The sequence below is a fragment of the Shinella granuli genome, assembly GCF_004341885.1.
GTDB classification, from domain to species: domain Bacteria; phylum Pseudomonadota; class Alphaproteobacteria; order Rhizobiales; family Rhizobiaceae; genus Shinella; species Shinella granuli.
On the sequence record NZ_SLVX01000005.1, the window covers coordinates 226,213 to 282,730 of the forward strand.

Consider the following 56,518-nt stretch of genomic DNA (forward strand, 5'->3'; position numbering starts at 1 on the left):
GTGGTCGATTGCGAGACCTGCCACAATACGGGCCTGGCATCGATCGCCGAGATCGCCCTGCCGAGCGGCGTCAGGCATCCCGTCAATGCCGGCGAGGTGCCGTGCATGACCTGTCACCAGGGACGCTCGGCCGGTGCGACCGTCGGCAAGGCCATCGAGGGCAAGCCCGACGACACGCCCGATCCCGCGCTCACCTTCATCAACCCGCACTATGCCACGGCCGCGGCGGCCCTGCTCGGCGGCTACGGCGGCAGCGGCTACCACTATGCCGGCAAGACCTATTCCGGCCGCTTCCTGCATGCCAGGCCCGTGGAGACCTGCGTCTCCTGCCATGATCCGCACAGCCTTCAGGTGGCGGAAGAGACCTGCCTGACCTGTCATGCGTCAGGCACGGCCGCCGATATCCGCATCTCACGCATCAGCTTCGACGGCACCGGCGACCTGAAGAAGGGCATCCGCCACGACATTGCAGAAAACGCCCGGCGGCTGAAGGGCATGCTGGAGGATTATGCAAGCAAGGTGGCGGGCGTACCGATGCTCTACGACGGCAGCCACCATCCCTATTTCTTCACCGACGCCAACGGCGACGGCGTGGCGGACCAGGCCGACGGCAAGCCGGTGCCCTACAACGCCTGGACGCCGCGCCTGCTGAAGGCCGCCTATAACTGGAAATTCGTCGGCTCCGACAAGGGCATCCACGTGCATAACCCGCACTATGCGCTGGAACTGCTCCACGATTCGACGGAAGACCTGGCCGGCCCGCTCGGCGTCGATTTCAGCGCGTTCGGACTTGCGCGCTAATCCTCCCACGGCCTTCCGGCCAACTGTTCGGGTGAAAGGCGAAAAGGGCAGCGTACGCTGCCCACCATTTCAGCCCATCAAATCAAGCGGCAGGTGCAGATAAGGGATGACAATGCCCGGGAGATGGCATGCGTCGCCGCCATATCCAAGCAAGGCCGGTGGCTCCCGCAGATGGATTGCAATCCGCCTGCGGGAGTTTTTCACGCTTGCGCGCTGGGAACGGAACTGAAGGATTGCGGTGCGGTTTAGCTTGCCTCATGCCGGGACGACCCGGGTGAGGAAGGCACGAATCGGCCGAGCTCCTTGTGCACGAACGCCGGGTCGGAATCCCGTAAGGTGGGCAGGTTTCGACGCGCATCGATAACATTCGTTATGTCGAGCCTTGCGAGCACGAGTTCCGGCTGTTCGCCGGCGCGGGCAAGTTCGCGGCCATTCTGGTCCAGGATTCGGGAGCCGCCCCAAAAATCCAGGCCTCCCCGCTTTCCGCAGTGGTTCACCATGATCGTGGGCAGGCTGTATGTCATGGCCGTGTGGCGCAGATTGATATCCCATCCCGTCGGATTGTCGAACCCTCCGTCCACCACGCCCCTTGCCGAACCGATAGGCTGGATCAGGAGATCGGCGCCGTGGAGGGCGGCGATCCAGGGCAAGGCGGGCGACCAGCTATCGGCGCAGATAAGCGTTGCGGCTTTCCAGTTCCCGGACAATTCGGCCAAGGTCAGTGCACCGCCCTTGCGATAGAATTTGCCTTCCTGAAGCCGCCCGTAGTTCGGAATGTTTATCTTGCGGTGGGCGTGCCGCAACTCGCCCTCCGAAAACAGGGCCTGCGTATTGTAGACAAGGCCATCCGTCCCGCGTTCGATAAAGCCGAAGGATACGGCGATCCCCCGGGAGGCCGCGGCGATTTCCGCTATCTCCTTCGCATCAACCATGCGGGCGAGCTCCTGCACGTCCGGCGAGGAGAGATAGTCCGTCAGGGAGAGCTCGGGAAACACGACCAGATCGGCGCCGCGGTTGCGCGCCCCCTTAATCGCTTCGAGATGGAGCGCCAGATTGGCTTGAATATCGCCCGCAACGCATCGGATCTGAGCGGCGGCAACCGTGAGGAATGGCATCGTGTCCAACCTGTTCCTGAAGGTGCGTTCCGGCCGGGGCCGGAACGCACAGCCTGCTTTGCGTTACTGGAGGAAACCCTCGGAGGTCAGGAAGCCCGTTGCGACCTCCTCGACGGAACGCTTGTCGACATCGACGGAGGCGTTGAGCTTGGCCATGATCGTGTCGTCAAGCTTGGCGGAAAGGCCATTCAGGATATCGGCAAGCTCCGGAGAAGCGTCGAGGACCTCCTTGCGGATGACCGGCGTCAGCGCGTAGTCCGGGAAATAGCCCTTGTCATCCTTGAGGACGACGAAATCGAATGCGGGAATGCGGCCGTCGGTCGCGAACACGAGACCCGTGTCGATCTGGGAATCCCGCAGGGCCTGGTAAACGAGACCGGTGTCCATGCGCTTGACATTCTCGCGGCCGAATTCGAAGCCATAGGCCTGTTCGAGCGGCTTGAGGCCGTCGACGCGCGCATAGAATTCCGCATTGCATCCGAAGGAGAGCGTTTCGCCCGCGCCGATTTTCGCCGCCAGATCGGAGAGCGTCGAAATCCCCTTGGCCGCCGCATCGTCCTTCCGCATGGCGATGCCGTATGTGTTGTTCGCCCGGGACGGATCCAGCCAGACGAGGCCCTTGGCCGCATCGAGTTCCTTGATCCTGGCGTAGGTGGCCGCCGGATCGAGCTTCTCGGTGATCTTGTTGAACGTGATCAGCGACGTGCCGGTATATTCCCAGTAGACGTCGATCTGTCCTGCTTCCTGGGCCTGACGCAGGGGCGCGGTTCCAAGTCCGCTGCGCTTGTCGACCGTGAACCCCTTTGCCTGCAGCAACTGGCCGGTCATCTCCGCGATGATCTGCTGCTCGGTGAAATTCTTGCCGCCGACGACGATGTCTTTTGCTGCAGCCGCACCGGCCACAAGCGCAATGGCGATGCCGGCGACAAGGCCCTTCAATCCAGGTTTCTTCATAGTCTCACTCCCCTTTTGCTCGATTGGTTGGTTAACGAAGCGGGTTGACCCCTCTGGGGATCAGCCAGTACTGGCACTGGCCGATTGCAAAGTCCGCCACGATGGCCAGCATGGCCGTGGGGATCGCACCCGCCAGAAGCATCGATGTGTCCATCAGGTCGATGCCGGTGAAAATCAGCTCTCCCAGGCCGCCGCCGCCGACCAGGAACGCCAGCGGCGCCGTGCCGACATTGATCGCAATGGCCGTCCGAACGCCGGCGAGGATGACGAAAAGCGCATTCGGCAACTCGACCCGGAACAGGATCTGCCGGTCCGTCATCCCCATTCCCGTGGCCGCTTCCACAAGGTAGCGGGGCACCATGCTCAGGCCGGCGATCGTATTCAGCACGATGGGCAGAAGCGTCAGCACGGTGAGGCCAAAGATCGCCGAAGGCGCGCCGATGCCGAGAAAGGACATGGCAAGCGCGAGAACGGCGAGCGTCGGAATCGTGGTGCCGAGATTGATGACCTGCGTTATCGCGTCCGCGTGATAGCGCAGGGGCTTGCGCGTCAGAGCGATCCCGAGCGGCAGGCCGATGGCAAGCGCCAGGGCGCTGGAATAGGCGACCAGCATCAGATGCTGGCCGGCCAGATAGAGGATGTCCTCGCGATAGCTCAGGATCGTGCCGAGAAGACCGGATGACGCGGCCCACGCTCCGAGCGCGACCAGCGCGAGCGAAGACACGATGCTGGTGTAGGAGGAGGCTGGGGAAGAGGACGTCGTCATTCGCGGTAACTCGCACCAAGGAGCTGGCTTATTCCGCGCTGCGTCACGTAGCCTTTGTAAAAGCCTTCATCGTCGACGCAGGCAAGCCAGGTCACGCCATGGGAAAACATCGCGGAAACCGCGTTTCTCAGGTCGTCGTTGACGTTGATCAGCCCCGGCAAGGTCTCGACATGATCGCCGACGACGCCTCCCTTGCCACGGATGTCGTTGAGGTGAAGGAAGCCGCGGGCCCGGCCGCGGGGGCCGACCATGACGATGGTCGTATGGTTGTTCGCCTCCATCCGCGCCACGGCCGTTTCCAGGCTGTCGCCTGCCACGACGCTGACCGGCGCGACCTGCATGGCATCGGCCACCTTTACCAGGCGCAACCGCTTCAGCGTCCGGTCGCCGCCGACGAAATCCGCAACGAAATTGTCGATCGGGTTCGCCAGGATATGATCAGGCTTGTCGAACTGGATCAGCTTGCCGTCGCGGAAAATGGCGATGTGGCTGGCCATCTTGACCGCCTCGTCGATATCGTGGCTGACGAAGACGACGGTTTTCTTCAGCTCCGCCTGGAGCTTCATGAACTCGTCCTGGATGACCTCACGGTTGATCGGGTCGATCGCGCCGAAAGGTTCGTCCATGAGCAGGACCGGCGGATCGGCGGCAAGCGCCCGCACCACGCCGACGCGCTGCTGCTGGCCACCCGACAACTCCTTGGGATAGCGCCGCAGGAAGACCGACGGGTCGAGGTTCACCAGTTCCAGGAGTTCGGCCGCGCGCTTGCGCGATTTCTTGCGGTCCCATCCGAGCAGGTCGGGGACCACGCAGATATTGTCCTCGATGGTCTTGTTCGGGAAAAGGCCGATCTGCTGGATGACGTAGCCGATGGAGCGCCGCAAGGTCACGGCGTCGAGCGTGGAGGTGTCGCGCCCGTCGATGAAGATCTTGCCGGACGTCGGCGTGATCAACCGGTTGATCATTTTCATCGTGGTCGTCTTGCCGCAGCCCGACGGGCCGAGGAGAACACAGACCGCGCCCGACGGCACGTCCATGGTGACGCCGTCGACGGCGGTTACGGAACCAAAAGCTTTGGTGAGGCGATCAAGTCTAATCATGGATTTGTCCGAAGGCCTGGAGATGTCAGATACCGTCTCAGGGCGAGAAGGGAGAAGTCTGCGACAATGGCAAGGACGCTTACGGCTATCGCGCCCGTCAGCAGCTGGCGCGGGTCGGTCTGGCTGATCCCGCGGGATATGAACGTGCCCAGACCGCCGGCGCCGATATAGGTCGCGATGGCGGCGACGGCGATGTTGAGGACGACGGCATTCCGTACCCCGTTGATGATCACGGGAAGGGCGATCGGCAGCTCGACATGGCGCAGACGCTGGAGGAAGGTCATGCCCATACCGACCGCTGCCTCGCGCAGGGACGGATCGACATTCATGATCGCGGTATAGGTGTTCCGGATGATGGGCAGCTGGGCGTAGATCACCAGCGCGATCACGGCCGGGAGAAATCCGATGCCCTGGCCGATCTTGGACAGGACCGGAATGAGCAGGCCGAACAGCGCGATGGACGGGATCGTCATGACGGCCGCCGCAACGTAGAGTACCCGGTCGGCAAGCGCACGGCTTCGCGTGATCAGGATGCCGATCGGAACGCCCGTGCAAATCGCGATGACGATCGAGATGCCGACCAGCCAGATGTGTTCCAGCGTCCGCGTCCAGATCAGCGGCAGATTCTCGCCGATGAATTGAAATGTTCCCATTTTATCCTCCCCCCTACCTCGCTAGAGGATGTCCCGATCCTAGGGAATGAAGAGGAAAGTTCGAACCGAATGTCCGACGGGAAGTATCAAAAATCCGCCATGCGGAAGACGCTCATTTGATAAGGCACGGGGGCGAAGCACAATAATGGCCATTCCGCGGGATCAGACGCTGTCGGATCTTCGACGCTCGTCACTGGGACTGTTGCCATATCGGCGCCGATAGGCGCTGCCGAGATGGGACGCCGAAACGAATCCGCAGCGAAGCGCGATGGCGGCGATGGTTTCGGAACTCTCCTTCGCCAGCCGGCGCGCCTCGTTCAACCGCACATTGAGGTAGAACCGCTGTGGGGTCATCTCGAAATGCTGATGCCAGAGGCGTTCCAGCTGGCGGATGGAAAGGCCGCTTCTCTTGGCAACCTCATCGATCGGAACGACGTATTCGAGATTCTGCTCCATGATGGCGATCGCCGCGGCAAGTCTGGCATCGTGGATGCCATAGCGCCACTGGATCGCCATCCGCTGATGTTCTTCAGGCCCCCGAATGCGGGTATGCAGAAATTGCTCTGCCGTGTCGGCGGCGAGCTTGGCGCCATAATCGCCGGAAATCTGGGCGAGCATCAGATCGATGGCGGCGGTGCCACCGGCGCAGGTCCATCGATTGTCATCCCGGACATACAGTTCGCGCGTGACCTCGATTTCAGGGAATTCCTCGGCAAACTGGGGAAGCGATTCCCAATGCAGCGTGCAGCGCTTGCCCGCCAGCAGTCCCGCACGGGCGAGCAGGAATGTCCCGGTGCTCAAGGCACCGACAGGCTTTCCGCTCACCGCCTGCCTGCGAAGGAACTGGAGGATCGGCTTGGGCCGCTTGCTCTCGATATCGAGGCTGGCGACGACGAACAGCCGATCGAGATGGGGAGCGTCGTCTATCGAAACCGTGCGCGTCTCAAAGCCGCTGCTGGAGCTGATCTCGCCGCCCTCCTGCGAAAGGAGGCACCAATCGTAAAGCTTGCGGCCGGAAAGCCTGTTGGCCGCGCGCAGAGGCTCGCTCGCGGAGGCCAGCGCCATCATCGAAAACTGCGGAAGGAGCAGCAACCCGACGCTGATCGGACGCCCCTCTTCGATCCGTTGCTGCATCATTCCCGTCGGCCGCGGCCCCTTCGATCCTGGAACATATGGGCCGGAAGGTATCCGACGGTCGCTCAAAAAGGAATCGGGATTTCAGGAGGGCGGGACCGTCCGGCCGGCGGCGGCCTCCGGCGCGCCGAACTCGGCCAGCAGCGCCTCGATCGGGTGCTTCAGCCTCACGCCGTCGATGCTCGCGGCCTGCGCCCGACACGAGAAACCGTCGGCAAGCAGGGGCGCCGCACCACGCCGCGCCACCTGAAGTGCCCAGCTCTGGGAATAGATGCGTTCGGACAGTTCCCGATGCTCGGCCTCGTGTCCGAAGGTGCCCGCCATGCCGCAGCATCCGGTCGCCTCGACCGTCAGGTCGAGCCCGCACGACGCGAAGACCGACCGCCACGCCGAGACGGCGGCCGCGGCGGTGCTCCGCTCCGTGCAATGGGGAATGAAGCGGTACGTGCGCCCGCCGGCCCGCTGCGGAAGAAGGTCGGCGCGCACGTTCAGCCATTCCTGGATCAACCGGACCTTCGGCAGCCTCTGCCCGGGCAGTGCCGCCCGATATTCCGAGCGATAGGTGAGCGTCATCGACGGATCGACGCCGATCAACGCCACGCCCGTATCCTCAAGCGCCAGAAGCAGGTCCGCATTCCGCTGCGCGACACGCGCAAACCGCCCCAGGAAACCGTGGACATGCAGAGGCTTGCCATTCTGCCGGAAAGGCGCAAGCCAGGGGCGTATGCCGATGAGCTTGAGAAAATCGACCAGGGCCAGCAGCACCTGCGGATCGTAATATGCGATGAAGGCGTCCGGCACGATGACGACGCTCGAAGCGCGCTCGTCCTTGTCAAGAGCGGACAGGGCCGCGGGCGTCGCGGTCGCCACGGCACGCGCCTTTAGCGCCTTGGCAAGCCGCAGGCGCGGCAACCGGGGCGTGTGGACGAGGCCGATGGCCCGCAGCAGGCCGGATCCCGACGCCGCATTGACGATCCCGGGAAACCGGGCGAGGAAGGGCAACGTCGCTTCGAGGCTCGCCATCACATGATGGCGGAGCGGGCGCAGGTAGCGCCCATGGTAGAGTTCGAGGAACTTGGCCCGGAAGGTCGGCACGTCGACCTTGATCGGGCACTGACCGGAGCAGGACTTGCAGGCGAGACAGCCGGACATGGCCTCGTGGACCTGATGCGAAAAATCCTGCGGATCCCGCCGAAGCGTCGCCAGCAGACGGGCTGCAAAACCGCGCCAGGGCGGCGCCTCCCGCAGCCGTCTCGCCTCCTCGAGCGGATCGACGCCTTGCACGGCCAGCCGGCGGAGCCATTCCCGCATGAGCTGCGCGCGTCCTTTCGGCGAGTGACGCCGCTGCCTCGTCCCCTTCCAGGACGGGCACATGGCCTCATCCGGGTTCCAGGAGAAACACGCGCCGTTCCCGTTGCAATGCAGCGCCTCGTCGAAACCGGCGCGGATCACGGGCGGGATCTGGCGATCGTGCGCGCCCTTCGTGGGCGGACCGTCGATCCGCACGAGCGGCTGGCCGGGCGGCGCGGCGATCTTGCCGGGATTGAACTGGTTTCCCGGATCGAAGATCGTCTTCACCTCCTGGAGCAGCGGGTAAAGGGGACCGAAGACCCGGGGGGAGAATTCCGACCGCATGCCCTTGCCATGTTCGCCCCAGAGCAGCCCGCCGAAGCGGAGCGTCAGCGCCACGACTTCCTCGGTGATTTCCCGGATCAGATGCCCGGCCCCGTCCGACTTCATGTCGATGGCAGGGCGGACATGCAGCACGCCGGCATCCACATGTCCGAACATGCCGTATTCCATACCGCGACGATCCAGCACCGCACGGAATTCAGCGATGTAGTCGGCGAGGTTTTCGGGCGGCACGGCCGTATCCTCGACAAAGGCGATCGGGCGGCTGTCGCCCTTCATGTTGCCCAGAAGGCCGACGGCCTTCTTGCGCATATCCCATAGTCTGTGGACCTGTGGCGCTCCACGAGCGAGGGTATAGCCGCGCCGTCCCATCCGGCCCGGCTCACGATCGAGCTCGGCGGTCAGAAGCGCCAGCGCCGCCTCGACGTCTTCACCGCGCATCCCGACGAATTCGATCAGGTTGACGCCGCGAACGGGATCCGGCCCCGCATCCGGGAAAAACGCCTTCACGTCGTCCCAGACCGGATCGCCTTGCGCGAGTGCCAGCACCTTCGAATCGATGGTCTCGATCGACGCGGGGGCAAACCCCATCAGCGCTTGCGCATCCCGCAACGCCGCATCGAAGCTGTCATAGCGTTGCACCACCAGGGCCTCATGCGTCGGAATCGGCATGAGATTGAGAACCGCTTCTGCCAGGAAGCCGAGCGTTCCCTCCGATCCGCACAGAACCGAATTCAGGTCGAACGCGCCGTCGTCCCGCCGGATATGGGCAAGGTCGTAGCCGGTCAGGCTGCGGTTCAGCTTCGGGAAGCGGGCGGCGATCTCCTCCGCGTTCTCGCGGTGCAACTGCAAGACCCGCCGATGGATCATGCCGGCAAGATCGTCCTGCGTAACGACGCGTTCCAGCGCGGCTTCATCCAGCGGGGCAGAGCGCCAGACGGAGCCATCGCAAAGAACCGTCGTGAGCTCCAGGACATGATCGCGCGTTTTACCGTAGAGGCACGACCCCTGGCCGCAGGCGTCGGTGGAAATCATGCCGCCGATGGTGGCGCGGTTCGACGTCGACAGCTCCGGTGCGAAGAACAGGCCGTAGGGCTTCAGCGCCGCGTTCAGTTGATCCTTGACCACGCCCGTCTGCACCCGCGCAGTGCGTTTGACCGGATCGATCTCAAGAATATGGTTCATGTGGCGGGAAAGGTCGACGACGACCCCGGAACCCAGCGACTGGCCATTCGTCCCGGTGCCGCCGCCGCGCGGCGAGACGACCACGTCGGCAAAGCGCGGATCGCGAAGGACCTTGGCGATCCGCACCAGGTCGTCGCGATCCTGCGGAAAAGCGACGGCCTCGGGCATCACCTGATAGATCGAATTGTCCGTGGCGAGCACCGTCCGGTCGGCGGCGCTCGCCGTCAGGTCTCCGGCAAACCCCCTGGCCTGAAGCTCAGCGAAGAAAGCGGCGTAAAGCGGCAATGGATCGGGCGGGGAAGCGAGGCTCGGGATCATGGCGATAATTCGGTCCCGTACGGCCGGCCGGACGGGACCGTCTGCATCAGGCGGTACGGATCGCCCGATCGATCTGCTCGATCAGATGATGGAAGATCGGGCTTTCGACCTGGTTCTGCTGGCCGTGCATCATGCCCTCGATGATGAGCGGCTTGTCACCTGCGCGGCCCGGATAGGCCTTGTGCAGGCGGATCGACTCCGCGGGCATGTGCAGCGTGTTGTCGGCGCCGTGCACGATGAGAGCCGGCGGGAAGCCGTCGGCGCCCGCAATATCCTTCTCGGGATCGAAGTCCACATATTCCTTGTAGGATTTCGCGGTCACATGGCTGCAGCCGGGCCAGCGGTCGACGCCGCCGACCTCCGTGTAGCCGCCGAGCTGGCGGTCGACATAGTCCTGCGTATCCGGATCGAGCGGATAGTAGCCGAGCCTGGTCGCCTCGGTTCCGGTGTCGAACGGCGGGATCGCCGCATCATCCGCCAGCGCCTTGATCGCGGCGTCCGCGCCCGCCTTGTCGGCACGCAGGTCCTGAAGGGTAGCGATGCGGGTATAGCTCATCGGATTCCAGAACGCGATCTGCTCCTTGCCCTGGCGCGCGAGCGCAACGATGGCGGCGAGACTGGCAAGCGACCCCATGGCCCAGGAGGCCACGGCAGGCATCGCGCCGAAACGTTCCTTCGCCCAGCGAACCGCGGCAAGCACCTCGTCCGTCTGGTCCACGAGGCTGACATTGGTGACAGTGACGCCATCCTTCTGTGCGGTGTTGCGCACATCCTTGTTGGTGAAGAAGCCGGCGACGTCGTAGGTCATCACGCGGTAGCCGCGCCCCGCCAGCGCCCGGCCGAACAGTTGGCCGTACATGGAAACGCCGCCCGTGAAACCGGAATTGAAGACCACCGGCGGGAGGGCCTCGTCCGGAGAGGCCGGGCGAAACACCCTGCCGGCAAGGTCGAGCGTCGCGTCACCGTAGGCGACAGGAAAGGTGATGTCTTCGATGATGATGTCCGTCATGGCTTCGCTTTCTGCTGGACAGGGAAAAGATCGTCCGCGGCCGCACTCAGCAGCCGGCGGGCGGGGATGCCGGTGACGGCGCCTGCGGCCGAGGCGACCGCCTCGCAGAACGCGAACGCCGACATGGTATTGAAATGGCTTGCAAAGCCGAGGCCCTGGCTATCGCCGCCCACATGGGGAGCATCGCTGGCCGACAGAAGCACCCGGTCGGCTCCCACTGCCGCCACGATGGCCGCCACGAAGGGCACGACGGCGCCGACGGTCGTCGAGGTTCGATATCCAGGCCCCTTGAACCATACGTTTCCTCTGCGCCCGGCCTCGTCGAGCAGGGCGCGATAGCTCGGCTCGGCAGCGCCGCGCTCGACATGGCATGTGCCAAGATGATCGATGACGACGCGCACATGGTCCGGAAGCTGACGCAGCACCTTCAGATTCGTCTCCGCCTCCTTGGCATAGACGTGGACATGCTGGTCGGCCCGCAGCCTTGCAAGGAGGGCGGCCCAGGCATCGCCGCGATAGGCCTGATCCGGGATGCTTTCCGGCGGAGCGTCGTGAAGGACGATCCGGATGCCCGCGACCTGGGGATGGGACAGCCGTTCGGCCGTGGCATAGGCGGGATCGGCCTTGATCGTTCCGACCAGCCGGATATCGCCGTAGCGTTCAGGCCATTGTGCCCGGAGCGCCTCCATCTCCTCGAAGGAAGCGAAGACGTTGGAGGAATCGGGAAGAATGCTCAGATGGACGTTGTTGAGGAGCCTTGGGACCGTCCCGGCTTTCGACAGCTCTGCGAGATAGTCGGAAAGCGAGTGAGGAGCCGGCAGCGCATAGGGAAGCTGCCCTGCCACGGCCGCGAGGTCGGAGGCCGTGAAGAAATGGACGTGACCGTCCAAAGACATACTATCCGCAGCCATGCTCTTGCTCCTCCTTGTGTGGAGCAAGATAGCGTCACGGACTTCGGCAACGTCCTGACCAGTCGACAGCTTATATCAAAACTTCGCCATCGGTGCGCAATTTCAAGAGATCCGATGTTTCAAGCCTGCATGGTCAGGACGCGGCTTTTCATCAGGTGATTTCTCGACGGAAACATGCGGTTCACGCCAACCGGGCGCCGCCGCAGATGGTTTGCGGCGGCGATGTCCGGGTTTCAATCGACGATGGCCGCAAGCACGCTGACACAGTCGCCGGGTTTGACGAGGCCGGGGAAGTGGCGGGCAGCGAGGATGCCGTCCATCTTCGCCTTCACCTCCAGCGGCGCCACGCCGGTGCGGCCGACGGGATGGATGCGGGCGACGACGGCCCCGGCCCTGACCTCGTCGCCGAGGTCATGAAGCGGTTCGATGAGCCCGCCGTCCTCGGCGAAGGAGAAGCAGTTGCCGTCGGGCATGTCGAGCCAGGTCGTGTCGGACGCCTCGACCGCACCTTTCAGGATGCCCGCCGCCTTCAGCACGTTCGCTACACCCCGCTTCGCGATGCCGGCGCTTCTCGCCGTCGCCGTGCCGCCGCCGCCGAGTTCCGTGGTGATGAAGACCTTGCCCATTTCCTCGGCCGCCGTGTCGTACATGCCGACCGCGTCGATCTCCAGCATCTTCATCGACCAGGGCGCGCCGAAGGCCCCCACGAGTTCGAACGCCTTCGCCTCCTGCACCTTGTCGGGCAGGATGTGGGCGGCGCAGAAGGGCAGGAAGTCGAGCGTCTTGCCGCCGGAATGGAAGTCGAGCACGATGTCGGCGAGCGGCAGCAGCGTGCGCTGGAAGTAGTCCGCGATCTTCGGCGTGACCGTGCCGTCCGGCGCGCCCGGAAAGCTGCGGTTCATGTTGCCCTTGTCGATCGGCGAGGTGCGCGTGCCGGCCAGGAAGGCCGGATAGTTCATCGCGGGAACGATGATGACGCGCCCCGAGACATCCTCGGCCCTCAGCGAGCGGGCGAGATCGAAGAGCGCGATCGGGCCCTCATATTCGTCGCCGTGGTTGCCGCCGGTGAGGAGCGCCGTCGGGCCCTCCCCGTTCTTGACGACCGTCACCGGGATCATCACCGAGCCCCAGGCGGAATCGTCCCGGCTGTAGGGCAGGCGCAGGAAACCGTGCTGCACACCCTCGGCCGAGAAATCGACCGTGGGGCTGATCGGCGACGGACGGAGCGTGCGGTCCGCCATGGCTCAGTCCTTCACGAGAAGCTTGCGCGGCACATCGGCGAGGCACTCGACGCCGCTCTCGGTGATGAGGATGCTCTCCGTCGTCTCGAAGCCCATATCCTCCAACCAGAGGCCCGTCATGAAGTGGAAGGTCATGCCCGGCTGCAGCTCCGTCCTGTCGCCGGGGCGAAGGCTCATCGTGCGCTCGCCCCAGTCCGGCGGATAGGAAACGCCGATCGGATAGCCCGTGCGGTTGTCCTTGACGATGCCGTATTTCTTGAGGACGCCGAAGAAGGCATTGGCGATGTCCTCGCAGGTATTGCCGGGCTTCGCCACGGCAAGGCCGGCCTCCATGCCCTCCAGCGTCGCCTTCTCCGCATCGATGAAGGCCTGTGTCGGCTTGCCGAGGAAGACAGTACGCGACAGCGGCAGGTGATAGCGGTTGTAGCAGCCGGCGATCTCGAAGAAGGTGCCCTCGCCCGATTTCATCGGCCGGTCGTCCCAGGTGAGATGCGGCGCGGAGGCCTCGACGCCCGAGGGCAGCAGCGGCACGATGGCCGGATAATCGCCGCCGATGCCATCCGTGCCGCGGATGCCGGCGTCGTAGATCTCGGCCACGAGATCGCATTTGCGCATGCCGACCTCGATCCTGTCGAAGATGCGCTGGTGCATCTTTTCCACGATGCGCGCGGCATTGCGCATGTATTTGATTTCCGTCTCGCTCTTCACCGCGCGCTGCCAGTTGACGAGCGCCGTGGCGTCGACGAAGCGGGCATTCGGCAGGTGCTTCTGCAGCGAGGCGAAGGCCGCGGCGGAAAACCAGTAATTGTCCATCTCGACGCCGATGGTCAGCTTGTCGAGGCCGCGCTCGGCAAGCTTGGCCGAGAGATAGTCCATCGGGTGGCGCTCGGTGGACTGCACGTAGTTGTCGGGATAGCCGATGATGTTCTCGTGGCTGAGATAGGCGGTGAACTTCGCCCCGTTGGCATCCTGCCCGCGGCCGTACCAGATCGGCTCGCCCGTCGGCGGCACGACGACGCACTGGTGCACGTAGAAGGACCAGCCGTCATAGCCCGTCAGCCAGTTCATGTTGGAGGGATCGCTGCAGATCAGGACATCGATGCCCTTGGCTTCCATGGCCCTGCGCGTTTTCTCAAGGCGCGCCTCATACTCCGGAAGTGAGAACTTCAGGTTCGCTTGTTTCATCGGTTTTTCCTCTATACCCGGCGAAAAGCCGGTCTCAACTCTCGAAGGCCGTGCCGGCGCCCGTCGCTGCCGCGCGGGCGGCAGCAAGCGTGGCGATGGCCGTATCCTGAATGCCCGTGCCGGTCAGGTCCGCCACGGTGATCTCTTCGGGGCCGCTGCGGCCCGGTTTGCGCCCGGCGATGATCTCGCCGAGTTCGGGGAAGCCCGTGCCCTCCGTCACGAGCCCTGCCGCGATGGCGTGGTGCAGTTCGCCGAGCCGGCGCGTCTGCCTGAGGCTGTCGGCGACATAGAGGCCGGCGCCCGTGATGACGGCCGGCTCGATCTCGTTCTTGTGCTCGGCATCCGAGCCCATGGCGGTGACGTGCTGGCCCGGCTGCAGCCATTCGGCCCTGAGGACCGGCGTTTCGGATGGCGTGGTGGTGACGATGATATCCGCACCATCGACCGCCGCCCGGCCATCGGCCTCGGCGCGGACGGGCAAGCCGAGCTTTGCCGTCAGCTCCAAGGCAGCCGCCTCCGCCTTCTTTCCGTCGCGCGCCCAGAGGCGGGCCTCACGGATCGGCCGGACGAGGCACAAGGCCTCCAGTTGCAGCTTCGCCTGCATGCCGGCGCCGAAGATGGCGGCGACCGCGGCGTCCGGCCGTGAGAGATGCCGGGCCGCGACGGCACCGGCGGCGGCGGTGCGCACATCCGTCAGGTAGCCGTTGTCGAGCAGCACCGCCTCGACGAGGCCGGTCGTCGCCGAGAACAGCACCATCAGGCCGTTGGTGCTCGGCAGGCCGATCTTCGGATTGTCGAAGAAGCCGGGGCTGATCTTGATGGCGAACCCGGAGAGGCCGGGCACATAGGCGGTCTTCACGTCCACCTCGCCGCGGTGCTCGGGAATGTCGAGCCGAAGGATCGGCGGCATGGCGACGGCCCTGGTCGCCAGCGCATGGAAGGCCTCCTCCACGCAGGCGATGGCTTCAAGGTCGAGCGGTACGATGCGCCGCAGCTCCGCTTCCGTCAGTATCTTCATCCGCGTCACGTCCTGTCCTCCGCAAGGGGATCGGCCACGCCGTCAAGGACCCGCTTGTGCAGGCCCATGTCCACGTTCCGGCCGGAAAGGATGACGGCCACCGGGCCATCCAGCCGGCCGAGACGGCCGGAAAGCAGCGCCGCGATGCCGACCGCCGCCGCCCCTTCGATCACCTCGCGCTCCTCGGCATAGGCATGGCGCATGCCGGCCGCGATCTCCGCTTCCGACAGGAGGATCACCTCGTCGAGCAGCGCACGGCACATCGCGAAGGTCACGGCATTGCCGAGGCCGATGCCGCCGCCGAGCGAATCGGCAAGGCTCGCCACCTCCTCGACCGCGACCGGCCGCCCCGCATCGAGGCTCGCCTTCATCGCCGCGCCGCGCTGCATGGTGAGGCCGATGACGCGCGCCTTCGGCAGGCGTCCCTTCACCGCCGCGGCAACGCCCGCCGCCAGCCCGCCGCCGGAGAGCGGCACGAGCACGGTCGCCACATCCGGCATCGCCTCGACGATCTCCAGCCCCAGCGTGCCCTGCCCCGCCACGACCGCCGCATTGTCGAAAGGCGGGACCATGACGAGACCGGCCTCGATGACCAGCCGGTCCACCTCGACCTGCGCCTCGTCCTGCGACCGGCCGACGATGCGCACATCGGCACCGAGCCGGCGGATTTCCGCGACCTTGTTCTCGGGCACGAGCCGCGACATGCAGATCGTCGCGACCGATCCCTCGGCCTTCGCCGCATAGGCAAGCGCCCGCCCATGATTGCCCGTCGAGGCCGCCACGACGCCGCGTGCCCGCTGGTCCGCCGAAAGCGACAGCACGGCATTCGTCGCACCGCGCAGCTTGAAGCTGCCCGTCGTCTGGTGGTGTTCGAGCTTCAGGCCGACCGGCACGCCGCAGCGTTCGGTCAGCGAAGCCGACAGGACGAAGGGCGTGCGCAGCACACGGCCGTCGATGCGTCGGGCAGCCTGTTCGATATCCGCCAATGTCACGGGAAGATCTGTCTTTGTCATGCGTCACCGCCCCGGATAGGCGCGCGTCATCAGCCGGCCGAGCGCCGGCCGAGCCGTTTCGTCGCCGCAAAGGCGCAGGCACGCCCAGGCGGTGGCGAGGTTGCTGGTGACGACCGGCCTGCCGACGGCCGCCTCGATCTGCGCCGCCACGCCCGCCGCGCGCACGGCGGTGCAGGAGATGAAGAGCGCATCGCAATCCGGCGCCGTCGCCTCCTTCGCGAAGGCGACGATCTCTTCCGGGGAAATCCGCGCCATCTCCCGATCATCGGAAAGACCGAGGCAGGTGAATCGGGCGATGTCGAAGCCGAGCGCCAGGAAATAGTCGGCCATCGGCCGGCTGGTTTCGAGCGTATAGGGCGTCAGGACGGAAATCCGCTTCGCGCCGAGCGCCTTCAGGCCGGAAACCGCGGCAGCGGTGGGCGTCACCACGGCAGCGCCCGGCTTTGCCGCCTTGATCGCAGCCGTCACCGCCGCGTCGCCGATGACGACGGAGGCCGAGGTGCAGGAATACGTCACGACATCCAGCGGCTCGTCCGGCAGGATGAGCGCCGCGCCCGCCGTCAGCGAGGGCTGCATGGCGGCGAGGTTCTCCGGCGTCACCGGATTGGCATAGGGGATGCGGGTGGCGTAGACGCCGATCCGCGCGTTCGCCACCATGCGCTGGAAATCCACCTCCGTCGTGTGGTCGGTCGCCAGGATGATCAGGCCGACGCGCTTTTCCAGCGGGCGGTCGTCCAGTTTCGGCGCGCGGGAGGCAAGGCAAAGGTCGAGCGTCCGCATCAACGTTCCTCCACCCGGGCGTAGCGCTCTTCCAGCCAGCGCAGGAAGACGACGGAGATCAGGCTCATGATCAAGAAGAACACGCCGACCAGCGTCATCGGCTCGATATAGCGATAGCTGCTGTTGGCGACGCTCTTCGCCTGGTTCATCAGTTCAAGCACCGTGATGGCTGACAGCAGCGGCGTCTCCTTGAACATGGCGATCAGGTAGTTGGCGAGCGCCGGGATCATCGGCGGGATCGCCTGCGGCAGGATGACGTGGATCCAGGTCTGGCGGCCGGTGAGGTTCGTCGCCTTCGCTGCCTCCCACTGCCCGCGCGGCACGTTCTCGATACCGGCGCGATAGACCTCCGCCGCGTAGGTGCCATAGTGCAGGCCGAGGCCGATGACGCCGGCGAGCAGCGCCGGCAGGCGGATGCCGATATCCGGCAGCACGTAGAAGATGAAATAGAGCTGCACGAGCAGCGGCGTGCCGCGGATGAACTCCACGACGAAACCCGTGGCCCTGGCGATCGGCTTCGGCGCCGTCATGCGCAGGATCGCGAAGACGAGGCCGATGACGGCAGCAACGGCGGCGCCGAGCACGGTCGCCAGCAAGGTGATCTTCAGGCCCTGGAGCAGGGTCGGCATGATCTCCCAGACGAAATTCCAGTCCCATTCCATCGTCAGGTCCTCACACCATCGAGGCCGCGGGTGACGCGCCGTTCCAGCCAGCGCATGGTGGTGGAGATGGCGAGCGCCATCAGGAAATAGAGAACGAGGATGACGGCGAAGGGGATCAGCGTATTGCCGGTCTGCGCGCGCACCACCTGGGCCTGGAAGGTCATGTCGGTGAGCGAGATCAGCGAGACGACGGCCGTGCCCTTCAGAAGCTCGATCGCATTGTTGCAGAAGGTCGGCAGCATCAGCGGCAGCGCCTGCGGCAGGATGACATGGCGCATCGCCTGGCCGCGCGTCAGGTTGAGCGCGATGCAGGCCTCGCGCTGCTCCCGGCCGATCGCCTTGACCGCGCCGCGCACCACCTCCGCCCCGTAGGCCCCGACATTGAGGCCCAGCGCCAGGACGCCCGCCTGCAGCGGCGAGAGCGTCACACCGGCAAAGGGCAGCACGAAATAGACCCAGAAGAGCTGCACGAAGATCGAGGTGCCGCGGAAGAACTCGATATAGGTGGTGGCAAGCGCCCGGACCGTCATGAAACGGCTGACGCGGCCGAGCCCGGCGACGAACGCCATGACGAGGGCGAGCGCCGAGCCCATCACGGTGAGCTGAAGCGTCACCAGCGCGCCTTGCAGGATCAAGCCTATATAGCCGGACCAGTCGGTCATGGTGTGTTCCACGTTAACGTCAACGGAGCGGCGCCCCTCATCCGCCTGCCGGCACCTTCTCCCCGCAAGCGGGGAGAAGGAGGAACAGGAGCCGGCTTCCCGCCCATCAAAGCACGCGATGACGGGAAAGCCTGGCCACCAGCCCCTTCTCCCCGTTTACGGGGAGAAAGTCGCGGCAGCGGGATGAGGGGCAGATTCACCATTCCTACTGCGCCGCGCAGAGCTTTTCGCGCGTCGTCGACATGGCCGCGGCGGCGGAGAAGCCGTAGGGCTCGATGATCTTGGCGAATTCACCGGATTCCTTCAGCTTGGCGAGCTCGACGTCGAAGGCATCGCGCAGCGCCTCGTCGCCCTTGCGGAAGGCCGCACCGTCGCAATAGACCGGGGCGCCCTCGACCGGTGCGACGACCTCGATATTCGGATCGTTCGCCTTGGAGACGAGGTCGTTGATCGACAGGACCGGCAGCGAATAGACGTCGATACGGCCGTCCTGCAGCATCTTCAGGCCGCTCTGGCCGTCCGGCACGACGATGACGCGGTCACGCGGCACGCCGGCTTCGAGCGCCAGCTTCTCTTCCGTGCCGCCGCCCGGCGCGCCGATCTTGGCGTCCGGATTGTCGGCGATGTCCTTGTAGCTCTTGAGGCCGAGCGGATTGCCCTTCTTCAGCGCGAAGGCCTCGGCATCGCACAGGATCGGCTCGGAATAGGCGACGGCGGCGCAACGCTCCGGCTTCATGAAGAGGCCGGCGGTGATGACGTCGTGGCGGCCGGCCTGCAGGCCGGGGATCATCGCGCCATATTCCGAGATCGAGGCGACGATGTCGCCGACGCCGAGGCGCTTGAACACCTCGCGGGCGACATCGGGCGCCGCGCCCGAAACCTTGCCGTCGGCGGCGACCGCCGTGAACGGCGGCTCGTTGGCGATGGCGACGCGGGCAAAGCCCTGCCCCTTCAGTTCCTCCAGCTTGCCGTCGTCGGCCTGGGCCGGCATGGCGGCGGCGATTGCCATCAGCGCGCTTGCGCCGGCGGCCATGGTCAAAAACGTCCTGATCTTCATCGTTCCGAACTCCTCTGGCTGTCCTTGGTTCTTGCTTGGGGCATGTCTCCGAGGAAAAACCCTCAGACGCGGTGCCCTGCCGCGATGATCTTGCGCAGGAAGGTCTGCGTGCGTTCCTGCCTGGGATTGCGGAAAATCTCGTCCGGCTTGCCCTCCTCGACGATCTTGCCGCGATCGAAGAAGAGGATGCGGTCGGCGAAATCGTGGGCGAAGCCCATCTCGTGGGTGACGAGCAGCATGGTCATGTCGGTCTCGGAGGCGAGCTTGCGCATGACGTTCAGCACCTCCTCGACCAGTTCCGGGTCGAGCGCCGAGGTCACCTCGTCGAACAGCATGATCTTCGGCGAGAGCGCGAGGGCGCGGGCGATGGCGACACGCTGCTTCTGTCCGCCGGACAGCTGGGCGGGCATGTTCCTCGCCTTGTCGGCAAGGCCCACCATGTCGAGAAGCTCCATCGCCCGCTTCTCGGCCGCGGCCTTCGCCACGCCCTTGGTCAGCATCGGCGCCAGCGTGACATTGTCGAGCACGCATTTGTGCGGGAAGAGATTGAAGTGCTGGAAGACCATGCCGATCTTCTCGCGCATCCTGTGCAGGTGGCGATCGTCCGCCGGCACGAGGCCGCCGTTCTTCGGCATGTGGTAGAGCTGGTCGCCGTCGACCTCGATATGGCCGTCGCTGATCGTCTCCAGCGTCATCAGGATGCGCAGGATCGTCGTCTTGCCGGAGCCGGAGGGGCCGATGAGGGCGAGCTTCTCGCCCGGCAGCACCTCCATCGACAACCCGTCGAGCACGGTCAAGGGACCGTAACGCTTCACGATATTGTCGATGCGGATGATGGGTGCGGCCATGCATGTCTCTCCCTGTCGAGACCGTGATGGCCTAACGATGCGCGGCGATCTAAATCATGTCAATGTAGATAATAATCTCATGACAATTATTGTTTCGACGCCCATTTGGCAGGCATCCGCACTCAAATCGCGAGCAGCAGCGCCTCCGGGTTCCCGCTGGCCAGCGAAGCCAGAATGCCAAGGCCCGTGCGAAGTTCCTGCTCCGTCGTCGAGCCGAGGGAGATGCGCACCGCCGGCTGCCAGCCCTGGTCGGCGGTGCGGAAGGAGGAGCCGGGCGCGATGGCGACGCCGCGCAGGCGGGCCTGCGAGACGAAGCCCTCCTCGGTGTGCCCTTCCGGCAGCGGCAGCCAGACATGCAGGCTCTGCGGATGCGAGCGATAGGGCAGGCCCGCGAAGATCTCCTCCGCGATGGCGTGGCGCGCCGCCAGCGCCCGGCGCTGCCAGGTGACGAGCTCCATCGCCGTGCCGTCGCCGACCCAGCGCGTGGCGATCTCGGCGATCGAGGGCGTCGCCATCCAGCTCGAGACGAGATGCCTGTTGGCGACGGCCGCGACATAGCGGTCGGGCGCGGCGAGATAGCCGATGCGCAGGCCCGGCACCGTGATCTTGGTGAAACTCGTCACGTAGAGCGTGCGCTCCGGCGCATAGGCGGCGAGCGGCGGCGCCCTTTCCTCGACGAGCGGCCCCAGAATGTCGTTCTCGATGATCGCGATGTCGTGGCGCCGCGCCACCTCGGCCAGCGCCTGCCGGCGCTCTCCGCTCATCAGCGTCGCGGTCGGGTTGATGACGGATGGCTGCAGGAACACGGCGCGGATGACGCCCTTGCGGCAGGCCTCGTCCAGCGCCTCGGGGATCATGCCGTCGCGGTCGATCGGCAGGCCTTCGAGATGGAGGCCAAGATAGGTGGAGAGCGGCACCAGCGTGTGGTGGCTGATCGCCTCCGTGGCGACGGTCGCGCCGGGCGGGGCGACGCTCATCAGCGCCACCGTCATGCCCGACGTCGCGCCATTGGTGAGGCTGATGTTGAGCGGCGAAATGTCGAGCCCGCAGCGCGCCAGCCATTCGGCCGCGACGGCCCGGTGGCGCGGGAAAACCATGTTGGGGCGGAAGGACAGCGCCGAGCTCGACGGCAGGTTTTCCGCAAGCCACCCGAAGGCCTCGCGCATGCGCTCCAGGTGGATCTGCTCGCAGACGGGCTTCAGGATCGACAGGTCGACCAGCTCGCCGAGCCGCTCGGGCAGATAGGGCGGCTCCGGCTCCTTCGGCCGCGTCTGCACGAAGGAACCGCGGCCGATCTCGCCGGAAATCAGGCCGCGGCGGATCAGTTCGTCATAGGCGCGGCTGACGGTCTGCACGGAAAGTTTCAGGTCGTCGGCAAGCTTGCGGTGTGGCAGAAGGCGTGTACCGTTGGGCAGCAGTCCTTCCTGGATGGCGCGGGCGATCTGCTCGGCGAGAGAAAGGTAGGCCGGCCGGCGCAATTGGGATATATCGGGTCGCCAATTTGTCATGATTTCAACAGTGCTCAAATTCAGTTCAATTGACAACGCCAAAATGCCTTTCCATGGTCTTTTTCTCGGCTTTGACATGATATCCGCCCGGAGGGCGACCGCATGAAACTCGACGCCATCGACCTGCGCATCCTGGAGGCGATCCAGGAGAACGGGCGCATCACCAAGCTGGCGCTGGCGGAAAAGGCGGGCCTTTCCCCGACGCCCTGCTGGCTGCGGCTGCGCAAGCTGGAAAAGGCGGGCATCGTCACGGGCTATCACGCGCGCGTCGCGGTGCGGCGCCTGGCACCGGTCGCCAGCGTCATGATGGAGGTGACACTCGCCAACCACCGGCAGGCCGATTTCGACCGCTTCGAGCGTGCGGTGGCGGCAACGCCGGAGATCGTCGCCTGCTGGTCGGTCGGCGGCGGCGTCGATTACATCCTGAAGATCATGGCCCCCGACATCGACGCCTACCAGCGGCTGGTGGACGACCTGCTCGACCGCGAACTCGGCATCGACCGCTACTTCACCTACATTGTCACCAAGACGGTGAAGGAGGAGACCGCGCTGCCGCTGACGACGCTGCTGCCGGCCCCGGACTGATATCGACGTAGAGAGATTGTCTATGGCCGGCGGCCGGTTTGGCCAAAGTCTCTGCGGCCGAGCCCGGCAATAGACAATCTGTCGCCGCGCCTCTGGCAGACTCACCGTCGACACAGCCAGAGGAGGCCGACATGACCGCCCTATTCGCCCGGACCGTTTTTCACGAAGCGCTCGCCCGCCTGAGCGATCCTCACCTGCTGCGCGAACTCTCCTATGTCGGCGGCCGCTGGGTGGCCGGCCACAACGGTGACAGCTTCGCCGTGACGGACCCCGCCTCCGGCGCGACGCTCGCCTGGGTCGCCGCGCTCGATGCCGGCCAGACGACGGAAGCGGTCTCGGCCGCCGCGCAGGCCTTTCCCGCCTGGCGGGACCTGCTGCCGCAGCAGCGCGCCGCGATCCTGCGCAAATGGCACGGGCTGATCCTCGAAGCGCGCGAGGATCTCGCGCTGCTGATGACGCTGGAACAGGGCAAGCCGCTCGCCGAATCCCGCGGCGAGATCGACTATGCCGCCTCCTTCATCGAGTGGTATGCCGAGGAGGGCAAGCGCCTCAATGCCGAGAGCGTGACGAGCCACCTGCCCGGCGCCGAGATGATCGTGCGCCGCGAGGCGCTCGGCGTCGTCGGCATCGTGACGCCGTGGAACTTCCCCTCCGCCATGATTACCCGCAAGGCCGCCGCCGCGCTTGCCGCCGGCTGCACCGTGGTCGCCCATCCCTCCAGCGAAACGCCGCTTTCCGCCCTCGCGCTTGCCGAACTCGGCGAGCGGGCCGGCCTTCCGGCAGGCGTCTTCAACGTCGTGACGGGCGATGCCGCCACCATCGTCGGCTGCATGAACGCCGACGCCCGCGTGCGCGCCATGAGCTTCACCGGCTCGACGGAGATCGGCAAGCTGATCGCCGGCCAGTGCGCGCCGACCATGAAGCGCCTCGTCATGGAGCTCGGCGGCCATGCACCGCTGATCGTCTTTGCCGACGCCGATATCGAGAAGGCGGCCGACATCGCCGTCAACGCCAAGTTCGCCACATCGGGGCAGGATTGCCTTGCCGCCAACCGCATCTATGTCGAGCGCCCCGTCCTTGCCGCCTTCACCAAGGCCTTCAAATCGCGCATCGCGACGCTGAAGGTCGGCGCCGGGCTGGACGCGGATGTCGAGATCGGCCCGCTGATGCACGAGCGCGCCATCGCCAAGGCGGAGGAGCAGGTGGCCGACGCCGTCAAACACGGCGCGAAGGTCCTCACCGGCGGCAGGCGCCACAAGGCCGGCCCGCTGTTCTACGAACCGACGCTTCTGACCGAGGTTTCCGACGATGCGCTGATCATGCGCGAGGAGACCTTCGGCCCCGTCGCCGCCGTCACGGCCTTCGACAGCGAGGCGGAGGTGATCGCCCGCGCCAACGACACCGAATACGGCCTCGTCGCCTATGTCGTCACCGAAAACGGCGCACGCCAGATGCGGCTTGCCCGCGCGCTGGAATACGGCATGGTGGCGGTCAACCGCGTGAAGATCACCGGCGGGCCGATCCCCTTCGGCGGCTGGAAACAATCTGGCCTCGGCCGCGAGGGCTCGCGCCACGGCATGGAGGCCTTCACGGAACTGAAATATCTCTGCATCGACACGGCTGCTTGAGCGCGGCATCAACCTCTCCACCGTCATCCTCGGGCTTGACCCGAGGATCCACAACCCAGGCGGCACGCCTTGAATTCGTGGCATGGATCCTCGGGTCAAGCCCGAGGATGACGGTGGAGAGGTAGGCATCGAGGATCACAACGGGAAGAGTGTACGACCGCGATCCAGAATTCTAAAAACAACCGACTTCGAAAGGAAAAGACCATGCTCGACCGACGCAACGAACTCACCGCCTGGGACCGCGACCACTTCTTCCATCCCTCCACCCATATGGGCATGCACGCCCGCGGCGAGACGCCGACGCGCGTGATCGGCGGCGGCGAAGGCGTCTACATCACCGACACGAACGGCAAGACGAGCCTCGACGCCTTTGCCGGCCTCTATTGCGTCAATGTCGGCTACGGCCGCACGAAGATCGCCGACGCGATTGCAGAGCAGGCGAAGAACCTCGCCTACTACCACGCCTATGTCGGCCACGGCACGGAAGCCTCGATCACGCTTTCCAAGATGATCATCGACCGCGCGCCCGAGGGCATGAGCCGCGTCTATTTCGGGCTTTCCGGCTCGGATGCCAACGAGACGAACATCAAGCTCGTCTGGTACTACAACAACATCCTCGGCCGGCCGGAGAAGAAGAAGATCATCTCGCGCTGGCGCGGCTATCACGGCTCCGGCGTCATGACCGGCTCGCTGACCGGCCTTCACCTCTTCCACAATGCCTTCGACCTGCCGCGCGCGCCGATCCTGCACACGGAGGCCCCCTACTTCTTCCGTCGTCCGGACCGGTCGATGGACGAGGAACAGTTCGCGCAATATTGCGCCGACAAGCTGGAGGAGATGATCCTTGCCGAGGGGCCGGACACCGTCGCCGCCTTCATCGGCGAACCGATCCTCGGCACCGGCGGCATCGTGCCGCCGCCGAAGGGTTACTGGCAGAAGATCCAGGCCGTGCTCGACAAGTACGACATCCTGCTGATCGCCGACGAGGTCGTCACCGGCTTCGGCCGCCTCGGCACGATGTTCGGCTCCGACCACTACGGCATGAAGCCCGCCCTCATCACCATCGCCAAGGGCCTCACCTCCGCCTATGCGCCTCTGTCAGGCACCATCGTCTCGGACAAGGTCTGGGAGGCGCTGGTGAAGGGCTCGGATGAACTCGGCCCCATCGGCCACGGCTGGACCTATTCCTCGCACCCGATCTGCGCCGCCGCCGGCGTCGCCAATCTGGAACTCATCGACGAGCTCGGCCTCGTGGAAAATGCCGGCTCCACCGGCGCCTATTTCCGCAGCGAACTCGCCAAGGCCGTCGGCGACCACAAGCATGTCGGCGAGGTGCGCGGCGACGGCCTGATGGCGGCGGTCGAATTCGTCGAGGACAAGGACGACCGCGCCTTCTTCGATCCGGGCAGGAAGATCGGCCCGCAGGTCTCCGCCGCCCTTCTGGAACGCGGCGTCATCGGCCGTGCCATGCCGCAGGGCGATATTCTGGGCTTCGCCCCGCCGCTGTGCCTGACGAGGGAAGAAGCGGATATCGTCGTGAAGGCGACGGCCGATGCGGTGAAGGCGGTTCTCGGCTGAGCCGGCCGGCAATCCATATCGGCACGAACCCATCGAGGGCGGGTGGCGCAACGCCGCCCGCCCTCGGCGCGCCGGCCTACTTCCGGTGATGCACCGGTTGGAGGGCGTAGACCGGCGTCGGGATGCCTTCCATGCGCGCCTTGAGCTGCAGGGCGAGATATTGCGAATAGTAGCGCGACTGATGCAGGTTGCCGCCATGGAACCACAGCGCCTCCTGCTGCGTCGGCTTCCACATGTTGCGCTGCTCACCCTCCCAGGGACCCGGATCCTTCGGCGTATCCGAACCGAGACCCCAGACCTTGCCGACCTTGTCGGCGGTCTCCTGGTCGATGAGATCGGCGACCCAGCCGTTCATCGAACCGTAGCCCGTCGCATAGACGATGACGTCGGCAGGGATTTCCTTGCCATCGGAAAGCCTGATGGCGTTTTCCGTGATCTCCTCCACCTGACCCGCGGCAAGCTTCACCTTGCCGTCGATGATCAGTTGCGAGGCGCCGATGTCGATATAGTAGCCGGAGCCGCGGCGCAGGTACTTCATGAAGAGGCCCGAGCCGTCCGCGCCCCAGTCGAGCTGGAACCCAGCCTTTTCCAGCGCCGCGTAGAAATCGGCGTCGCGCTCGCGCATCTTGTCGTAGAGCGGGATCTGGAACTCGTGCATGATCCGGTAGGGCAGCGAGGCGAAGATGAGATCGGCTTTCGCCGTCGTCACGCCGTTCGCCAGCGCCTGCTCCGAATAGAGCGAACCGAGGCCGATATCCATCAGCGTGTCGGAGCGCACGATATGGGTCGTCGAGCGCTGGATCATGGTGACGTCGACGCCGGCCTCGTAGAGCGCGGCGCAGATGTCATGCGCCGAATTGTTCGAGCCGATGACCACGACCTTCCTGCCCTTGTAACCGTCCGGACCGGGATGCTGCGAGGAATGGTGCTGCTCGCCCTTGAACCGCTCGCGACCCTTGAAATCCGGGATGTTCGCCTTGCCGGACATGCCGGTCGCAAAGACCAGTTGCTTCGGCCGCAGCACCACCTCCTCGCCGTCGCGGTCGACGACGACGGTCCATTCCCTGGCGGCCTCGTCCCATTTGGCGGATTTGGCGGCGGAGCGCGTCCAGTAGTTCAGCTCCATGACCTTGGTGTAGAATTCCAGCCAGTCGCCGATCTTGTCCTTCGGCGCGAAGACCGGCCAGTTCTTCGGGAAATCGATATAGGGCAGGTGGTCGTACCAGACGGGATCGTGCAGGCAGAGCGACTTGTAGCGCTTGCGCCAGCTATCGCCGGGCCGGTCGTTCTTTTCCAGGATGATCGTCGGCACGCCGAGCTGGCGCAGCCGCGCGCCGAGCGCGATGCCGCCCTGCCCGCCGCCGATGATGACGGTATAGGGCTGCTTCTCATAGCCGAGCGTGCGTTCCTCCTCCTCGCGCTCCTCCTTCCAGGTCTTGGCGCCGACATTCTGGCCATGCCTGGCGCCGAGCGGGCGGGTGAAGCCGGATTTCTCCTCGTGGCCCTTCAGTTCGGACAGCACCGTCAGCAGCGTCCAGATAAGGCCGTTCTTGAAGCGCACGAGGCCATAACCGCGCCCGACCTCCGTCTCGAACGAGATCCAGCTTTCCAGAACGCCATCCGCCTCCGTCGCCTCCTCGCCGTCGGCGACGCGCCAGTTGGAAGGCCTGGCGGTGGAAAGCTGGGATTGCAGCATGTCGCGCACCTGATCGCGCCCCTCGACGGTCTTGAGGTTCCAGGTGAAGGCGACGAGGTCGCGCCAGTAGCATTCCTCGGCGAAGAGGGCGACGGCATCGTCGATCCGGCCGGCTTCAAGGGCCGCGCCGAACGTATCGAGAAGCGTCTGGACGCGGGTGGTGGGGGTTTTGTCGAGCATATGTTTCTCCTCCTGCTCAGGTGAAAGACGGGACGGCTCCTCAACCGACCCGCAAGACGGACCGGCCTAACGGGAAAGGTCGATCAGGATTTTCAGGTGCTTGCCGGCCGGGTCGAGCAACTGGTCGAACCCTTCCGAAACGGCCTCGCCGAGCGAGACATATTTCGTGACGATGCGGCTTGCCGGGATCTGGCCGCTGGCGACCAGCCGGGCGACGCGCGGCCAGTAGTGTGTCGGATAGGCCCAGGAGCCGCGGATATCGATGTCCTTGAAGGTGACGTCGAACCAGTTCAGCGGGTTCTCGCCGGGGTGAAGCCCGGTCTGCACGACGACGCCCTGCTTGCGCACCGCATCGGCGCAGTTCTTCAGCGCATGCTCGTTGCCGACGCATTCGATGGCGACATCGCAGCCGACGCCGCCCTCCGTCTCGGCGCGGATGACGTCGCCCACCTTTTCCGTCTTCGGATTGATGGTGCGCACCGTGCCCAGCGCCTCGCGCGCCAGCGCCAGCCGCGTATCGTTGAGATCGGAGAGGAAGAGCTGCGAGGCGCCCGCGGCGCGCGCCGCCATGGCGACGAGGATGCCGATCGGCCCGGCGCCGGTGACGAGCACGCTGTTGCCGGCCGTCACGCCGCCGCGATCGCAGGCATAGACGGCGACCGCCGTCGGTTCGATGAGCGCGGCCTCCTCATCGCTCAGGGCGTCCGGAATGGGCTGGACATTGTAGTCGTTGAGAAGGGCGGCCTCGGCCATGCCGCCGGAATGCCAGGACAAGCCGGCAAGCGCGAGGTTGCCGCTGAGATGAAAGAGGCCGCGATCGGCATAGTAGTCGCCCTGGCGGGGCATGATGAGCGGCTGGATCGACACCCGGTCTCCGGGCTTCACATGCGCGACGCCCGCGCCGACCGCCTTGACGACGCCGCCGAATTCATGGCCGAGGATCTGCGGCCCGTGCGCGCCGGTGAAGGGATGCGGCTCCTTCGGCACGAAGATCGGGCCATAGGCATATTCATGCAGGTCCGTGCCGCAGATGCCGCAGAAGCGGTTCTCGACCAGCACCTCGCCCGGGCCGGGCGACGGCGGGGCATCGACCCCCTCGATGCGCAGATCCTTGGCGGCGTGAAAGCGCAGAGCTTTCATTGTGTTTCCTCCTGTTGTTCTTGCACAGGAAGGTCAGCAAGCGCCGTGCCAGAATGGCAGGGCGCCTGATTTCAATGCCTTTTCAAATGATTGCGAGGAAGGGGATTTCGCCGCCGGGCGAAATGCAACAGGTGGCGTGCAACAGGTGTTGCAGGCGCCGCGTCAGTTGAGGCGCTTCAGGCGGCGGTGGATGGTGGAGCGGTTGACGCCGAGTTTGCGGGCAAGCGCAGAGACATTGTTGCCGCAATCGCTGAGCGCCTGGCGCAGTTCGCCGTCATCGTCGGGCGGGGCGGCCACAGGCCCGGCGAAGAGATGGTCCGGCAGGCAGTCGACATCGATGACGCCGCCCTCGGAGAGCGCCGCGGCGACGCGCAGCGCATTGGAAAGCTCGCGCAGATTGCCCGGCCAGGCATGGGCGAGCAGGGCGGCCTGCGCCGCCTTGTCGATGCGGTAGGTCTCGCCGTTCTCCTTTTCGATGCGGGCGAGAAGCTGGTCGATCAGCCAGCCGAGGTCCTCCCGCTCGCGCAGGGCCGGCAGGCTGAGCGTCGCCGCGTTCAGGCGATAATAGAGGTCCTGCCGGAAGCGGCCCTCCTTCACCAGGTCGGCAAGGTCGCGGTGCGAGGCAGAGAGCACGCGCAGGCGCACCGGGCGCGCCTTCAGCGCGCCGACCGGCTGCACCTCGTTTTCCGAAAGCACGCGCAGCAGCCGGCTTTGCAGCGTAAGCGGCATGTCGCCGATCTCGTCGAGGAAGAGCGTTCCGCCATTCGCCTCCTCGATCAGGCCGCGCTTGCCCTTCTGGCTGGCGCCGGTGAAGGCACCGGGCGTGTAACCGAACAGTTCGGATTCGATGAGGTGTTCGGGGATCGCCGCGCAATTGACGGCGACGAAATTGCCGCTGCCGCCGCAGCTATCATGGATCGCGCGGGCGAGGAATTCCTTGCCGCTGCCGGTCTCGCCCTGGATGAGGATCGGGATGTCGCGCGCCGCAAGCTTCGCTGCCCGCGCCTGCACCCGCTCCATCGCCGCGTCACCCCGGCTGAGGTCGCGCAACGCCCGCGGCAGGCGCGGCGCCGGCATGTTCGGCGTGCGCAGGCTGACGGCGGGCGCGATGGCGCTGGCAAAGAGCACGAGGCCGTTTTTCGCGCGCAGCAGGCGTTCACCATTCGGCCGGCCGCGCATGAAACGCGGCAGGTCGTCCACATCCATGTCGAAGACCTCGGATATCCGCAGGCCAAGGAAATCGCGCGTCGCCAGGCCACGCATGTTCATCGAGCGGGCGAGCGCGCCGAAACCGCCATGGGTCATGCCGGTGATGCGGCCGGACCCGTCGAGCGCGATGGCGGCGTCCGGATCGACGTCCAGGAACTCCGGCGAACGGGCAAGGCGCAGCACCCAGTCGTTGCGGGTGCGGGTCATGAGGTTGGCAAGCTCGATGCGCCGCGCGGTGGAGGCGACGAGGTGCAGCGCCAGCTGCTGGCTGGCCTTGGCGGTCGGCGAGCGGAGCTGGGAAATGTCGAGCACCGCGGTGAGGTCGCCCAGCGTGTCGAAGACCGGCGCGGCCGTGCAGGTCAGCCCGATATGGCTGGCGTCGAAATGATCGTCCTGGTGGATGATGACCGGCTCGCCGGAGACGATGCAGGCACCGACGGCGCAGGTGCCCGCGCGGTTTTCCGACCATTCCGAGCCGAGATAGAGCCCCGCCTTGCGCAGTTGGTTGTCGAAGGTCGGATCGCCCATGAAATCGACGGTGACGCCGCGCGCATCGGACAGCAGCAGCACATAGTTCTGCCCGGCGACCTGGTTGAACAGGCCTTCGAGGCCGGAGCGGCCGATGCGGATCAGTTCCTCTGCCTGCTCGCGATGCTCGCGCAGCTTCAGTTCGGGAACGATATAGGCTTCCTGCGCGATGGTCGGGTCGAGCTTGTAGTCGTTGAGGCAGCGCAGCCAGGATTTGACGACGGGCGCATCGCGCGGGCTGACGGCGCCCATGCCGACGCGTTCGATCTCCCGTATGTGCGACAGCGTCGACACCATAAGGCATCCTCCTGCCCGCATGGTCGCACAGGAGCCGCCGCGGGACAATCGCCCATAGGTCGGATGCGAAACGCCCTTGCGGGCGGCATCAAGCCGTCGATGCAAGCCGCACGCGATGGCCGGGGGCGATCTCGACCAGCGCGGAGGGCACCGGCGGCTTGAAGACATCCGGCGCCGCGCTGCCATCGGACACGAAGCGGCGCCCATCGGGCAGGGTCGCATCCGGCGCGAAAGCGGCCGCGACCGGGTTCAGCGCCGCATCCGGATCGGGAATGGCAGCGATCAGCCGGCGGGTATAGGGATGGGTCGGCGTCTCGAAGATCTGCCGCCAGCCGCCCTCCTCCACCACCTCGCCGAAGAACATCACCAGCACCCGGTCGCTCATGTGTTCGACGACGCTGAGGTCGTGACTGATCATGATGTAGGAGAGGCCAAGCTTTTCCTGCAGGTCGAGCAGCAGGTTGATGATCTGGGCGCGGATCGAGACGTCGAGGGCGGAGACCGGCTCGTCCAGCACGACGATCTCCGGCTCCAGGATCAGCGCGCGGGCGATGCCGATGCGCTGGCGCTGGCCGCCGGAGAACTCGTGCGGATAGCGGCGCGCCTGCTCGGGCGTCAGGCCGACATTCTTCAGCATGGCCTCGATCCGGCCCTCGATTTCCGACGCGGCGGTGATGCCGTGCAGCTTCAGCGGCGCGGCGAGCGAGGTGCGCACGCACTGGCGCGGGTTCAGCGAGGCATAGGGGTCCTGAAAGACCATCTGCACCGCCTTGGCGCGCTGCATGCGCCCCGGCGCGCCTGGCCCGGCGAGCGGCTGGCCGCGATAACGGATCGTGCCTTCCGTCGGCTCCTGGAGGCCGAGGATGGAGAGCGCCGTCGTGGACTTGCCGCAGCCCGATTCGCCGACGATCGACAGGCACTCGCCCTTGGCGAGGTCGAAGCTGATACCGTTGACGGCGTGCAGCATGCGCCGCCCCGTGCCGAACAGGCCGCCGCCGGAAATCGGGAAGCGGACGTGGAGGTCGTCCACCTGCAACAGGGGCGCTGTCATGGCTGGCCCCCTTCCGGCCCGCGCGGCGCGATGAAGCGGGTTTCCGTCAGCGTCGAGCGGTCGGCGATGATGCTGTCGATATCGACGAGGCGCTGGCGACCGTGCGCGCTGCGGCTGCCGAGACGCGGCAGGGCGCCGAGCAGACCGCGCGTATAGGCGTGGCGGGGATTTTCGAAGAGCGCCCGCGTCTCGTTCTCTTCCACGAGGCAGCCGGCATACATGACGCCGACGCGCTGGCAGATGCTGGCGATGACACCGAGATCGTGGCTGATGAAGAGCACGGCCGTGCCGCGCGCGGCGCAAAGCTCCTTGATCAGCCGCAGCACCTCGGCCTGCACGGTGACGTCGAGCGCCGTGGTCGGCTCGTCGGCGATGAGGAGATCCGGGTTGCAGGCGAGCGCCATGGCGATCATCACGCGCTGACGCAGGCCGCCGGACATCTGGTGCGGATAGTTTTTCGCACGCCGGTCGGGATTGGGCACGCGCACATTGCCCAGCGCCTCGACGGCCAGTCTTTCCGCCTCGCCCCAGCTCCTGCCCTGATGCAGCACGAACATTTCGGCGATCTGCCGGCCGACCGTCGAGAGCGGGTTCAGCGCCGTCATCGGCTCCTGGAAGATCATGGCGATGCGGTTGCCGCGCAGGCGCCGCATCTCGCGCTTCGGCCGGGACAGCAGGTTCTGGCCCTTGAACAGGATCTCGCCACTGGTGACGGCAAGCGGTTTCTTCAGAAGCCCCATGACGGCGAGCGAGGTTATCGACTTGCCGGAACCGGATTCGCCGACGAGCCCATAGGCCTCTCCCGGCATGATCTGGAAGGTGACGTCCTTCAGAAGCGGATGGTGGACGGAGCGGCCGAGCGCGACGCCGAGGCGAAGGTTCCGGATGTCGAGAAGCGGCGCGGTCATGGCTTGCGCGTCCTCATATGCGGGTCGAGGCTGTCGCGCAGGCCATCCCCCAGAAGGTTGAAGCCGAGCACGGAGAGGAAGATGGCAAGGCCCGGGAAGATCGCCACCCAGGGCGCGAGCTGGATGAGCTGGCGCGCATCCGTCAGCATCGAGCCCCAGCTCGGGAACGGCGGCTGGATGCCGAGGCCGAGGAAGGAGAGCGCGGCCTCGGAGAGGACGGCCGAGCCCATGCCGAGCGTCGCCATGACGAGGATCGGTCCCATCATGTTGGGCAGGATCTGCGTGAACATGATGCGCAGGTCCCCGTAGCCGAGCGTCTGCGCCGCCTGCACATAGCCCTGCGATTTCAAGGAGAGCGTCGAGGAGCGGGCGATGCGGCAGGTCCAGCTCCAGTTGGTGAGGCCGAGCGCGACGAGGAGCGACGGCAGGCCGGGGCCGAGCACGGCCATGACGGCGAGCGCGAAGATCAGCGAGGGGATGGCGAGCATGACGTTGGTGAGGCCGTTGACGAGATCGTCCCACCAGCCGCCCCAATAGCCGGCGGTCATGCCGAGCGTGACGCCGATCACTGAATTGATGACCTGCGAGACGATGCCGACCGTCAGCGAGATCTGCGCGCCGTAGAGGATGCGGGTATAGACGTCACGCCCCTGCCCGTCCGTGCCGAACCAGAAGGTGGCGTCGGGCGGAAGTTCGGAACTCATCAGGTCCGCGTCGAGCACCGGGTCGAAGGGCGCGATCCACGGCGCCAGCACGCCGGCGAGGATGACCAGCGCCGTCAGGCTGGCGCCGAGCCAGAAGTTGAAGCCGAAGCGCATTCCCGTCACTCCTGCTTGATGCGCGGATCGATCGCGGCATAGATCAGATCGACGGCCGTGTTGATGACGAGGAACCACAGCACGATGACGAGGATCGTACCCTGCACCACGGGAATGTCGCGGATGGCGACGCTGTCGACCAGCAGCGAGCCGATGCCGGGCCAGGCGAACAGCTTCTCGATGACGACGGCCTGGCCGATCAGCGAGCCGAATTGCAGGCCGACCGTGGTGACGATCAGCACCAGCGCGTTGCGCGCCACATGCCAGCGCACCACCTTCGCCTCGCTCATGCCCTTGGAATGGGCGGTGCGAATGAAATCGGCATTGAGCACGTCGAGCACGCCCGCCCGCGTGGTGCGTGCGAGAAGCGCCAGCGGCGTGACGCCGAGCGTGACGGCGGGCAGGATGAGATTGCGGAACGAGCCGTCGCCGTAGCCGAAGCTGGGCAGCCAGTTCAGTTGCAGGGCGAAGAGATACATCATCAACAGGCCCAGCCAGAACTGCGGCATGGACAGGCCCGAGACCGCACCGATCATCGTCACCGTATCGAGCACCGAGCCGGGCCGTAGCGCCGCGAGGAAGCCGAGCGGCACGCCGACGACGAGGGCGAAGACCATGGCGGCGATGGCGAGTTGCAGCGAGGCCCCCATGCGGTCGTTGATGAGGTCGATCACCGGCTGGCGGGTGCGGAAACTGGTGCCGAGATCGAACTGCGCGAGGTCCGTGACATAGGCCACGAAGCGTTCTAGCAGCGGCTTGTTGAGGCCGAACTCCTCGTTGAGGCGGGCGATCATCTGCGGATCGGCGGCGCGCTTGCCATCGGCAAAGAGGCTGGCGGCGAAGGTGCCGGGCACGACGGAGAAGATGACGAAGATCAGCAGCGCCACCACGACGACCGTCGGAATGATCTGGAAGATGCGGCGCAGGGTGAAACGAAGCATGAGCGGTTCCGTGTTGGCCGCCCGGACGGGCGCGACAATCGATGCGGGGGCGGCTTTGACGCCGCCCCCGAACCCCTCAAGGCTTTACTTGCGCGAGTCCGGCGCGGTCTCGTCGATCCAGATCTCGTCATAGGGCTGGACCGCCAGTTCCGTCGCGTTCGGAACGAGGCCGTGGATCCACGGCTGGTAGGCCATGACCGCCTTGTTGTAGTTGAAGAACCAGACGGGCGCGTCGTCCTGCACGATGTTGTTGGCCTGGCGCAGGAGGTCGTTCTGCTTGGCGGGGTTACGCTCCTGCTGGGCCGTGTCGTAGAGCTTGTCGAATTCTGGGCTCGCATAGCTCGTATAGTTGCAGGCCGATTGCGCCGTCTTGGAATGGTAGCAGCGCAGCGCGTTCAGCGGGTCGGGGCCGGAAAGGTTCGACCAGATGAAGGCCTGGAAGTTGTTGGTCGTTACCGCCTCGCCGAGCGCCGAGCTTTCCACCGGCTTCGGCTTCACGGTAATGCCGACCTTCTGCAGCATCGGCAGGATGGCCTCGACGATCGGCACGCCCCAGCTTTCGTTCGGGCTCGCCGTCACCTCGAATTCGAAGCCGTCGGCATAGCCGGCTTCCGCCAGCAGGGCCTTGGCCTTTTCCGGATCGAAGGCATAGGCCGGCTTGTCCTTGTCGAAGGCCGGCGAGGAGATCGGCAGCCAGCCGGAGGCCGGATAGGCCTTGTTCTTGACGAGGCGTTCGATGATCAGCGGCGCGTTGATGGCATGGTTGATCGCCTGGCGCACCCGCTTGTCCTTGAAGGGCTCGAAAGCCGGGTTGAAGCCGATATTGCGGGTATAGACCTCGGCGACTTCCAGCAGGTGATCCTTCAGCGCGTCCTCGCCCTGATAGGCCTGGTACTGTGTCGGGCCGAGGATGGAGACGTCGATCTCCTTGTTGCGGAAGGCGACGTCGCGCGCGGCGTCCTCGGCCATCAGCACGATGTTGATGCGGTCGAGATAGGGCTTGCCCTCCTCGTAATACTTGTCGAACTTCTCGACGACGACCTGCGAGCCCGGCACATGCTCCTTGAAGGTGAAGGCGCCGAGGCCGACGGGGGACTTGCCGAAGCTCGATTCATCCTCGACATTCGACGGATAGATGACCGTCGTGTTCTGCATCAGCGGGAAGCCGGGATTGATCGGGCCGGTATAGGTGATCTCCAGCGTGTTGTCGTCGATCTTCCTGAGGCCGGAAATCTCCTCGGCCTTGCCGGCTATATAGTCGTCCGCGCCCTTGATGTTGGCGATGAAGCTTGCGCCCGGGAAAGCGTTCTTCGGATTGGCGATGCGCTTGTAGCTGTAGATGAAGTCATCCGCCGTCAGCGGCTTGCCGTTGTGGAAGACGGCGTTCTTGCGCAGGCGATAGGTATGGACCGTGCCGTCCTCGGAAACATCCTCGGAATCCGCCAGTTCCAGCACCGGCTTGTTCTGGATCGAGTCCCAGCTATAGAGCGCGCGATGGATCGCCTGGGTGATGAACTCTTCCTGCGTGTTGGGGCTCGCCTGCACGTCGAGCGTGGCGAAGCTCGATCCGTAGGGGGCGGTGAAGACGAGCGTTCCGCCCTGGCGTTCACCCGCGGCGAGCGCCCCGGAAGCCACGCCGAGGCTGAGCATTGCGGCCAGTGTCAGTGTCTTGATCATGTCGTTCTCCCTCTCGTGCCGTTTTCGGCATCGTTTCAGTTCAGTCCGGCAGGCGTTTACCGCGCATCATGCACGACACGGCCTGCAAGCAGGGTCAGCAGGCAGCGCGTGCCTGAGAGAATGGTTTGCGGCTCCGCCGTAAGAAGATCGTTGTCGAAGACCGCGATATCGGCCCATTGGCCGGGCACGAGCCGCCCCTTCACGCCCTCGGCCTTCTGGGAATAGGCGCCGTATTCCGTATAGGCCTGCAGCGCCTCTTCCGGGCTCAGCCGTTCGGACGCATCCATCACCGTGCCCTTGCCGGTCTGGCGCGTGATCATCGCGTAGAGATTCGGGAAGGGATCGGGCGAGCAGACCGGCGAGTCCGAACCGGTCGAGGGGTTGAGGCCCATGCGCATCCAGGTGCCGATCGGGTAGGACGGCTTGCCGCGTGCCTCCCCGAGCACGGAAATATAGCTGTCGCCGAAATCGTGGATGAAGGCCATCTGCGGCGCGGGCAGGATGCCGGCGGCCTGCATGCGCGCATGCTGTCCGGGCGTGGAAAAGCCGCAATGCTCGATGCGGTGGCGGCGGTCGGGATCCGGGTTGGCGGCGAGCGCCTTCTCGTAAGCCGTGATGAGCTGTTCGATCGCCCCGTCGCCGATGGCATGGCAGACCATCTGGTAGCCACGGTCATGGCAATCCTTGACGACCGCCTCGACCGTCTCGTCCGGCAGCATCTGCACGCCGATATTGTCGGGTTCGCCCTCATAGGGCTTCGTCATCCAGGCGGTGCGCCCGCCGGCCGAACCGTCGAGGAAGACCTTCACGCCGCCGACGCGCAGCATGTCGTCGCCGGCACCCGACAGCAGCCCTGCCCGCCAAGCGTCCTCGACGATGGACACGCCGGGATCGCCGAGCAGCGTCAGCCAGACGCGCACCGGCAGGCGGCCGGACAGTTTTGCCATCTCATAGGCCTGGATCTCGGAGAACCCGGCGACATGGCCGACCGCCGCATCCATGCAGCTCGTAATACCGAAGGAAAGCAGATGCCGCCCGGCCCGCTCGATGCCGTCGATCAGCTCCTCGGTGGTCGCCGGCGGCATGACGGCCTTGACGAGGTTCTGGGCGTTCTCCGCGAGAAAACCGTTGAGCTTCCCGTCGGTGACGCCGATCACGCCGCCATCGGGCACCGGCGTCGCCTCGCTGATGCCGGCAAGTTCCAGCGCGCGGGAATTGGCGATGGAGACATGGCCGCAGGCGCGCGTCAGCAGGACGGGGTGGTCGGGCGCAGCGCGGTCGAGATCGTCCCGCGTCGGATGCCGGCCGGTGTCGAGCTTGACCTGGTCGTAGCCGCGGGCGCGCACCCAGCCGCCCTTCGGCGTCGTAGCCGCGCGCTCGGCAATGCCCTTCATCAGGGCAGCCAGCGTCGGCGCGGCTGCGGGCGTCGCATCGACGAAGCCCATGGCGATACCGGTCGCGATGAGATGCAGGTGGTTGTCGATGAGGCCTGGCGTCGCAAAACGCCCCGCAAGATCGATCACCTCGGTCGCCGGCCCCTTCAGGCTCAGCATGTCGGCCGTGCTGCCGGTTGCCAGAACCTTGCCCTGCCAGACGGCCAGGGCCTCGCTGATGCCCTCCTCCCGGCCCCGCCAGATGCGGCCATTGGTCAGGATAAGATCGGCTTCAATTCCGAATGCCATGCACGGCTCCCCCTGTCGGCACCGGCCAACCGGCGCCCTTTTTCTCCACCCGCAACGTGAAAGGTTGCGGCGGGCTTGGCCAATTCGGTTTTGGCACGATCCTATGCGAAATCGGCATACCCATTTCGATTGAATGACTTATGATCGCCTTCGCCGCGCAGAAGGCACCGGAGGGACGCGCAAATGGAGATCAAGTGGCTGGAGGATTTCGTGACGCTGGCCGACACGTCCAGCTTTTCGCGCGCCGCCGAATTGCGCAATGTCACCCAGCCGGCTTTCAGCCGCCGGATCAAGCAGCTGGAAGGCTGGCTCGGCGCCACGCTGATCAGCCGCGCCACCATGCCGGCCGAATTGACGCCCGCAGGGCGCAATTTCCTGCCCGTCGCGCAGGAGGCGATCCGCACCTTCTATGCGGCGCGGGAAGCACTGCGCCCCGCGCATGAGCCGGGCCTCATCCGCTTTGCCGCCCTGCACACGCTGACGGTCACCTTCTTCCCGCGCTGGCTAAAGACACTGGAAGGCGCGGGCGGCGCCTTCAGCACCTCGCTCATTCCCGACCGCGGCGGCATCGAGGCCAATCTCGACGCCCTTGTCGGCGACGAGGCGGATTTCTTCCTCACCTATGCCCATCCGGAAGTGCCGTTTCATCTCGACCGCGGCCAATTCGCCTCGCTGACGGTCGGGCGCGACCGGCTGATGCCGCTGGTATCGGCGGAGATCGCGGTTTCGGGCCAGTTGCAGCCCGGGCGCAATCTTCTCGACCGCGCCGTCGCGCAGCCGCGGCTTGCCATTCCCTATCTCAGCTACGGCTTCAATTCGTTCTTCGGCGTCGCGCTGTCGCGCCTCCTCCTGCGCCGCCCGCCCTTTCGCCGGCGCACGACCCATGAAAACACCATCAGCGCCGGGCTGATGAACATGGCGGTGACGGGCGCGGGCGTCTGCTGGCTGCCGGAGAGCCTTGCGCGCGAAGAGATGGAGGCGGGGCGCCTCGTGCCGGCCTCCGTGGACGAGGGCTGGAACCTCAACCTCGAAGTCCGCCTCTACCGCCATGCGGCGAGCCGGACCGGCAAGGTCGAGGATTTCTGGCGCACGGCGCGGCAGCTTCTCGAACGCGCACCGCCTGGTATCAGACTTTCAGGAAGAGCAGCGCCCTGAGGATCTCGGAGAAATCCCTGTGCTCGAAGGCGACGGCGCGGGGACCATGCGCCTTCGCACCGGGATACCATGCAGCCCGGTAGGCCTCGGTCGGCGTGCTGAACTCGATCACCACCTCGTAGCGATCCGCCTTTGCGGGCAGCGCCTGCGCGAAGTCGCCCGACAGCGCCGCCGCCACGCCTTCGCGGATGAGACGGCGGGACCAGGCGGGCGAGATGGATGTCGAGGCGCGGCCCCTGCCATCCAGCGTTTCCACCGTCGCAAGGCCGGGCACCATGGCCCGCGCCTCCGCGCAGATGCCCACGTCCCCGGCGAGGAAGACCGACGGCACGCCATAGCCGGCCGCGCAGAGCGCGTTGAAGGTGAACTCGGACGCCACCTCGCCATTCAGCAGGAGCCGCGAGATGCGCAGGTTGGAGGTGTGCGCGAGCGGATTGCCCTCCGTGCCGGCCTTGGAATGGTAGCCCGTATAGATCGCGGCGGCAAAGCCGGCATCGATGCCGAACATCATCTCGTCCGGATGGCCGGACCAGCCGCGCACGATGCGGGCATAATCGGGCAGACGGTCGAGGATGAGATTGCGGCCGCTGTCATGGGCATCCTTGATCACCACTTCCGTGGCGCCGGCGGCGCGCGCGCCCTCGCAGGCGGCGACCACCTCGCCCGTCATCAGCGCGCGGAACTCGGCCCAGTCCGGGTGGGTGCGCTCGGCCTCGTTCCAATGGGCGATGCCGGCCGTGCCTTCGATGTCGGCGGAGATGAAGACTTTCATGGGATGGGGCTCTCCTTCAGCCAGTCCGTGAGGGCGGGATAGATGCGGCCGCTGCGCGCCGGCGTGGCGGGGGCCGCGCAGAGCCCGTTCAGCACCGCCTCCTGTGTGGTCTCGGCGGCCGCGCGGAAGGCGATGTCGATATAGCTGTCGGACAGCCGCTGCTGCGTGGCGACGGGCGCAGGCGGATCGTGCTCGACCGGATCGGCCGTTGTGAAACAAAGGACGACGTCGCCGCTGCCATGGCCCCAGAAGGCGCCGAGCCGGGCAAGCCCCGCACCGCCGCGCCGGGCGACGCGCTGCAATTGCCGGTCGCCCAGCGGCAGGTCCGTCGCCATGACGACGATGACCGAACCGCGCTCAGGGCTTGCCGGCACCCGCGGGTCGGGCCGGCGGCCGTCCGGCAGGACGAGATCGCCCGCCGCGCCGAAATTGGCGAGCACCAGCGTGCCGAGCGTGAAGTCGCGCTTGCCGATGCGCATCAGCCGCGAGGCGGTGCCGATGCCGGCCTTGAAGCCGAAGGCGGTCATGCCGGATCCGGCACCGACCGCGCCCTGCTCGACCGGTCCCGGATGCGCGGCATCGAGGGCCGCCTCGGCATCCGCGGGCGTCACGCCGAGCGCCTGGATATCGTTGATGCTGCCGTCGTTGCACTCGAAGACCAGCGCATTGACCGTCGAGGTCTTCCGCCCGATCGCCGGATTGGCGGCGATGGCGCGGCGGATCAGGGCCTCGGTGCAGGCGGCGACGCCGAACGTGTTGGTGAGGAGGATGGGCGTCTCGATCGTGCCGAGCTCGGCCACCTGCATCAGCCCGGCCGACTTGCCGAAGCCGTTGACGACTTCGACCGCCGCCCGCGGCTTGACGCGGAAGAGATCGCCGGGATGCGGCACGATGGCCGTCACGCCGGTGAAGAGGCCTTCGCCGCGCAGCGAGCGATGGCCGACGGCAACCCCGGCAACATCGGTAATGGCATTGCCCGGCCCCGGCTCCAGCCGCCCCTCAGGGATCAGGCCCAGTTCACGCGCCGTCTTCATGTCCGCCCCTTCCGGCATTCCAATCCTTGAAAAGATGACCTTTTCCGAGCGAGCCGCCTCGCCGGAAATGCTCTGGATTCTTGCTTTTACCGCATTATCCGACACCGAAGCGACTTCGCTTCGGCTGGAAATGCTCTAGACCGAAACGCCGGCCGCTTCCAGATAGAGCGCCTGCAGCGCCCGCGTCCGAGGCCCGGGTTTTCCATCGCCGATCACCCGGTCGCCGATGCGCACGACGGGCGTGACCAGGCTGGAGGCGGAGGTCTGGAAGGCCTCTGCTGCGCCCTGCGCCTCCTCGGGCGTGAAGGCGCGCTCCTCGATGTGCAGGCCATCGGCGGCGCAGAGCCGCGCAAGGGCGCGCTGGGTACAGCCCGGCAGCGTGGCCTGCGAGGCGGCGCGGGTGAGGATGCGGCCGTCAGCGGTGATGAGGTGTGCGGTCGAGGAGGCCCCCTCCGTCACCAGCCCGCCCTCCACCAGCCAGACATCGTCGAAACCGCGGGCACGCGCCGCCTGCTTGGCCATCACCTGGCCAAGCAGCATGGCGGTCTTGATGTCGCGCCGCTGCCAGCGCGGATCGGAGGCAAGGTCGACCGCAATGCCGTTCTGCTGCGCCTTGGTGCCGGTGAGGGACTTGGCCTGCGTGAAGCCGACGAGCCGCGGCGCCAGCGTGGCGGGATAGAAGAAGTCGCGGTCCGCCTCGCCGCGCGAGACCTGCAGATAGACGGTGCCGTCCTGCAGGGCGTTGCGGGCGATCAGTTCCGTCTGGACGGCCACGATTTCCGGCCGGTCGAGCGCCAGGGGGATGTCCAGCTCCTTCAGCGAACGTTCGAGCCGGGCGAGATGCAGGTCGTTGTCGATCATCCGCCCGGCGATCACCGCCGTCACCTCGTAGACGGCATCGCCGAACAGGAAGCCGCGATCGAACAACCCGATCCTGGCTTCCTCCTCCGGCACGAATTGACCGTGGACGTAGACGATCCTGCCCATCTGTTCCCCTTGCTGCGCCTGTGGCTCCTCGCGCCGAACATTGGTGCGACTTGCCGCGGCTGACCAATTCAATTTGGGCAGAATCCTATGCAAAAAACGCCTGAGGCTTTGTTTTGCAATGATTTAGGTGTTGTCATCGCACCGGGCATAGCGGATCCCACGGGCCAGCCAGCAGCCGAGCGTCAGGTCGGTGATATGTCCGGCCGCATCGCGCTCGGCCACCAGCGTCCAGTCCCCCGGCGCCGGCGCGTCCATCGAGCGGCGCGTCACGACGATCCAGATGTCGGGCCCGGCCGGCTGGACGATCTCGGGCCGGCCCGTGCCGAGGAAACCCTCGGCCCAGAGATAGGTCCCGCCGTCGCGGCATTCGATGACGATATCCGCCTCCAGCTCGGCGGAGCGGTAGCGGCCCGCAAGGCGCTTATCGCCGGCCGCCGGCACCGGAGCGACCGGCGCCAGCCTCTCGGCGTAATTTTCCTGCGCGCGCTGCATCAGGAGGTCCTCGCCCGCGCGGGCAACCGTGACGGACGAGGAGGCAAGGCCGCCGTCCGCCGTCTGCGAAAGGCTCTCCGGCGACGTGCCGAAGCGCAGGGTCGCCGCGTCGAGGCCGGGCTCCAGCCGGGCGAGAAGACCGGTCTCGCGGCTCATCCACTGCCCGCCCCAGCGCTCGCCGAGCGGCTGCGGGGCGGGGTGCGGCAGGCCGAGCGCGGTGCGCAGCAGCCGGTGTGCCGCGCCATGCGCATCGCCGTGATGGTTGAACATCACCACGACCGAGAGCCGCGCTTCGGCCGAATAGGCCCGGTAGGCCCGGAAGCCGCGCAGGGCGCCGCTATGGCCAGTGAAGGCGACATCGCCGACGCGCGAATGCTGCAGGCCGAAACCATAGGCCGCGGCCGTACCGTCGCGGAAGGTCTGCGGCACCGCGATCTTCCGGTAGAGACTGTCCGGATCCCCGCGCGTGGCATCGATCCAGCGTTCATAGGCGATCATGTCGTCGAGCGAGGCGGAGATGCCGGCATCGCCCCGCCAGTAGATGCCGTTGTCCGCCGGAAGGTAGCCGGTGGCGTCGTTGCCCTCGTAGCCGACCACACCGTCTTCCGGCTGGCGGGTATCGGCGGTCAGCACCGCGCCGGCCATGCCGGCCGGCTCCCAGATGTGCCGCGCATAGAGCGCCTCCAGCGTTTCGGCGGAGAACGCCTCCAGAAGATCGGAGACGAGGCGGAAATTGCCGTTGCTGTAGGAATAGCGCGTGCCGGGCGCAAAGTGCCCGTTGCGCATGCGCATGAACACCGATGCCGCGTCGTCGCGCGAAAAGGCCTGCTCGGCCCTGGCGCCGTGCAGCACGGTCAGCGCCCAGTAGTCGCGCAGGCCCGACTGGTTGTTGCAGAGATCGCGCACGCGCGGCAGCGGGCCTTCGAAATTCGGCAGATGCGCGGCAAGCCGGCCATCGAGTGCTTCCGGCGCACCACAGGCGGCGAGCATGGCCGCGCAGGTGAACTGCTTGGAGACCGAGCAGATCGGCAGCCGCGTCCCCGCCGTCATGGCCCGACGCGTGTCGAGATCGGAGAAACCCCAGGCACGAAGGGCGACGACCTGCCCTTCGCTGACCACGCCGGCGACGCCGCCCGGCCCCGGAAACCGCAAGGCAAGCGCATCCATCTCCGCTTCGAGCCGCTTGTCGTCGATCATGCCCTGCCTGCCTTCCATCCTTGCCCCGCCCGGCGCTTGTCCTGCGGGGATTGCTGCGAATCTCACCGGCGGCCATTGTTGCCATCCGCGGCGGCTTCGCAACTCGGCAATCTTGCCGGCAGGGCATGCGCCGGTCAGTCGATGCCGTTGGCCCGCTGCATCTCGCGCACATAGGCGATGACGTTCCGGAGGTCGGCCCGCGTCATCGCCGGCTGGGCCGGCATGTCGCCGAACGTCCAGTGATGCGCCCGCACGCCGTTGACGACGGCCATCTCGAACGCGTGGTCGCCGTGGTGCGAGGGCTCGTAGATCTCGTGCACCAGCGGTGGCCCGGCCTCGGTTCCCGCGGCATTGGCGCCGTGGCAGGCGGCACAGACGGCGTTGAACGCCTTCTCCCCCATCTTCGCCGCCTCCGAGAGAGTGGCGGGAAGGGTGACCGTGACCATCACGCCTTTGCCGGCCGCTGCTTCGGTCGCCGGCGCCTCCCCGCCCCGGTGCGTCCAGGTGGCGGCGGCGGCAATACCCACTGCAACGATGGCGATGACGGCAATCTTCCCCTTGTTCATCCCGCCGGCCGAAGCCCGCTTTTCCGGTGCGCCGGGCGCATTTTTCGAATGTCCGCGCTGTTGATCGTTTCGTGTCATGGTTCCTGTCCTGATAGGAAGCCGGTCGCGGCGGTCGCCGCCCGGCAAAGAGCTGTTTTCTGACGGGCAGGCCGAGCGGCCACCGTGGCGGCCGCGCCCGCAATGCACGCCGCCTTCACGCCTCGACCCGGAACTCGGTCATCATGCCGGTCGCAAGGTGCGGCATGTGGTGGCAATGCAGCATCCAGCGCGCGGTCTCCCCCGCATCCAGCGCCACCGTGACCATCGACATCGGCGGCACGTAGACCGTGTCGCGCCGCGCGCCGGCAAAGCGGCGGGCATTGATCCCGACCACCTGGAAGGCATGGCCGTGCAGGTGCATCGGATGGCCCATCATCGACATGTTGTGGAAGGCGAGTTCCACCCGCTCGCCGCTTTTTGCGGCGATGGGGCGATGCTGGCCCCAGACCGCCCCGTCGATGGTCCAGGCATAGGGCCGCATCGCACCGCCCAGCATGATCATGTGGCGGCGCTCGACCGGCCTTTCGGGCAGGGCGTCGATGCCGACAAGGCTCGCCTCCTGCGCAAGGTCGGTATCGAAGGCCGGCGCCACCCTTTCGGCGAGGGCGTCGATGATGCCGATCGTCGCGCCGGGCGTGGCAAGGACGATGCCGGTCCGCTCGCGCGCGCCCTCGCGAAGGGCGAGCACCGGCCATGCACTGCCCTCGTTCGGCAGGTCGATCTCGATGTCGAGGCGCTGCCCCATGGCGACCCCGAAACGGGAACCCGCAAGCGGGCGCACCGGGTGACCGTCCACCGCGACGAGCTGCCCTTCCACCGTGCCGGTGTCGATCCAGAAGACCGTTGCGGCGGCGGCATTGATGACACGCAGCCGAACCCGCCCACCGCGCTCGACCGATACGACCTCGGGATCGGAAAGCGTGCGGTCGTTGGCGAGATAGGCATCCCAGTCGTAGTCGTTGAGGTCCATGGCCATGCCGCCCATGGTGCCCATGTCCATCGGCATCGCCATCGATCCCGCGGTTCCGGCACCGCCATGCATGCCGCCGTGGCCCATGCCCTGCATCGCGCCGGAGGCCGCGGTGCCGTGTCCGCCGGTGATCTCCGCCAGCACCTCTTCCGGCGCCTTGAAGGAGAAATCGTGCAGGAAGAGCACCACCTCCTGCCGGTCGGCGGCGACGTCCTCCGGCCGGCGCACGATCAGCGGGGCGGCAAGCAACTGCATTTCCTGGATGGGAACGTGGCTGTGCATCCAGTGCGTGCCGGCAAGCGGGGCGAAATCGAAGCTGCGCGTCTCGCCGGGCGCAAGCAGCGGCTGCGGCATGTCGGGCACGCCGTCCTGCGCGTTCGGCGGGATCTGGCCGTGCCAGTGCACGATGGTCGGGACGGGCAGGTCGTTGTCGAGGTCGACCCGGAAGCGCTGGCCGGGATCGAGGACAAGGCCTTGCCCGCCGGGACCGGCAAGGCCGAAGACGGTGGCGGCGCGGCCGTCGATATCGAGCGTGCGGCGCGTGGCGGCAAGCCGCAGCGGCGCGGCCGCCTGGCCGAAGGCACGGATGGGGAACTGGGTTGCAGCGAGCGTCGCTGCGCCGGCGGCCAGGAAACCGCGTCGGGAAAAGCATGTCATGGCATCACCTCGGGACGGACGTCCCGCTCAAAAACCTGGGAAATACGGCAGGCGCGGCCTGCCGCGGCTTCAGAGGCGGTGCGCTATGGGAGGTCGGTCGTTAAGGGCCGGCGGTGTCGAGACAAGGGCCGCGTCGGGATGGCGGCGATAGGTTTCACGCGGCATGGCAAGGCCTGCCGACATCCGCCCGGCCGGCAGGAACACGCCGACGCCCATGCAGACGAGATCGCACAGGCCGGGATCCATCTTGCAGGTCCTGTCGTCGGCACAGGACGCCTTTGTCATGGCGCCATGGTCCATCGGCTGCATGCGGCTGGCCAGTTCCGTCGAGACGATCATGCCGGTCTCGTGCGCCGAGGCCGTGAAGGACACGACCGCGAACAGACACGCCGAAACGATGAGCACCAGATACCGCAGCATGACGCGAAAATAGGTGCCCGGCCCGGCTTTGTCCATCGGCGAGGCCGCGGGCAAAGTGCCGCGCCGCATCCGATCCGTCGACAGGCACTGCGGCGGCCCGGCCACGGCGATGGATTTAAGGGCAAAAGGCCTTTAATTCTCGCAGGCGACGGCCCGCGGCCGTGCTTTCCGACGACCGGACCTTGCCGCTCGTCCGGATCGAGAACGAACCTATGAGGCCAGGGGCAGGGAGTGCGCAGATGCTCGTCGGAATTACGATCTTGCTTGTTTTCCAGTTGATCGGCGAAGTGACCGCCTATTTTCTCGGCGGCTTCGTGCCGGGGCCGGTCATCGGCATGGCGATGATCGCCGTGGTCCTCACGCTGACCGGCGGCAAGCCGGTGCTCGAACCCGCCCACCGGCAGACGCTCGACACCTCCAGGACGATCCTCGCCAATCTCGGCATCCTCTTCGTGCCGGCCGGGGTCGGCATCATCCAGCACCTCGACCTCATCCGCGACCGCGGCCTGGCGCTGCTCGCCATCGTGCTGCTCTCGACCGTCATCACGCTCGCCGTTACCGTCTGGATCTTCATCCTGGTGAAGCGGCTTTCCGGAGGCTATGCGAATGACTGACGGGCTCTGGGTCTATCTCGCCACCTCGCCCCTGCTCTGGCTCGCCGCCACGCTGGTCGTCTGGCTGGCCGCCACCGGCCTTGCCGGGCTCAGCCCGGGAAACCCTTTGCTCAACCCGATCCTCTTCTCCATCGCCGCGATCGCGACGGTGCTCTGCGTCACCGGGATCGACTACGCCGCCTATTTCGAGGGCGCCCAGTTCATCCACTTCCTGCTGGGCCCGGCGACCGTGGCGCTCGGCATCCCGCTCTACGAGAAACTGTCGCTGGTGAAGAGCAACCTCCTGCCGCTGCTTGCCGCCCTCTTCGTCGGCAGCCTCACGGCGGTCGGCTCGACGGTGTTCTTCAGCCGGCTGTTCGGCTTCACGCCCGAGGTCGTCGCCTCGCTCGCCCCGAAATCCACGACTGCGGCGGTCGCCATGGCCATTTCGTCGGGCCTTGCGGGGGACCCGGCCCTCACCGCGGCCGTCGTCGTCCTCACCGGCATCTGCGGCGCGATCGTCGTGACGCCGATGATGAACGCCATGCGCATCAAGGACTACAGCGCCCGCGGCTTTGCCGTCGGCCTCGCCTCGCACGGCATCGGCACGGCGCGCGCCTATTCCGTGGATCCGGTCGCAGGCCTGTTTTCGGGGATCGCGATGGGGTTGAACGCGGTGCTCACGTCGCTCATCGTCCATCTCTTCCTGTGATCGCTCACGCGATGGCGATGATTTCGAGTTCCTGCGCGCCGACGGTCACGAGGTCACCGACGGCCTTGCCCATGAGGATACGGGCCACCGGCGCCACATAGGAGATCGAGCCGGCCTTGGGGTCGGCCTCGTCCTCGCCGACGATGCGATAGGTCTGCACCCGTCCGTCGTCGCGGCTGAAGGTAACCGTGCTGCCGAAGGAAACGACATCGTTGGAGGTCGGGGCGGCAACAAGCTCGGCGGTGCGGACCCGCTCGGCGAGATAGCGCAGGTCCCGCCCCGGACCGGCCGCCTGCCGCCGGCGCTCGTTGACGTCCTCGATGGCGTTCGCCGCCGCATAGGCCTCGCGGGCCTCCTGGAGTTGCGCCTCCAGCGCCTTCAGCCCGGCCTCCGTCACGAGATTGGGGTGCGGGGAAATCGCCCGTTCGGGCAGCAGGGTTTCCGCTGCCGTCTCGGCGCTTTCTTCCTTCATGAAGGCAACGCTCACACTCGAACTCCATCCTGGCGCGGTGGGCTCGCAAGCCCAGGCGCGCGTCAATTCCTGTTTGCGGGAAGAGGGCTTTCACCCCGGTCCTGCCGCGGGAGCGGTCATGCCTGCCGACCGCCCATGGCTCGGCGGCCTCGCGCACTGGAATCTACCCATCACCCGGGGACGGGTCAATTCCTCAAGGGGCAAGCCCTGCCCGGGGAGGCCATGCGCGAGAGGATCAGGGATGCGCCGAATGCGTCGTCGGATGCGCAATGGCGGATTCGGCGGCCGATATCGCCGGAGGCGACGGTATGAGCATGCGCGCCTTCGCCGCGCTGTCCACCCCCACAATCTCCACGCGGTTGCGGCCGTTCGACTTGGCACGGTAAAGTGCACTGTCAGCCCGGCGCAGGATGTCGTCGTAGCCTGCATCACCCGCGTGCAGGGAGGCGAGGCCGGCCGAGATGGTGATGCCGATCCTGCCGCCGTCGACGATGAAATCGCTTTGCTCCACCGCCGCGCGCATCCGTTCGGCAATGGCGAAGGCGTCCACCATGGCGAGATGGGGGAACAGCACGACGAACTCCTCGCCACCCGTGCGGGCGATCATGTCGGTCGGGCGGATTTCGCCGCGCAGCCGCTTGGCGACGTGGACGAGCGCCCGGTCGCCGGCATCGTGACCGTAGGTGTCGTTGATCGCCTTGAACTTGTCGATGTCGAAGACGGCGACGGCAAGGTCGCTGTTGTCGGCCCTTGCGGCAAGGAAGGCCGTGGCGCCGAGGCCGGCGAGGCTGCGCCGGTTGGGAAGGCCCGTCAGGTAGTCCGTCGCCGCCGCCCGTTCGAGGCCCCGCCGCAGCCGGTCGGAACACATCAGGAGGAACGCCGTCGTGCCCATGACGGGCAGCAGCGGCATCAGCATGGCGGACACGACATTCAGCCAGTTCCCGCCCGTCTCGACGGCGAAATCATCGGGGATGTCCGTGCCCAGATAGAGCACACCACGAACGGCCGAGTAGAGGGAAACGAAAAGGAACATGGCACCGAGGATCGTACGGGCCAGCGAGGCGTCACCGCGCCGCCTGTCCATGAGCACCCGCACGCACATCAGCATCAGCAAGGTCCACGCGATGGAAACGGCCACGATGCGAACGCGGAAATCCGGCGTGACGGACGAAAACCACAGCACGCAGAGCGTCGCGACCGTCGCGGGGAGGAAATGCCAGGCCCGGACCTCCAGCCGGTGGAACATGCAGATCGCGACATAATAGGCCGTCAGGCCGAAAGCGAAGCCCGCATTGGCGATGGACAGCATGATCGGACGGGGCAGCGGCTGGCCGAAGGCGAAGACGATGCATCCAAGAGCGATGAGCAGCGTTCCAAGGCACCATTGGCTGGCAGACCCGCGCAGCCTTGCCGGCAGGTCGCGATGGATGACGGCCAGGATTGCGCCATTGGCCAGCACCATCACCGATACCGTCGTGAATATGGTTTTCGCATCCATCATGAACGCGCTTCCTCCAATCCGGAGATCATTGACCGTCGTCGCAGCAGGCGGCGCGGACGTTCGGCACACGAGCACCGCACATCGCGCGCACCCTATCCGCGAGGCCCTAAGAGCGCGTTTCGAGACGAGACCAACAGACCGTTAAGATGGCACCTCCATTTTACGGCAACTGCCTGTCGCGGATGGATCGTCACGCCTCGGCATGCGCGTCCCGCGCCCGGTGGTGGCTCGCCCGGAACAGGGTGCGGGTATAGTCGTGGCACATGTCGCCGGCGCGAAGCTGCGCACGCGTCAGCGTTTCCACCGCCCGGGCATTCTGCATCACCATCAGCCGGTCGCACATGTAGGAGATGACCGCGAGGTCATGGCTGACGATGACGAAGGTCAGCTTCAGCTCCTGGCGCAACCGGTTGAGCAGGTTGAGGATTTCGGCCTGCACCGAAACATCGAGCGCCGAGGTCGGCTCGTCGAGCAGCAGCACCCTGGGGGCGAGCGACAGGGCGCGGGCGATCGCCACGCGCTGGCGCTGGCCGCCGGAAAGCTCGTGCGGAAAGCGGAAGCGATGCGCCGCCGTCAGCCCGATCATCTCCAGGAGCTCGACCGTTCGGGCATCCACGTCGGGCATGCGGTTGATCAGCATCGGCTCGGCGATGGCCTGGCCGATCGTGTAGCGCGGATGCAGCGACGCATAGGGATCCTGGAACACCATCTGCGCCACGCGCACGAGGTCCTTCCGCCGCCCCTGGCGCAGGTCGATGCCGGCGATGCGGATATCGCCGGTCCACTGGCGGTTGAGCCCCATGACGGTGCGCAGCACCGTCGACTTGCCCGAACCGCTTTCCCCGACCAGCCCGAAGCTCTCGCCGCTCTCCACGGCAAGGCTGACATCCTGCACGGCGACGGCGTTGCCGAAACGGACGCCGAGATTGTCGATGCGGATCATGGGCGGGCCTCTCCCCAGCTTGCCTCGCGCGCAAGGGTCGGCAGCGGCGTCAGCGGTCCGTCGATGGCGGGCAGGCAGGCGAGCAGGCCCCGCGTATAGGGATGCACCGCCTCGTGCATGCGCCGCGCATCCAGCGTCTCGACGATCCGGCCGGCATACATGACCAGCACCCGGTCGCAGAAGCGCGAGACGAGGTTGAGGTCGTGGCTGATGAAGACGAGGCCCATGCCGCGGCGCTTGACCAGTTCGTCCATGATCTCCAGCACCTGCGCCTGCACGGTGACGTCGAGGGCGGAGGTGGGTTCGTCGGCGATCAGCAGTTCCGGCTCGCGCACCACCATCATGGCGATCATCACCCGCTGGCCCATGCCGCCGGAGAGCTCGTGCGGATAGAGATCGTAGACGCGCTCCGGCCCGCGGATATGCACCGCCTCCAGCACGTCTAACACTTTCCGGCGCACCTTCGCGCGCGGCAGCGAGCGATCGCCGAGCCGGATCGCCTCGGCGATCTGCGCGCCGACGCGCATGACGGGGTTGAGCGAGAATTTCGGGTCCTGCAGGATCATGCCCATACGGTTGCCGCGCAGTTGCCGGCGCAGGCGGGGAGATGCCGCCAGGAGGTCGATGCCGGCGAAGGACATGGCGTCGGCGGTGACATCGGCATGGCCCGGCAGCACGCCCATCAGCGCGCGGCTGGAAAGGCTCTTGCCCGAGCCGCTTTCGCCGACGATGCCGAGCTTTTCCCGGCCGACCTCGAAGGAGACACCCTTGACCGCCTCGATCGTCGCGCCGCCCTCGCCGGCAAAGGCGATGCGCAGGTTCTTCACGGTGACGAGCGGGTCGCTCATGCGCGCCTCCTCAGATGCGGGTCGAGCAGGTCGCGCATGGCGTCGCCCAGAAGATTGAAGCCGAGGCTGACGATGAAGATCGCAAGGCCGGGCATGGTCGCCACCCACCACTGGTCGAAGATGAACTTGCGGCCGGTCGAGATCATCGCGCCCCATTCCGGCAGCGGCGGCTGGGCGCCGAGGCCGATGAAACCGAGGCCGGCAGCCGTCAGGATGATGCCGGCCATGTCGAGCGTCATGCGCACGATCACCGAGGACAGGCACATGGGCATGATATGGCGGAAGACGATGCGGAATTCCGAGCCGCCGGCAAGGCGAACGGCATTGACATAGTCGCTGTCGCGCACGATCAGCGCCTCGGCACGCGCCAGCCGCGCATAGGGCGGCCAGGCGGTGAGCGTGATCGCCAGCGCCGCATTGACGATGCCCGGCCCGAGCGCGGCGACGAAGGCGAGCGCCAGCAGGAGCTTCGGGACCGCCAGGAAGACATCGGTGATGCGCATGAAGACCGCATCGACCCAGCCGCCCGCCGTTCCCGCCACCGCGCCGACGACGAGGCCGATCGGCGCCGACGTCGCCACGACCAGCCCGACGATGAGCAGGGTCAGCCGGGCGCCGTGGAGGATGCGGGAGAAGATGTCGCGGCCGAGTTCGTCCGTGCCGAGCCAGTTCTGCGCGCCCGGCGGCGAGAGGCGGCGCACGAGATCGGGAAGATAGGGATCGTGCGGCGCCAGCAGCGGGGCGAGGATCGCGCACGCCAGCAGCACGCCCAGGATGGCAAGGCCGATCATGCCGAGCGGGTTGCGGGCAAAGCGGCGGGCGAACCTGCCGAACTCGCCGAGGCGCGCGCGCCGGAGCTGGCGGCGGCTTTCGGCATGGGTGAGGTTGGCGACGGTCATGGCGGCCTCCTACCGGCGGCGAAGGTTGGAGCGCGGATCGAGCATCTGGTAGACGACGTCCGAGACCATGTTGAGCAGGATGAACACGGCGCCGACCAGCACCGTGCCGCCGAGCACGGCATTGATGTCGGCCCGGAAGAGCGAGGAGGCGATGTAGTTGCCGATGCCCGGCCAGGCGAAGACCGTCTCGACGAGCACCGAGCCTTCCAGCAGGCCGCCATAGGACAGCGCGATGACCGTGACGAGGGGGATCGCGGCATTGCGCAGGGCATGCAGCATCACCGCCCGGTACTCCGTCGCCCCCTTGAGGCGGGCCGTCAGCACATATTCGCGCGAGAGCTGGTCGAGCATCATGGAGCGCGTCATGCGCGAGATATAGGCAAGGCTGTAATAGCCGAGCAGCGCGGCCGGCAGCACGATATGGCTGAGGGCGTTGCCGAACACCTCCCCTTCGCCGGCGATCAGGGAATCGATCAGCAGCGCCCCCGTCACCGGCGTGACGATGCCCTGGAAGAAGACGTCGATCTGGCCCGGGCCGGAGACCCAGTCGAGCCGGGAATAGAAGATGAAAAGGCCGACCAGACCGAGCCAGAAGATCGGCACGGAATAACCGATAAGACCGATGAAGCGGATGAGATAGTCCGGCCAGCGGCCATGCCAGTAGGCGGCCGCGACACCGGCCGGCACGCCGACCAGCGTGCCGATCAGGAGGCCGAGCGTCGCCAGTTCCAGCGTGGCGGGAAAGAAGCCGGCAAGGTCCGACAGAACCGGCCGGTTGGTGACGAAGGAGGTGCCGAAATCGCCCTGCACCAGCTTGCCGGCATAGAGCAGGAACTGCTGCCAGAGCGGCTTGTCCAGTCCCATTTCGAGGAAGACGCGCTGATAGACCTCCTCGCTCGCCTTCTGCCCCACCACAGAGAGCACCGGATCGATCGGCACCAGGCGGCCGATGCAGAAAGTGAGCGCGACGAGGCCGAGGAGCGTGATGCCCACGGTCAGGAACAGGGTGACGATCCGCCCGGTAAAGCCGAGGACCCTCTGGAAAAGAACTGCCGGCACGAACCCCTCCGGTTTGCTTGCCCTGGACCTGCCTTCGGCCGCGACCGGACCGAAGCCCCGTCGCGGCCGAAACCTGGACCTTACGCCTACTTGCTGACGTTCCAGTAGCGGTCGTCGGAGAAGGTCTGGCCGAGGACCAGGCCCTTGACGGAACTCTTCACCCCGACCTTGCGCACCTGCTGGAACATGTAGAGGAAGGGCGAGATATCGGTATGGGTCTTCTGCAGGGCCTCGTACATCGCCCGGCGCTTGTCCGTGTCCTGCTCGCGCACCGCGGCCATCGCGTCCTGCGACAGTTTTCCGGCATCCCAGCCGAAGCGGTCGGCAAGCCCGGTGGACCCGTCCGGCGCGTCCTTCTGGTTGACGGCGAAGGCCTTGCCGTTGGAATGCGGATCCGGATAATCCGGCCCCCACAGGCCGAACCAGATGTCGAGGCTCGCCGAACGGTAGCGCTCCAGCCATTGCTGGCCGTCGACCACTTCCAGGTTCAGCTTGACGCCGGCCTGCGCCATGGTCGCCTGGATGGCCTGGGCGAAATCCGTATAGGGCGGCGTGTTCCAGACGACGGAATCCAGCGTGAATTCGCCGGAGACGCCGGCCTCGCCGAGCAGCGCCCTGGCCTTCTCGATGTCGAGCTTGTAGGGCTTGTAGTCGATCGCCCCGAGGAAGCCCTTTGGCACCAGCGTCTGGTGCACCTCCATCGTGCCGCGCGAGATCGTATCGGCGATGCCCTGGTAGTCGACGAGATATTTCAGCGCCTCGACGACCTTCGGCCTGGCGAGGTACTCGTGCCGCACGTTGAGGCCCATATAATAGATGGTGCCCGAAACGCCCTCGACGAAGCCGACATCCGGATTGCCTTCCAGCGCCCCGAAATCGTCCGGGCCGAGCTTGTTGGCGATGTCGATGTCACCCTTTTCCAGCAGCAGGCGCTGGGCAGCGCTTTCGGGGATGTGCTGGAGGAAGATGCGCTCCAGGCCGCCGCTCTCGCCGGTATAGTTGGGGTTGCGGGTCAGCATGATCGACTGTTTGGACTCCCAGCGCGTCAGTACATAGGGGCCGGAGCCGGCGGAATTCTCCGCCTTCAGCCAGGCATTGCCGAAGTCGCCATTCACCTCGTGCGCCTGCACCAGCTTGGAATCGACGATGCCGCCGACATAGGAGGAGAGGCAGTAGTAGAGGAAGGACGGCGCATAGGTGTCGCCGATTTCGATGACCAGCGTCATGTCGTCGGCCGCCCTGATGCGCTCCTCGACGTTTTCCGGCGAGAAGCCGAACTGGGTTAGAATGAACGCCGAGCGTGACTTCATCGCGACGACGCGGCGCAGCGAATATTCCGCGTCCTTCGCCGTCACCGGATTGCCGGAGGCGAATTTCAGCCCCGGGCGCATCTTGAACGTATAGGTCTTGCCGTCCTCGGAGGCCGTCCAGGTCTCGGCAAGCACGCCGATGATCTTGCTGGAATCGTCGGGCGTCACGCTCACCAGCGGCTGGTAGATCTGGTTCGCCGCCAGCACGCCGCCCACTTCCGAGACCTCGCCCGGATCCAGCGTGATGATATCATCGATGGCGTCGGCCACGACGAGCGTGTTCTTCGGCGTTTCGGCAAGAACGCTGGTCGATGCCAGCGCCAGCGCGATCATCGCCCCGCCTATCAGTCTTTCTACGCGCATGTTTCCTCCTCCGGCCGGGCAGGATCTCCTGCTGCCGGCCGCTCCCGCGTTGCCGTTCGTGAAATGCCTCCCGCCCCATGATCCGGTCCGCGCGCCTCGGGCACGGAACCGGCAGGGCGGCCCCAGATCGAGCGACCTCCACCGCGCCCTTCCAGAACTTTAGCTATACTAAAGTTCTGGAAGGGCGCTTGTCAATCGGTTTTGCAGGCGCTTCCGACAAACGATCGAAAGCACCCGCCGTCAGCGTTCCGGAATGATGCGCGTCGTGCCGACCCAGAGCTCCCGCGCCTCGACGGTGCCGACATTGCGCGCCCGGTGCGGCAGGGACGAGGGAAAATGCAGCGTGTCGCCCGCCTTCAGCAGATAGTCCCGGCCGCCGACCTCGTAGAGCATCTCGCCCTCGATGAGATAAAGGAAGTCCTCGCCCTCGTGGCGCGTCAGTTCCGAGACATAACCGGGCGGCATGTGGGTGATACAGCTATTCAGCCGGGCATCGGGAAAGCCGCGCTGCAGGATCTGGTAGACCCGCTCCTCGGCGTCGATGCTGCAGCCGCGCCGCTCGCTGGCCCTGGAGACCATGGAATGGGCGGGCTGGGGACCTTGCGGCAGGAAGGCCTCCACGCTGATGCCGAGCGTGTTGGCGACATTGTAGAGCGAGATCAGCGAGGGCGTGGAGAGTCCGCGCTCGATCTGGCTGATGAAGCCTTCGCTGAGCCCGGCCTCCTGCGCCACCTCCTTCATCGTCTTGCCGATCGCCTTGCGCCGCTGGCGCAGCGCGCGCCCGAGCGAGGTCGCGGAGGGCGGTTGGGTCGGGGAACCGGCGCCCGCCACCCGCGCCTCCCGTTCATCGAAACTCATGCCGTCTTTCCGCGCTGTGCTGCCTGACCGGGACACTTTAGTATTGCTAAAGTTAATTGTGCAAGCGGGAAAATGACGAAGAAGGTGACCGGAGGGGCGCAGGCCCTCAGGGTGCTTCGAACTTCACCATCGTGCCGCCGCCGGTCGCCTGGTCGGTCGGGAAGACCTCGACGCGGGCGACATCGACATGGGCGGGCAGCGCGATCACGTCGTGGACGATCTGCGCGATGTTTTCCGGCTGGATGGGGCGGTAGCCGTCATAGAGCACGGCCTTCGCCTGATCGCCGGGAAGGGAGGTGCGGTAGAGCGCCGTCTGGACGCGGCCGGGCACGATCTCGCTCACCCGCACGCCGGTGCCGAGGAGGTCGCAGCGCAGGTTGTCGCAAAACAGGCTGAGACCCGCCTTCGAGGCACCATAGGCGCCCATGTTCGGATAGGGCGCCTGGCCGCCGCTCGAGCCGACATAGAGGAGATGGCCGCGCTTGCGCGCCACCATGCCGGGCAGGAAGACCCGCGTCAGGTGCATCGGCGCCTTGAGATTGACGTCGATCATCGCGTCGATCTCGGCGGGGTCTATGTCCTGGAAGGCCGCGCGGGTCGACAGGATGCCGGCATTGTTGACGAGGATGTCGACCGCGACGCCCGCCAGCGCCTCGGCGATGCGCGCCGTATCGCGCACGTCCGCCTCGACGGGGATCGCCCCGCAGCGTTCCGCCAACCCGGCAAGCGCCGCCGCGTTGCGGCCGACGGCGTAGACCGCCAGTCCCCGCCCCCGCAGCATCGGCACGATGGCCTCGCCGATGCCGCTGGTCGCCCCCGTGACGACGGCGACGCGGTTTGCGTCAGACATAGATGTAGCCCCCGCTGACCACGACATTCTCGCCCGTCGCATAGGTGTTGCGACTGGAAGCCATCATGACGATCCACTCGGCCATTTCCACCGGCTCAGCCGCGCGGCCGAGCGCGCTTGCCCTGGCAAGCTCCGGCAGGAAGCCGAGTTCCCTGGCACGGTCGGTGGCAAAGCCGGCCGGCGCGACGGAGTTCACGAGGATCTGGTCCTTGGCGCATTCCTGGGCGAAGGACTTGGTGAGGCTGACGACCGCGGCCTTGGTGGCGGCATAGTGGGCGTTCTGCGGATGCGCCTTGAAGGCATCGACCGAGGTGACGTTGACGATGCGGCCGGTCACCGCCGGCAGGGTCA

General features: G+C 66.2%; 52 protein-coding genes (2 of these 52 running past the window's edge). 7 read left to right on the forward strand and 45 right to left on the reverse strand.

What is annotated here, in order from left to right:
* On the forward strand, positions 1-801 hold the 3' portion of the coding sequence (locus tag EV665_RS11075) for a cytochrome C (protein WP_245507689.1). It extends 372 nt beyond the left edge of the window; the window shows 801 of its 1,173 coding nt (coding positions 373-1,173); its start codon lies off the left edge, out of view; the stop codon is at positions 799-801.
* A 245-nt stretch (positions 802-1,046) separates the two neighbouring features.
* Here the strand turns inward: EV665_RS11075 and EV665_RS11080 are convergent, their stop codons facing one another.
* From EV665_RS11080 to ehuR, 19 genes are all read right to left on the reverse strand, one after another.
* The gene (locus EV665_RS11080; RefSeq protein ID WP_133034144.1) at positions 1,047-1,916 is read right to left on the reverse strand and encodes a nitrilase-related carbon-nitrogen hydrolase; all 870 of its coding nucleotides are present in this window, start codon (positions 1,914-1,916) and stop codon (positions 1,047-1,049) included.
* A gap of 63 nt (positions 1,917-1,979) precedes the next feature.
* Positions 1,980-2,870, reverse strand: coding sequence for a glycine betaine ABC transporter substrate-binding protein (locus EV665_RS11085; RefSeq protein ID WP_133034145.1), 891 nt, complete (start codon positions 2,868-2,870; stop codon positions 1,980-1,982).
* A 31-nt stretch (positions 2,871-2,901) separates the two neighbouring features.
* The gene (locus EV665_RS11090; RefSeq protein ID WP_133034146.1) at positions 2,902-3,636 is read right to left on the reverse strand and encodes an ABC transporter permease; all 735 of its coding nucleotides are present in this window, start codon (positions 3,634-3,636) and stop codon (positions 2,902-2,904) included.
* On the reverse strand, positions 3,633-4,736 hold the full coding sequence (locus tag EV665_RS11095; protein WP_064332883.1) for an ABC transporter ATP-binding protein: 1,104 nt from the start codon (positions 4,734-4,736) through the stop codon (positions 3,633-3,635). Before EV665_RS11095 ends, EV665_RS11090 begins: the two co-directional genes overlap by 4 nt.
* A complete protein-coding gene (locus tag EV665_RS11100; protein WP_064332882.1) occupies positions 4,733-5,389 on the reverse strand; it encodes an ABC transporter permease in 657 nt (218 codons plus the stop codon). The genes EV665_RS11095 and EV665_RS11100 overlap by 4 nt, the downstream gene beginning before the upstream one ends.
* 162 nt (positions 5,390-5,551) lie before the next feature.
* On the reverse strand, positions 5,552-6,526 hold the full coding sequence (locus tag EV665_RS11105) for a GlxA family transcriptional regulator (protein WP_210234621.1): 975 nt from the start codon (positions 6,524-6,526) through the stop codon (positions 5,552-5,554).
* A gap of 81 nt (positions 6,527-6,607) precedes the next feature.
* A complete protein-coding gene (gene ydiJ / locus EV665_RS11110) occupies positions 6,608-9,658 on the reverse strand; it encodes a D-2-hydroxyglutarate dehydrogenase YdiJ (protein WP_133034147.1) in 3,051 nt (1,016 codons plus the stop codon).
* Between the two features lie 46 nt (positions 9,659-9,704).
* Positions 9,705-10,667 carry a carboxylesterase/lipase family protein gene (locus EV665_RS11115; protein ID WP_133034148.1) on the reverse strand — a complete coding sequence of 321 codons (963 nt, stop codon included), beginning with the start codon at positions 10,665-10,667 and terminating at the stop codon, positions 9,705-9,707.
* On the reverse strand, positions 10,664-11,578 hold the full coding sequence (locus EV665_RS11120) for an amidohydrolase family protein (protein WP_133034149.1): 915 nt from the start codon (positions 11,576-11,578) through the stop codon (positions 10,664-10,666). Before EV665_RS11120 ends, EV665_RS11115 begins: the two co-directional genes overlap by 4 nt.
* Positions 11,579-11,811: 233 nt before the next feature.
* Positions 11,812-12,819 carry a N(2)-acetyl-L-2,4-diaminobutanoate deacetylase DoeB gene (gene doeB / locus EV665_RS11125; protein WP_133034150.1) on the reverse strand — a complete coding sequence of 336 codons (1,008 nt, stop codon included), beginning with the start codon at positions 12,817-12,819 and terminating at the stop codon, positions 11,812-11,814.
* Between the two features lie 3 nt (positions 12,820-12,822).
* Positions 12,823-14,004 (reverse strand): ectoine hydrolase DoeA, encoded by a 1,182-nt coding sequence (gene doeA, locus EV665_RS11130; RefSeq protein ID WP_133034151.1) that lies wholly within the window; start codon positions 14,002-14,004, stop codon positions 12,823-12,825.
* Positions 14,005-14,038: 34 nt separating this feature from the next.
* Entirely contained in the window at positions 14,039-15,031 is a 993-nt protein-coding gene (eutC, locus tag EV665_RS11135; protein ID WP_133034152.1) for an ectoine utilization protein EutC, read from the reverse strand.
* Positions 15,028-16,035, reverse strand: coding sequence for a hydroxyectoine utilization dehydratase EutB (gene eutB, locus EV665_RS11140; protein WP_133034153.1), 1,008 nt, complete (start codon positions 16,033-16,035; stop codon positions 15,028-15,030). Before eutB ends, eutC begins: the two co-directional genes overlap by 4 nt.
* A 3-nt stretch (positions 16,036-16,038) precedes the next feature.
* Positions 16,039-16,815 (reverse strand): ectoine utilization protein EutA, encoded by a 777-nt coding sequence (eutA, locus tag EV665_RS11145; protein ID WP_133034154.1) that lies wholly within the window; start codon positions 16,813-16,815, stop codon positions 16,039-16,041.
* Entirely contained in the window at positions 16,815-17,477 is a 663-nt protein-coding gene (ehuD, locus tag EV665_RS11150; RefSeq protein ID WP_064332874.1) for an ectoine/hydroxyectoine ABC transporter permease subunit EhuD, read from the reverse strand. Before ehuD ends, eutA begins: the two co-directional genes overlap by 1 nt.
* Positions 17,478-17,479: 2 nt before the next feature.
* Entirely contained in the window at positions 17,480-18,139 is a 660-nt protein-coding gene (gene ehuC / locus EV665_RS11155; protein WP_064332873.1) for an ectoine/hydroxyectoine ABC transporter permease subunit EhuC, read from the reverse strand.
* 205 nt (positions 18,140-18,344) lie between these two features.
* On the reverse strand, positions 18,345-19,196 hold the full coding sequence (gene ehuB, locus EV665_RS11160) for an ectoine/hydroxyectoine ABC transporter substrate-binding protein EhuB (protein WP_133034155.1): 852 nt from the start codon (positions 19,194-19,196) through the stop codon (positions 18,345-18,347).
* 62 nt (positions 19,197-19,258) lie between these two features.
* A complete protein-coding gene (gene ehuA, locus EV665_RS11165) occupies positions 19,259-20,044 on the reverse strand; it encodes an ectoine/hydroxyectoine ABC transporter ATP-binding protein EhuA (RefSeq protein WP_064332871.1) in 786 nt (261 codons plus the stop codon).
* A 122-nt stretch (positions 20,045-20,166) separates the two neighbouring features.
* On the reverse strand, positions 20,167-21,552 hold the full coding sequence (ehuR, locus tag EV665_RS11170; protein WP_064332870.1) for a MocR-like ectoine utilization transcription factor EhuR: 1,386 nt from the start codon (positions 21,550-21,552) through the stop codon (positions 20,167-20,169).
* Between the two features lie 102 nt (positions 21,553-21,654).
* Between ehuR and EV665_RS11175 the strand changes: the two genes are divergently transcribed.
* The 3 genes from EV665_RS11175 (at position 21,655) to EV665_RS11185 (ending at position 25,343) form a co-directional block, all read left to right on the forward strand.
* A complete protein-coding gene (locus EV665_RS11175; RefSeq protein ID WP_064332869.1) occupies positions 21,655-22,137 on the forward strand; it encodes an Lrp/AsnC family transcriptional regulator in 483 nt (160 codons plus the stop codon).
* Positions 22,138-22,268: 131 nt separating this feature from the next.
* Positions 22,269-23,765, forward strand: coding sequence for an NAD-dependent succinate-semialdehyde dehydrogenase (locus tag EV665_RS11180; RefSeq protein ID WP_133034156.1), 1,497 nt, complete (start codon positions 22,269-22,271; stop codon positions 23,763-23,765).
* 204 nt (positions 23,766-23,969) lie between these two features.
* A complete protein-coding gene (locus EV665_RS11185; protein WP_133034157.1) occupies positions 23,970-25,343 on the forward strand; it encodes an aspartate aminotransferase family protein in 1,374 nt (457 codons plus the stop codon).
* 76 nt (positions 25,344-25,419) lie between these two features.
* Here EV665_RS11185 and EV665_RS11190 read toward each other — a convergent pair whose 3' ends face one another.
* From EV665_RS11190 to EV665_RS11230, 9 genes are all read right to left on the reverse strand, one after another.
* A complete protein-coding gene (locus tag EV665_RS11190; RefSeq protein WP_133034158.1) occupies positions 25,420-27,219 on the reverse strand; it encodes an NAD(P)/FAD-dependent oxidoreductase in 1,800 nt (599 codons plus the stop codon).
* A 66-nt stretch (positions 27,220-27,285) separates the two neighbouring features.
* Positions 27,286-28,359 carry a 2,3-butanediol dehydrogenase gene (locus tag EV665_RS11195; protein ID WP_133034159.1) on the reverse strand — a complete coding sequence of 358 codons (1,074 nt, stop codon included), beginning with the start codon at positions 28,357-28,359 and terminating at the stop codon, positions 27,286-27,288.
* 162 nt (positions 28,360-28,521) lie between these two features.
* Positions 28,522-30,393 carry a sigma-54-dependent Fis family transcriptional regulator gene (locus EV665_RS11200; protein ID WP_133034160.1) on the reverse strand — a complete coding sequence of 624 codons (1,872 nt, stop codon included), beginning with the start codon at positions 30,391-30,393 and terminating at the stop codon, positions 28,522-28,524.
* An 88-nt stretch (positions 30,394-30,481) separates the two neighbouring features.
* Complete coding sequence (locus EV665_RS11205) at positions 30,482-31,444, reverse strand: ABC transporter ATP-binding protein (protein ID WP_133034161.1); 963 nt, start codon at positions 31,442-31,444, stop codon at positions 30,482-30,484.
* The gene (locus EV665_RS11210; protein ID WP_133034162.1) at positions 31,441-32,352 is read right to left on the reverse strand and encodes an ABC transporter ATP-binding protein; all 912 of its coding nucleotides are present in this window, start codon (positions 32,350-32,352) and stop codon (positions 31,441-31,443) included. The genes EV665_RS11205 and EV665_RS11210 overlap by 4 nt, the downstream gene beginning before the upstream one ends.
* On the reverse strand, positions 32,349-33,170 hold the full coding sequence (locus EV665_RS11215) for an ABC transporter permease (protein WP_133034163.1): 822 nt from the start codon (positions 33,168-33,170) through the stop codon (positions 32,349-32,351). The genes EV665_RS11210 and EV665_RS11215 overlap by 4 nt, the downstream gene beginning before the upstream one ends.
* Positions 33,171-33,175: 5 nt before the next feature.
* The gene (locus EV665_RS11220; protein ID WP_064332860.1) at positions 33,176-34,111 is read right to left on the reverse strand and encodes an ABC transporter permease; all 936 of its coding nucleotides are present in this window, start codon (positions 34,109-34,111) and stop codon (positions 33,176-33,178) included.
* A gap of 84 nt (positions 34,112-34,195) precedes the next feature.
* Positions 34,196-35,788: an ABC transporter substrate-binding protein gene (locus EV665_RS11225; protein ID WP_133034164.1), complete on the reverse strand. Its 1,593-nt coding sequence runs from the start codon at positions 35,786-35,788 to the stop codon at positions 34,196-34,198.
* 56 nt (positions 35,789-35,844) lie between these two features.
* On the reverse strand, positions 35,845-37,470 hold the full coding sequence (locus tag EV665_RS11230; RefSeq protein ID WP_133034165.1) for an amidohydrolase: 1,626 nt from the start codon (positions 37,468-37,470) through the stop codon (positions 35,845-35,847).
* Between the two features lie 183 nt (positions 37,471-37,653).
* Between EV665_RS11230 and EV665_RS11235 the strand changes: the two genes are divergently transcribed.
* A complete protein-coding gene (locus tag EV665_RS11235; RefSeq protein ID WP_133034166.1) occupies positions 37,654-38,625 on the forward strand; it encodes a LysR family transcriptional regulator in 972 nt (323 codons plus the stop codon).
* Here EV665_RS11235 and EV665_RS11240 read toward each other — a convergent pair.
* From EV665_RS11240 to EV665_RS11270, 7 genes are all read right to left on the reverse strand, one after another.
* Positions 38,597-39,397 (reverse strand): M55 family metallopeptidase, encoded by an 801-nt coding sequence (locus tag EV665_RS11240; protein WP_133034167.1) that lies wholly within the window; start codon positions 39,395-39,397, stop codon positions 38,597-38,599. The two genes, EV665_RS11235 and EV665_RS11240, sit on opposite strands and share 29 nt — an antisense overlap.
* Positions 39,394-40,431, reverse strand: a complete 1,038-nt coding sequence (locus tag EV665_RS11245; RefSeq protein ID WP_133034168.1) for a DmpA family aminopeptidase — start codon at positions 40,429-40,431, stop codon at positions 39,394-39,396. Before EV665_RS11245 ends, EV665_RS11240 begins: the two co-directional genes overlap by 4 nt.
* Before the next feature lie 135 nt (positions 40,432-40,566).
* Positions 40,567-41,418: a D-amino-acid transaminase gene (locus tag EV665_RS11250; RefSeq protein ID WP_133034169.1), complete on the reverse strand. Its 852-nt coding sequence runs from the start codon at positions 41,416-41,418 to the stop codon at positions 40,567-40,569.
* 123 nt (positions 41,419-41,541) lie between these two features.
* Entirely contained in the window at positions 41,542-43,107 is a 1,566-nt protein-coding gene (locus EV665_RS11255) for a D-aminopeptidase (RefSeq protein ID WP_133034170.1), read from the reverse strand.
* A 134-nt stretch (positions 43,108-43,241) separates the two neighbouring features.
* A complete protein-coding gene (locus tag EV665_RS11260) occupies positions 43,242-43,751 on the reverse strand; it encodes a c-type cytochrome (protein WP_245507690.1) in 510 nt (169 codons plus the stop codon).
* Between the two features lie 115 nt (positions 43,752-43,866).
* The gene (locus tag EV665_RS11265) at positions 43,867-45,339 is read right to left on the reverse strand and encodes a multicopper oxidase family protein (RefSeq protein WP_133034171.1); all 1,473 of its coding nucleotides are present in this window, start codon (positions 45,337-45,339) and stop codon (positions 43,867-43,869) included.
* A gap of 69 nt (positions 45,340-45,408) precedes the next feature.
* Positions 45,409-45,795, reverse strand: a complete 387-nt coding sequence (locus tag EV665_RS11270) for a hypothetical protein (RefSeq protein WP_133034172.1) — start codon at positions 45,793-45,795, stop codon at positions 45,409-45,411.
* A 203-nt stretch (positions 45,796-45,998) separates the two neighbouring features.
* On the opposite strand from EV665_RS11270, the gene EV665_RS11275 reads away from it, so the two are divergent.
* Both EV665_RS11275 and EV665_RS11280 read left to right on the forward strand, forming a co-directional pair.
* On the forward strand, positions 45,999-46,373 hold the full coding sequence (locus EV665_RS11275) for a CidA/LrgA family protein (RefSeq protein ID WP_162853034.1): 375 nt from the start codon (positions 45,999-46,001) through the stop codon (positions 46,371-46,373).
* Positions 46,366-47,064, forward strand: coding sequence for an LrgB family protein (locus EV665_RS11280; RefSeq protein WP_210234622.1), 699 nt, complete (start codon positions 46,366-46,368; stop codon positions 47,062-47,064). Before EV665_RS11275 ends, EV665_RS11280 begins: the two co-directional genes overlap by 8 nt.
* 4 nt (positions 47,065-47,068) lie before the next feature.
* On the opposite strand, the gene greA is transcribed toward EV665_RS11280, so the two are convergent.
* The 10 genes from greA to EV665_RS11330 all read right to left on the reverse strand — a co-directional run.
* On the reverse strand, positions 47,069-47,551 hold the full coding sequence (gene greA, locus EV665_RS11285) for a transcription elongation factor GreA (protein WP_133034175.1): 483 nt from the start codon (positions 47,549-47,551) through the stop codon (positions 47,069-47,071).
* A gap of 220 nt (positions 47,552-47,771) precedes the next feature.
* On the reverse strand, positions 47,772-49,037 hold the full coding sequence (locus EV665_RS11290) for a GGDEF domain-containing protein (protein WP_133034176.1): 1,266 nt from the start codon (positions 49,035-49,037) through the stop codon (positions 47,772-47,774).
* 190 nt (positions 49,038-49,227) lie between these two features.
* Entirely contained in the window at positions 49,228-49,980 is a 753-nt protein-coding gene (locus EV665_RS11295) for an ABC transporter ATP-binding protein (protein WP_133034177.1), read from the reverse strand.
* The gene (locus EV665_RS11300; protein ID WP_133034178.1) at positions 49,977-50,828 is read right to left on the reverse strand and encodes an ABC transporter ATP-binding protein; all 852 of its coding nucleotides are present in this window, start codon (positions 50,826-50,828) and stop codon (positions 49,977-49,979) included. Before EV665_RS11300 ends, EV665_RS11295 begins: the two co-directional genes overlap by 4 nt.
* Positions 50,825-51,727: a nickel transporter permease gene (gene nikC / locus EV665_RS11305; RefSeq protein WP_133034179.1), complete on the reverse strand. Its 903-nt coding sequence runs from the start codon at positions 51,725-51,727 to the stop codon at positions 50,825-50,827. The genes EV665_RS11300 and nikC overlap by 4 nt, the downstream gene beginning before the upstream one ends.
* Before the next feature lie 9 nt (positions 51,728-51,736).
* Positions 51,737-52,786, reverse strand: a complete 1,050-nt coding sequence (locus EV665_RS11310; protein WP_245507691.1) for an ABC transporter permease — start codon at positions 52,784-52,786, stop codon at positions 51,737-51,739.
* Positions 52,787-52,872: 86 nt separating this feature from the next.
* Complete coding sequence (locus tag EV665_RS32830) at positions 52,873-54,459, reverse strand: ABC transporter substrate-binding protein (RefSeq protein WP_133034181.1); 1,587 nt, start codon at positions 54,457-54,459, stop codon at positions 52,873-52,875.
* Between the two features lie 240 nt (positions 54,460-54,699).
* Positions 54,700-55,317: a cupin domain-containing protein gene (locus EV665_RS11320; protein WP_133034182.1), complete on the reverse strand. Its 618-nt coding sequence runs from the start codon at positions 55,315-55,317 to the stop codon at positions 54,700-54,702.
* A gap of 106 nt (positions 55,318-55,423) precedes the next feature.
* On the reverse strand, positions 55,424-56,167 hold the full coding sequence (locus tag EV665_RS11325; RefSeq protein ID WP_133034183.1) for an SDR family oxidoreductase: 744 nt from the start codon (positions 56,165-56,167) through the stop codon (positions 55,424-55,426).
* A protein-coding gene (locus tag EV665_RS11330; RefSeq protein ID WP_133034184.1) for an SDR family NAD(P)-dependent oxidoreductase crosses the window boundary here: on the reverse strand, positions 56,160-56,518 show its end. Its footprint extends 391 nt past the window's final position; the window shows 359 of its 750 coding nt (coding positions 392-750); its start codon lies off the right edge, out of view; its stop codon occupies positions 56,160-56,162. The genes EV665_RS11325 and EV665_RS11330 overlap by 8 nt, the downstream gene beginning before the upstream one ends.

Coding starts and splice junctions, on each gene's coding strand:
- EV665_RS11085 (WP_133034145.1), bottom strand. CDS start 2,870: ATGAAGAAACCTGGATTGAAGGGCCTTGTCGCCGGCATCGCCATTGCG.
- EV665_RS11205 (WP_133034161.1), bottom strand. CDS start 31,444: ATGACAGCGCCCCTGTTGCAGGTGGACGACCTCCACGTCCGCTTCCCG.
- EV665_RS11185 (WP_133034157.1), top strand. CDS start 23,970: ATGCTCGACCGACGCAACGAACTCACCGCCTGGGACCGCGACCACTTC.
- EV665_RS11100 (WP_064332882.1), bottom strand. CDS start 5,389: ATGGGAACATTTCAATTCATCGGCGAGAATCTGCCGCTGATCTGGACG.
- doeB (WP_133034150.1), bottom strand. CDS start 12,819: ATGGCGGACCGCACGCTCCGTCCGTCGCCGATCAGCCCCACGGTCGAT.
- EV665_RS11195 (WP_133034159.1), bottom strand. CDS start 28,359: ATGAAAGCTCTGCGCTTTCACGCCGCCAAGGATCTGCGCATCGAGGGG.
- EV665_RS11090 (WP_133034146.1), bottom strand. CDS start 3,636: ATGACGACGTCCTCTTCCCCAGCCTCCTCCTACACCAGCATCGTGTCT.
- eutA (WP_133034154.1), bottom strand. CDS start 16,815: ATGCGGACGCTCGACCTTTGCCTTGCCTCCCGCGCGCCGAAACTGGAC.
- EV665_RS11265 (WP_133034171.1), bottom strand. CDS start 45,339: ATGACATGCTTTTCCCGACGCGGTTTCCTGGCCGCCGGCGCAGCGACG.
- EV665_RS11200 (WP_133034160.1), bottom strand. CDS start 30,393: ATGGTGTCGACGCTGTCGCACATACGGGAGATCGAACGCGTCGGCATG.
- EV665_RS11190 (WP_133034158.1), bottom strand. CDS start 27,219: ATGCTCGACAAAACCCCCACCACCCGCGTCCAGACGCTTCTCGATACG.
- doeA (WP_133034151.1), bottom strand. CDS start 14,004: ATGAAACAAGCGAACCTGAAGTTCTCACTTCCGGAGTATGAGGCGCGC.
- EV665_RS11255 (WP_133034170.1), bottom strand. CDS start 43,107: ATGATCGACGACAAGCGGCTCGAAGCGGAGATGGATGCGCTTGCCTTG.
- EV665_RS11295 (WP_133034177.1), bottom strand. CDS start 49,980: ATGATCCGCATCGACAATCTCGGCGTCCGTTTCGGCAACGCCGTCGCC.
- ehuB (WP_133034155.1), bottom strand. CDS start 19,196: ATGAAGATCAGGACGTTTTTGACCATGGCCGCCGGCGCAAGCGCGCTG.
- EV665_RS11280 (WP_210234622.1), top strand. CDS start 46,366: ATGACTGACGGGCTCTGGGTCTATCTCGCCACCTCGCCCCTGCTCTGG.
- EV665_RS11120 (WP_133034149.1), bottom strand. CDS start 11,578: ATGGCTGCGGATAGTATGTCTTTGGACGGTCACGTCCATTTCTTCACG.
- EV665_RS11105 (WP_210234621.1), bottom strand. CDS start 6,526: ATGATGCAGCAACGGATCGAAGAGGGGCGTCCGATCAGCGTCGGGTTG.
- EV665_RS11235 (WP_133034166.1), top strand. CDS start 37,654: ATGGAGATCAAGTGGCTGGAGGATTTCGTGACGCTGGCCGACACGTCC.
- EV665_RS11325 (WP_133034183.1), bottom strand. CDS start 56,167: ATGTCTGACGCAAACCGCGTCGCCGTCGTCACGGGGGCGACCAGCGGC.
- ehuD (WP_064332874.1), bottom strand. CDS start 17,477: ATGGAATGGGACTGGAATTTCGTCTGGGAGATCATGCCGACCCTGCTC.
- eutB (WP_133034153.1), bottom strand. CDS start 16,035: ATGACAAAGACAGATCTTCCCGTGACATTGGCGGATATCGAACAGGCT.
- EV665_RS11250 (WP_133034169.1), bottom strand. CDS start 41,418: ATGGGCAGGATCGTCTACGTCCACGGTCAATTCGTGCCGGAGGAGGAA.
- EV665_RS11240 (WP_133034167.1), bottom strand. CDS start 39,397: ATGAAAGTCTTCATCTCCGCCGACATCGAAGGCACGGCCGGCATCGCC.
- nikC (WP_133034179.1), bottom strand. CDS start 51,727: ATGACCGTCGCCAACCTCACCCATGCCGAAAGCCGCCGCCAGCTCCGG.
- ehuC (WP_064332873.1), bottom strand. CDS start 18,139: ATGACCGACTGGTCCGGCTATATAGGCTTGATCCTGCAAGGCGCGCTG.
- EV665_RS11270 (WP_133034172.1), bottom strand. CDS start 45,795: ATGGACAAAGCCGGGCCGGGCACCTATTTTCGCGTCATGCTGCGGTAT.
- EV665_RS11300 (WP_133034178.1), bottom strand. CDS start 50,828: ATGAGCGACCCGCTCGTCACCGTGAAGAACCTGCGCATCGCCTTTGCC.
- EV665_RS11225 (WP_133034164.1), bottom strand. CDS start 35,788: ATGATCAAGACACTGACACTGGCCGCAATGCTCAGCCTCGGCGTGGCT.
- EV665_RS11180 (WP_133034156.1), top strand. CDS start 22,269: ATGACCGCCCTATTCGCCCGGACCGTTTTTCACGAAGCGCTCGCCCGC.
- ydiJ (WP_133034147.1), bottom strand. CDS start 9,658: ATGATCCCGAGCCTCGCTTCCCCGCCCGATCCATTGCCGCTTTACGCC.
- EV665_RS11115 (WP_133034148.1), bottom strand. CDS start 10,667: ATGACGGACATCATCATCGAAGACATCACCTTTCCTGTCGCCTACGGT.
- ehuA (WP_064332871.1), bottom strand. CDS start 20,044: ATGGCCGCACCCATCATCCGCATCGACAATATCGTGAAGCGTTACGGT.
- EV665_RS11215 (WP_133034163.1), bottom strand. CDS start 33,170: ATGCGCTTCGGCTTCAACTTCTGGCTCGGCGCCAGCCTGACGGCGCTG.
- EV665_RS11290 (WP_133034176.1), bottom strand. CDS start 49,037: ATGATGGATGCGAAAACCATATTCACGACGGTATCGGTGATGGTGCTG.
- EV665_RS11260 (WP_245507690.1), bottom strand. CDS start 43,751: ATGACACGAAACGATCAACAGCGCGGACATTCGAAAAATGCGCCCGGC.
- EV665_RS11210 (WP_133034162.1), bottom strand. CDS start 32,352: ATGACCGCGCCGCTTCTCGACATCCGGAACCTTCGCCTCGGCGTCGCG.
- EV665_RS11230 (WP_133034165.1), bottom strand. CDS start 37,470: ATGGCATTCGGAATTGAAGCCGATCTTATCCTGACCAATGGCCGCATC.
- EV665_RS11275 (WP_162853034.1), top strand. CDS start 45,999: ATGCTCGTCGGAATTACGATCTTGCTTGTTTTCCAGTTGATCGGCGAA.
- ehuR (WP_064332870.1), bottom strand. CDS start 21,552: ATGACAAATTGGCGACCCGATATATCCCAATTGCGCCGGCCGGCCTAC.
- EV665_RS11320 (WP_133034182.1), bottom strand. CDS start 55,317: ATGAGTTTCGATGAACGGGAGGCGCGGGTGGCGGGCGCCGGTTCCCCG.
- EV665_RS11245 (WP_133034168.1), bottom strand. CDS start 40,431: ATGAAGACGGCGCGTGAACTGGGCCTGATCCCTGAGGGGCGGCTGGAG.
- EV665_RS32830 (WP_133034181.1), bottom strand. CDS start 54,459: ATGCGCGTAGAAAGACTGATAGGCGGGGCGATGATCGCGCTGGCGCTG.
- EV665_RS11080 (WP_133034144.1), bottom strand. CDS start 1,916: ATGCCATTCCTCACGGTTGCCGCCGCTCAGATCCGATGCGTTGCGGGC.
- EV665_RS11095 (WP_064332883.1), bottom strand. CDS start 4,736: ATGATTAGACTTGATCGCCTCACCAAAGCTTTTGGTTCCGTAACCGCC.
- EV665_RS11175 (WP_064332869.1), top strand. CDS start 21,655: ATGAAACTCGACGCCATCGACCTGCGCATCCTGGAGGCGATCCAGGAG.
- EV665_RS11220 (WP_064332860.1), bottom strand. CDS start 34,111: ATGCTTCGTTTCACCCTGCGCCGCATCTTCCAGATCATTCCGACGGTC.